We start from the raw sequence: 57,671 nt of genomic DNA, 5'->3' as shown, positions 1-57,671 counted from the left end.
CCATAAAGGCCCGGTCGTATTCCGTCACCGTGAACATATGCAGCGTCTGCGCGATTCCGCAAAAATTTACCGTATGCCTGTTTCCCAGAGCGTGGACGAGCTGATGGAAGCTTGCCGCGAAACCCTGCGCAAAAACAATCTGGTCAGCGCGTATATCCGTCCGCTGGTGTTTGTCGGCGATGTGGGTATGGGCGTTAATCCGCCGGACGGCTACAAAACTGATGTGATCATCGCCGCCTTCCCGTGGGGCGCGTATCTGGGTGAAGAAGCGCTGGAGCAGGGTATCGACGCGATGGTGTCTTCATGGAACCGCGTTGCTGCAAACACCATTCCAACCGCTGCGAAAGCCGGTGGTAACTACCTGTCCTCCCTGCTGGTCGGCAGCGAAGCACGTCGTCACGGTTATCAGGAAGGTATCGCGCTGGACATTCACGGCTATGTGTCTGAAGGCGCTGGCGAAAACCTGTTTGAAGTGAAAGAAGGCATTCTGTTCACACCGCCATTTACCTCTTCTGCCCTGCCAGGTATCACCCGTGACGCTATTATTAAACTGGCAAAAGACCTGGGTCTTGAAGTGCGTGAGCAAGTTCTGTCCCGTGAATCCCTGTATCTGGCAGACGAAGTCTTCATGTCCGGTACCGCTGCAGAAATCACCCCGGTGCGCAGCGTTGACGGCATTCAGGTCGGTATCGGTAAACGTGGTCCGGTGACCAAACAAATTCAGGATGCATTCTTCGGCCTGTTCACCGGCAAAACCGAAGATAAATGGGGTTGGCTGGATCCAATCAACCCACAATAATTTTACCCGTCATCCTTCAGGCCGCCTCCGCGTTCGCTGCCTGGTGCAACCCGAATGATTCAGGGTAAATAAGAAATTCAGCAGGTAGCGATTTCGCTGCCTGCTAAACAGAAATGATTTGGAGTGAACAGAGCATGCCTAAGTACCGTTCCCACACCACGACACACGGCCGCAACATGGCTGGCGCCCGCGCATTATGGCGCGCTACCGGCATGACGGATAACGATTTTGGTAAGCCCATTATTGCCGTCGTCAACTCATTCACCCAGTTCGTGCCGGGCCACGTGCATTTGCGCGATTTGGGTAAGCTGGTTGCCGAGCAAATCGAAGCGTCCGGCGGCGTGGCGAAAGAATTCAACACTATCGCTGTGGATGACGGGATTGCCATGGGGCATGGCGGCATGCTGTATTCATTGCCTTCACGCGAACTGATTGCTGACTCGGTGGAATACATGGTTAACGCGCACTGCGCTGATGCCATGGTGTGTATTTCCAACTGCGACAAAATCACCCCGGGAATGCTGATGGCGTCACTGCGCCTGAATATTCCGGTGATCTTCGTTTCCGGTGGTCCGATGGAAGCCGGTAAAACCAAACTGTCTGACAAAATCATCAAACTCGACCTGGTCGATGCGATGATTCAGGGCGCAAACCCGAACGTCAGTGATGCCGACAGCGAACAAATCGAACGTTCTGCCTGTCCGACCTGCGGCTCCTGTTCCGGTATGTTTACCGCCAACTCCATGAACTGTCTGACCGAAGCGCTGGGCCTTTCTCAGCCGGGTAACGGTTCATTGCTGGCTACTCACGCCGATCGCCGCGATTTGTTCCTTAACGCCGGTCGCCGCATCGTTGAGCTGACCAAACGTTATTACGAAAAAGACGATGAAAGCGCATTGCCGCGCAACATCGCCAGCAAAGCGGCATTCGAAAACGCCATGATCCTGGATATCGCGATGGGCGGCTCGACTAACACCGTTCTTCACCTGCTGGCTGCCGCGCAGGAAGGCGAAATCGACTTCGACATGACCGACATCGACCGTCTGTCACGCAAAGTCCCGCACCTGTGTAAAGTCGCGCCAAGCACTCAGAAATACCACATGGAAGACGTTCACCGTGCCGGTGGCGTGCTGGCGATTCTGGGTGAACTGGATCGCGCCAATCTTCTGAACCGCGACGTGAAAAACATTCTTGGCCTGACCCTGAACCAGACGCTGGATCAGTACGACATCATGCTGACCAAAGACGAAGCGGTGAAAAAAATGTTCCGCGCCGGTCCCGCAGGTATCCGTACTACCCAGGCGTTCTCACAGGATTGCCGCTGGGACACATTGGATGATGACCGTGCCGATGGCTGTATCCGTTCTCTGGAACATGCTTTCAGTAAAGACGGCGGTCTGGCCGTGCTTTACGGCAACATCGCCGAAGCGGGCAGTATCGTTAAAACGGCGGGCGTGGATAAATCCAACCTGACTTTCCGTGGTCCGGCAAAAGTGTACGAAAGCCAGGACAGCGCAGTTGAAGCGATTCTTGGCGGCAAAGTGGTTTCCGGYGACGTTGTTGTGATTCGTTACGAAGGGCCGAAAGGCGGGCCGGGCATGCAGGAAATGCTGTATCCGACCACTTACCTGAAATCCATGGGTCTCGGCAAAGAGTGCGCGCTGATTACCGATGGTCGTTTCTCCGGCGGCACATCCGGTCTGTCTATCGGCCACGTTTCTCCGGAAGCGGGCAGCGGCGGCCTGATTGCACTGGTGGAAGATGGCGACATCATCGATATCGACATTCCGAACCGTAGCATGGTGCTGGATGTGCCTGCGGCAGAACTGGCGGCGCGTCACGAAGCTGAACTGGCACGTGGCGACAAAGCCTGGACGCCGAAAAACCGCGAACGTGTGGTTTCACTTGCGCTGCGTGCTTACGCATTGCTGGCGACCAGTGCCGATAAAGGCGCAGTGCGCGACAAGTCTAAGCTGGGAGGCTGACAGTCATGGCGGTATCACAACCTCTACCCGACCAGCCGTGCGGCGCAGAATACCTGCGTGCCGTGCTGCGTGCGCCGGTTTATGAAGTCGCACAGGTTACGCCTTTGCAGGTCATGGAAAAGATCTCTTCCCGGTTGGGTAACACCATTCTGGTGAAGAGGGAGGATCGTCAGGCCGTCCACAGTTTTAAACTGCGCGGTGCCTATTCGATGATCGCCAGCCTGACGGAAGAACAGGCTGCGCGTGGCGTTATCACTGCGTCCGCGGGAAATCACGCGCAGGGTGTTGCATTGTCGGCGACCAAAAAAGGCATCAAATCTCTGATTGTGATGCCGGTTGCCACAGCGGATATCAAAGTGGATGCCGTGCGTAACTTTGGCGGTGAAGTGTTGCTGCATGGCGCGAATTTCGATGAGGCGAAAGCCAAAGCGATCACGCTGTCGCAGGAACAGGGCATGACTTTTGTGCCGCCATTTGATCATCCGGCGGTGATTGCCGGGCAGGGCACGCTGGCCATGGAGTTGCTGCAACAGGATGCGCATCTCGACCGCGTATTCGTGCCTGTCGGCGGTGGCGGTCTGGCCGCTGGTGTCGCCGTGCTGATCAAACAACTGATGCCGCAGATTCAGGTCATCGGTGTTGAAGCTGAAGATTCTGCCTGTCTGCGCGCGGCAATGGACGCCGGTGAACCGGTCGACCTGGCGCGTGTGGGTTTGTTCGCAGAAGGCGTGGCGGTGAAACGTATCGGCAACGAAACGTTCCGCTTGTGTCGCGAATATCTTGATGACGTCATCACCGTCGACAGCGATTCAATTTGTGCCGCGGTGAAAGACTTGTTCGAAGACGTGCGTGCGATTGCTGAACCTTCCGGTGCGCTGGCGCTGGCAGGACTGAAGAAATACGTGCAGCAGCACAATATTCAGGGCGAACGACTGGCGCATGTGCTTTCCGGCGCGAACGTGAATTTCCACGGTCTGCGTTATGTGTCGGAACGCTGTGAGCTGGGCGAGCAACGCGAAGCGCTGCTGGCGGTGACCATTCCTGAGCGCAAAGGCAGTTTCCTGAAGTTTTGCCAGTTGCTGGGTGGCCGTTCGGTGACAGAGTTCAACTACCGTTATGCCGATGCCGACAACGCCTGCATTTTTGTGGGCGTGCGTCTGACGCGCGGTCACGCTGAGCGTCAGGAAATTATCGACGAACTGAATCACGACGGTTATCAGGTTGTGGATCTGTCCGACGATGAAATGGCGAAACTTCATGTGCGTTACATGGTGGGCGGGCGTCCGACCAAACCTCTGCGCGAGCGGCTTTACAGCTTTGAATTCCCGGAATCTCCGGGGGCTTTGCTGAAATTCCTGCATACGCTGGGCACGCACTGGAATATTTCGCTGTTCCATTACCGCAGTCACGGTACCGATTTCGGTCGTGTGCTGGCCGCGTTTGAGCTGAACGAGGAAGAGCCGGAGTTCGAGCAGAACCTGTCGGCGCTGGGTTATGACTGTCACAACGAAAGTGATAATCCGGCGTTCCGCTTCTTCCTGGCGGGCTAAAACTAAACGGGGCATCTGAAAAGTGCCCCTTTTTTATTCTGTAAACGTTCAGAGCAACTGCCAGAACGCGTCGATCAGTGGCTCGCTAAGGCGTTTTCTTTGCACGCAGACGCCCAGTTCCAGCGGCGCGCCGAGCGTGATGTTATCCAGAATGGAAATACGGTTGCGCACCGGTTCCGGGCTGTTATCGACCACTACGGACGGGATCAGCGCGATGCCGCAGCCGAGCGCGACCATCGATACAATGGCTTCGTGGCCGGATACCGTGGCATAAATCAGCGGATTGCTCAGGCGGTTGCGTTTGAACCAGACGTCAATGCGTTTTCGCGCCGGGCCATGTTCCGGCAGGATGAAGGGAATTTGTGACCAGTCCGGATGCGGCTCACTGACCTGGGTGCGGACGGCGCAGGGCAGGGAAGGAGAAATCAGGATCATCGGGATTTCGCCGATCTGCGTGAAATCGACGCTGCCCGGCAAACTTTCCGGACGTCCGGCAATCGCCAGATCCGCTTCGGTGGACTGGACTTTTTCAACCGCATCCGCAGCGTCGCCGGTGGTGAGTTTGATTTCGACCAGCGGATGCTGCGCACGGAAGCGGTCAAGGATTGGCGGCAAATGGCTGTAGGCGGCCGTCACCGAGCAGAACAGGTGCAGTTCGCCGCTCAGCGTCGGGCCATGCTGATCCAGCCCGCTGCGCAGTTGCTGGTAATGCAGCAGTGTCTGCTGGGCAAAGTTTTTGAGTTGTTCACCGGCACTGGTCAGTTGCACGGTGCGGTTATCACGCTGAAATAACGGCTGGCCGAGTTCTTCTTCCAGCCGCTGGATCTGGCGTGACAACGTGGACGGGCTGACATGCATCGCCTTCGACGAACGGCCAAAATGGCGGCTTTCCGCCAGATGTAAAAACAGTTTCAGATCACGTAAGTCCATAAAGAATATCCGGCTCTTTGGTTTCACAGATGACAGGCTAAGTATATTGCATAATTTGCAACGTCATCTTCGTAATATATCAATTTAAGCAATGTGTCACATGACATATAGTGAATTCACGGCGTTCACCGGCTCACCGGTGAAACAAAAAATAACAGCACTTACCTCGATAGAACGGAGCAAGACATGGCTAACTATTTCAACACACTGAACCTGCGTCAGCAGCTGGCACAACTGGGCAAATGCCGCTTTATGGGTCGCGATGAATTCGCGGACGAAGCCAGCTACCTCAAAGGTAAAAAAGTGGTGATTGTAGGCTGTGGCGCACAGGGCCTGAACCAGGGGCTGAACATGCGTGATTCCGGTCTGGATGTGTCCTACACCCTGCGTGCAGAAGCGATTGCTGAGAAGCGTGCTTCATGGCGTAAAGCGACCGAAAACGGCTTTAAAGTCGGTACTTACGAAGAACTGATCCCGCAGGCAGATCTGGTTATTAACCTGACACCAGACAAACAGCACAGTGCGGTAGTGAAAGCGGTTCAGCCTCTGATGAAAGACGGTGCAACACTGGGCTATTCCCACGGCTTCAACATCGTTGAAGTGGGCGAGCAAATCCGTAAAGACATCACCGTGGTGATGGTTGCGCCGAAATGCCCGGGTACCGAAGTGCGTGAAGAATACAAACGTGGTTTCGGTGTACCAACACTGATCGCCGTTCACCCGGAAAACGACCCGAAAGGCGAAGGCATGGCGATCGCTAAAGCCTGGGCAGCAGCAACCGGCGGCCATCGTGCAGGTGTTCTGCAATCTTCCTTCGTTGCCGAAGTGAAATCTGACCTGATGGGCGAGCAGACTATCCTGTGCGGCATGTTGCAGGCGGGTTCTCTGCTGTGCTTCGACAAACTGGTTGCTGACGGGGTTGACGAAGCCTACGCAGAAAAACTGCTGCAGTTCGGCTGGGAAACCATCACCGAAGCGCTGAAACAAGGCGGCATCACGCTGATGATGGACCGTCTGTCTAACCCGGCGAAGCTGCGTGCTTATGCGCTGTCCGAACAACTGAAAGAGATCATGGCGCCGCTGTTCCAGAAACATATGGACGACATCATCTCTGGCGAATTCTCCAGCGGTATGATGGCTGACTGGGCGAACGACGATAAGAAACTGCTGACATGGCGTGAAGAGACGGGCGCAACTGCATTCGAAAACGCGCCACAGTTCGAAGGTAAAATCTCCGAGCAGGAATACTTCGACCACGGTGTTGTGATGATTGCGATGGTGAAAGCAGGTGTTGAGCTGGCTTTCGAAACCATGGTAGCTTCCGGCATCATCGAAGAATCTGCTTACTACGAATCACTGCACGAACTGCCGCTGATCGCCAACACCGTTGCACGTAAGCGTCTGTACGAAATGAACGTGGTAATCTCCGATACGGCTGAATACGGTAACTACCTGTTCGCTAACGCTGCCGTACCGTTGCTGAAAGAGTTCATGACCACTCTGCAGGCAGGCGATTTGGGCAAATCAGTTGCCGAAACTCAGGTTGATAACGCGCAGCTGCGCGATGTTAACGAAGCGATTCGCAATCACCCGATTGAGTCCATCGGCCGCACCCTGCGTGGCTATATGACCGACATGAAACGCATTGCTGTAGCGAGTTAATTCATTAACCCTCAGGTATGAAATAGAAATAAAAAGGGCACTGCATGAAAATGCGGTGCCCTTTCTTTTGGTTCTGTCTGAGGCAGAACTTAGTTGCGGTACAAAATCTTAATGATGTGGTAACCGAACTGAGTGTGCAGCGGGCCCTGTGGCTCGATCAGCGGCGCAGAGAAAACCACTTTATCGAAAGCTGGCACCATTGCGCCTTGCTTGAATTCACCTAAATGGCCGCCTTTCTTGCCTGACGGACAGGTGGAATGTTTTTTAGCCAGTTTCTCAAAATCGCCACCGTTCTTCAGTTGTTCCAGAAGATCAAGTGCCTGTGCTTCTTCCTTTACCAGGATATGCATTGCTGCGGCAGTTTTTGCCATGATAAGACCTTTTTGCGAGAGTGTTTCCAGAGGCGTAATGTAACATCTGAAACACTGCGGGGGGAATCCGGCCTGCATTCCATACATCACAAATTGCGCCTTAAAGCCTGTCAATCTCAGGCGATGTTTCTGCTACAATCGCCGTCCTTGTCTATCAGGTGAGCAAAAATACGCCATGCGATTAAACCCCAGCCAACAACACGCCGTCGAATTCGTCACCGGACCCTGCCTGGTTCTGGCGGGGGCTGGCTCCGGTAAAACCCGTGTAATTACCAATAAAATCGCACACCTGATCCGTGAATGTGGCTATCAGGCACGTCACATTGCGGCTGTCACCTTTACCAATAAAGCCGCGCGTGAAATGAAAGAGCGTGTTGCACAAACCCTCGGTCGCAAAGAAGCGCGGGGCTTGCTTATTGCAACGTTCCACACGCTCGGGCTGGAAATCATCAAACGCGAATTTGCTGCCCTGGGGATGAAATCTAACTTCTCTTTATTTGATGATCAGGACCAGCTGGCGCTGCTGAAAGAGCTGAGCGAAAAATGGCTGGAGAACGATAAAACATTATTGCAGCAGCTGGTTTCCACGATCTCCAACTGGAAAAACGATCTGGTTGATCCTTCGCATGCCGCCGGGCTGGCGCGATCTGAACGTGATCAAATCTTTGCGCACTGCTACAGCCTTTATCACGATCATATGCGCGCGTGTAATATTCTCGACTTCGATGACCTGATCCTGTTGCCTACGTTACTGCTGCAAAGTAATGAAGAAGTGCGTGAACGCTGGCAGAACAAGTTGCGTTATCTGCTGGTCGATGAATATCAGGACACTAACACCAGCCAGTACATGATGGTGAAATTGCTGGTTGGCAACCGCGCACGTTTCACCGTTGTTGGTGACGATGACCAGTCGATTTACTCCTGGCGCGGTGCTCGACCGCAAAACCTGGTGCTGCTGAAAGAAGACTTCCCGCAGTTACAGGTCATCAAACTTGAGCAAAATTACCGTTCCACCCAGCGCATTCTGAAAGCCGCCAACATTCTGATTGCCAATAATCCGCATGTGTTCGAGAAGCGCTTGTTCTCTGAACTGGCTTATGGCGAAACGCTGAAGGTCGTGACGGCGAATAATGAAGATCATGAATCCGAGCGGGTGGTCGGTGAGCTAATTGCTCATCATTTCATCAACAAAACCGCTTATGGCGATTACGCGATTTTGTACCGTGGTAACCACCAGTCGCGTTTGTTTGAAAAAATGCTGATGCAAAACCGCATCCCGTACCGGATTTCCGGCGGCACGTCCTTCTTCTCCCGACCGGAGATTAAAGACCTGCTGGCCTATTTGCGTGTGCTGACCAATCCGGACGACGACAGCGCATTCCTGCGCATCGTTAACACGCCACGTCGTGAAATCGGCGCGGCCACCCTGCAGAAACTGGGGGAGTGGGCCAATCAGCGCAACAAAGGGCTGTTCAAAGCCAGTTTTGATATGGGACTGAGCCAGTCTCTGACCGGACGCGGGCTGGAATCCCTGCAACGTTTCACGCACTGGATGGGCAATATCTCTGAGCTGGCCGAACGTGAGCCGGTTGCGGCTGTCCGGGATTTGATCCACGGCGTTGACTATGAAAGCTGGCTGTTTGAAACCTCACCAAGCCCGAAAGCGGCTGAAATGCGCATGAAAAACGTTAATCAGCTGTTCAGCTGGATGACGGAAATGCTTGAGGGTACCGATCTGGATGAGCCAATGACGCTCACGCAGGTGGTCACCCGCTTCACGCTGCGTGACATGATGGAACGCGGTGAGAACGACGAAGAGCTGGACCAGGTTCAGCTGATGACGCTGCATGCTTCGAAAGGGCTGGAGTTCCCGTATGTGTATCTGGTCGGTATGGAAGAAGGTTTGCTGCCGCATCAGAGCAGTATCGATGAAGACAACGTGGATGAAGAGCGGCGTCTGGCTTATGTGGGGATTACCCGGGCACAAAAAGAGCTGACGTTTACACTCTGTCGCGAACGCCGTCAGTACGGCGAGCTGATCCGTCCGGAACCGAGCCGCTTCCTGCTGGAGTTACCGCAGGATGACCTGGCCTGGGAAAGCGAACGTAAAGTGGTAAGTGCGCAGGAACGCATGGTGAAAGGGCAAAGCCATCTGGAGAAAATTCGCGAGCAACTGGCGAAAGCGAAAGGCGGCAATTAGGCATTAAACATGAGCCATTAAAAAAGCAGAGGCTGATGAATCAGGTCTCTGCTTTTCTAACGTTTTACAACTGCTCATCACTGTTCTTCGACAAACAGCGGCCAGTGGACATAACTTTGCCAGTGGCTTTCCTGCTCTAATTCTTCAGCGCGCAAAGGATGCTGTTCCAGCCAACCCTGCGGCACAATCACACTCAGTTCATCATCATTAGCACGTAAACGCACAGCCGGCAGTGTGTCGTCGCGACGACGGCTGGCAAATATAATCGCCAGGCGCAGAATACGACAAAGACGTTGTGCCTGACGCGGCGGCACGGCGTTTTGCTCATTGAGCAACGGTAAATCGAGCATGTTGTTCTGGTTTTGCAGTAACGTCGCCAGCAGTTTTTTCTGCGCCGGCGTGAAACCCGGTAAATCCAGATGACGGATCAGATAGGCTGCGTGATGCGGTGCTTTCTTGAAATCGACACTCAGACCAATTTCGTGGATCAGGCAGGCACTGTTGAGCAATTCACGGGCACGGGCATCCAGCTTCCATTCCTGAGCCACCTGCAGCGAAAAGTTCTCGGCCAGTTGCGCCACGCGCTCGGCCTGCTCGTTATCCAGCAGATAACGGCGTTGCAGATTACGTAGCGTACGCTGACGGATATCCTGCTCGATCGGCAAATGCAGCATGCCGTAAACCAGACCTTCACGCAGTGCACCACCCGCCAGTGTCATCATCTCGATGTTCAGCGTTTTGAAAATGGCGATCAGAATAGACAGTCCGCTCGGGAAAACCAGCGCACGTTCAAGGGTCAGACCTTCAATCTCCAGTTCTTCCAGCTTGCCGCACTGAATGGCGCGCTGTTTGAGCTGCTGAAGTTTAGGCAGAGTGATGCGTTCATCCATGCCCTGAGCGACCATGATTTCCTGCAAGGCTTGCACGGTACCTGAAGCGCCGACACAAATCTGCCAGCCATTGGCAATCAGCTCAGGTGCCACAGGAAGGATCATGTCGGTCGCAGCCTGTTCAGCCTGATCAAAGTTTTCTTTTGCCAGATTTCGATCTGCAAAATACTGCTCGAGCCAGGTGACGCAGCCCATCGAAAGGCTATAAAGCGTGGTGGCCTGAGCCCCAATGCCGGTCACCAGTTCGGTGCTGCCACCACCAATATCGACCACCAGACGTTTATCTGGCCCGCCCGTGGTGTGAGCAACGCCGTGATAAATCAGACGTGCTTCTTCTTCACCGGTAATGACCTGAATCGGGCAACCGAGAATTGCCTGAGCTTTACCCAGAAACTCATCGGCATTGCTGGCAAGACGCAGCGTTGCGGTGGCAACCACACGAATTTGGTCGCGCGGGATATCCTGCAATCTTTCAGAAAATAGTTTCAGACATTGCCAGCCACGCTGCATCGCTTCCTGAGAAAGCAGGTTTTGTTTATCCAGACCGGCTGCCAGACGCACTTTGCGCTTAATTCTGGCGAGGGTCTGGATACTGCCTGCCACCTCACGAACAACCAGCATGTGAAAGCTGTTAGAGCCCAGATCAATCGCTGCATACAGTGAGGTGGAACTTAACATAGGTTATCAGCCCGGACGTTTACGGTTGCTACGTGGTGCACTGCTGCGACGTGAAGACGAATTACTGTTGCGGCGCGGGCCGTTACCGGTGCGCGAGCGGGCAAGACGTTTTGCAGGAGGCAAATCAGTTAACAGCGCATCGCTGTTGTATTTACTCACCGGAATGCTGTGGCCGGTATAGGTTTCAATCGCTGGCAGATTCAGGGCATATTCTTCACACGCCAGGCTGATGGAATGACCACTCAGACCCGCACGGCCGGTACGACCAATGCGATGCACGTAGTCTTCACAGTCGTCAGGCAAGTCATAGTTAAAGACGTGTGTCACGGCAGGAATGTGCAAACCACGGGCAGCAACGTCGGTCGCAACCAGAATATCCAGCGTGCCTTTAGTGAAGTCTTCCAGAACGCGAAGGCGTTTTTTCTGCGGGACGTCACCGGTCAGCAAACCGACGCGGTGTCCGTCGGCAGCCAGATGGCCCCAGACATCTTCACAACGGTGTTTGGTGTTTGCAAAAATAATGCAACGATCCGGCCATTCTTCTTCAATCAGCGTCTGTAACAGGCGCATTTTTTCTTCATTTGAAGGATAGAACAGCTCTTCCTGAATACGGTGGCCCGTTTTTTGTTCCGGTTCGATCTCAATCGACTCGGCATTATTCATGTTTTCGAACGCCAGTTCTTTCACACGATAGGAAAGCGTTGCTGAGAACAGCATGTTCAGGCGTTGATTAGCAGGAGGCATCCGGCGGAACAACCAGCGGATATCTTTGATGAAGCCCAGATCGAACATACGGTCTGCTTCATCCAGTACCACCACCTGGATCGCGCCCAGGTCGATGTGGTTCTGTTTAGTGTAATCGATTAAACGGCCGGTGGTTCCGATCAGGATGTCCACGCCGCTTTCCAGCACTTTAAGCTGTTTGTCGTAACCGTCGCCGCCATACGCCAGACCTAATTTCAGCCCGGTAGATTCAGATAATGCTTCGGCGTCGGAGTGAATCTGCACCGCGAGTTCACGCGTAGGTGCCATGATCAAGGCACGCGGCTGGTTAGTCTGACGACCTTCCGCAGCAGGGTGAGAAAGCAGATAATGGAAAGTAGACGCTAAAAAAGCCAGCGTCTTGCCGGTACCGGTTTGCGCCTGACCTGCAACATCACGCCCAGCGAGCGTGATTGGCAATGCCAATGCCTGAATAGGAGTACAGTAATGGAAGCCTTTCTTTTCAAGGGCTTCTACTGCCAGCGGGTGCAGGGCGAAGTCGGAAAACTTCTGTTCGGTCAAGTGTGTTTTGCTCATAGTGTGGTAGAATATCAGCTAACTATTGCTTTACGAAAGCGTATCCGGTGAAATAAAGTCAACCTGATGTTGGTTAATGCTACATCAACAAGGTAAAGATAATCCTTTGGAGTAAACATGAGCGATAAAATTATTCACCTGACCGATGACAGTTTCGACAACGACGTATTGAAAGCCGAAGGGCTGGTGCTGGTCGATTTTTGGGCAGAGTGGTGCGGACCATGTAAGATGATCGCTCCAATTCTGGATGAAATTGCCACTGAGTTCGAAGGCAAGCTGACCATCGCGAAACTGAATATCGACGAAAACCCAGGTACTGCACCTAAATACGGCATCCGTGGTATTCCTACCCTGCTGTTATTTAAAGGCGGCGAAGTCGCAGCAACTAAAGTTGGCGCACTGTCGAAAGGTCAGCTGAAAGAGTTCTTAACAGCTAATCTGTAATCGGTCGGGATGACCCAAGCCAGGTGTTTAGCGGGCTGTCGTGTTTTTCACATTGTCCGCTAGACGCCTGTCAAGAAGCGTGCTAAGTTTACGCTTACTGCAAATAGAGCTTACCTGTAGTTTGATTCTTACGTTTTACTCTGTTGTGTCAAAAACATCTGCCTATAAAGTTTCTTTGAATAATAATTAAATTGAACTGGCACTGTGCTTGACCATCTAACGGTTTTGACAAAATCGGCTTTAAGACACCTTCAATATCAGCATTATCCCTCAAGAATCGCCCGCGAGCGACTACCTGCGGCTGGATTTCCGGGCTGTTATTTAAGTGTCATACAATAAACAGGCATGGATGACCCTGCCATACCCATTCACGACAGATGTTCGAGACATACCCCGAGTTTAAGAACCCACCATTATGAATCTTACCGAATTAAAGAATACGCCGGTCTCTGACCTGATTGCACTCGGCGAAAATATGGGACTGGAAAACCAGGCCCGCATGCGCAAGCAAGACATTATCTTTTCAATATTGAAGCAGCATGCGAAAAGCGGAGAAGACATCTTCGGTGATGGCGTACTGGAGATATTGCAGGATGGATTTGGTTTCCTCCGCTCCGGAGACAGTTCCTACCTCGCAGGCCCCGACGACATCTACGTATCTCCAAGCCAAATCCGCCGCTTCAACCTTCGTACTGGCGACACCATTTCCGGTAAAATCCGCCCACCTAAAGAAGGTGAACGTTATTTTGCCCTGTTGAAAGTTAACGAAGTTAACTACGACAAACCAGAAAACGCCCGCAGCAAAATCCTGTTTGAAAACTTAACCCCTCTGCACGCAAATTCACGTCTGCGTATGGAACGGGGTAACGGTTCAACAGAAGATTTGACCGCTCGCGTACTGGACTTAGCGTCTCCAATTGGCCGTGGCCAACGTGGTCTGATTGTTGCGCCGCCGAAAGCCGGTAAAACCATGCTGCTGCAAAACATCGCGACCAGCATTGCGTATAACCACCCTGATTGCGTACTGATGGTTCTGCTGATTGACGAACGTCCGGAAGAAGTGACCGAGATGCAGCGTCTGGTGAAAGGCGAAGTTATCGCTTCCACCTTTGACGAACCGGCATCCCGACACGTTCAGGTCGCCGAAATGGTGATCGAGAAGGCGAAGCGTCTGGTTGAGCATAAGAAAGATGTGATCATTCTGCTGGACTCCATTACCCGCCTGGCACGTGCTTACAATACCGTGGTACCGGCTTCAGGCAAGGTACTGACCGGTGGTGTGGACGCCAACGCCTTGCACCGTCCAAAACGTTTCTTCGGTGCTGCGCGTAACGTGGAAGAGGGCGGCAGCCTGACCATCATCGCTACTGCGCTGGTCGATACCGGTTCTAAAATGGATGAAGTTATCTATGAAGAATTTAAAGGTACCGGTAACATGGAATTACATCTGGCGCGTAAAATCGCTGAAAAACGTGTATTCCCTGCCATCGACTACAACCGCTCTGGTACCCGTAAAGAAGAGCTGTTGACCACTTCTGAAGAACTGCAAAAAATGTGGATCCTGCGTAAAATCATTCATCCGATGGGTGAGATTGATGCGATGGAATTCCTCATCAACAAGCTTGCAATGACTAAGACAAATGACGACTTCTTCGACATGATGAAACGTTCGTAATTTGGTGTAACGTCAGATCAACGCCACGCACAGTCGTGGCGTTTTTTGCTTTTGGTGGCTACCATAATGCTACTTTGGGAAGATTGTCAGACTATTCGGATAATAGCTGATGGTTTTCCACGTGCCCTTTCTTTACTTTGTCGGTTGATTGCCCAAGAAATGGCAGCAGATAAGGTCTTGCCCGAGACAAAACCATAACTGCCACCATAGGATATGATTTAAGGCTGTGAGGTTTATGATGCTTTCGACTCCACACACCTTATTTTTGCAGAAGAGAATTCTTAACTGTGAATTTACTCAATATGAGTACTGAGCTAGCTGTTGTTTTCGTATTTTCATTCCTCTTTTTATTCGTTGCCCGGAAGGTAGCGAATAAAATCGGACTTGTTGATAAGCCAAATTTTCGTAAGCGTCACCAGGGACTGATCCCACTGGTGGGTGGGATCTCTGTATTTGCTGGCGTTTGCTTTGCCTTTCTGATCACCAGTTATACCATCCCCCATGGCTATCTTTACCTTGCCTGCGCCGGACTACTGGTATTAGTCGGTGGTCTGGATGACCGTTTCGATATCAGTGTCAAAACCCGGGCGATGGTTCAGGCTGTGGTCGCTGTTGCGATGATGAGTTTTGCTAACCTCACCCTTCGCAGCCTCGGACATCTGATTGGTCCCTGGGAAATGGTATTAGGCCCGTTTGGCTATCTTGTCACCCTGTTTGCCGTTTGGGCTGCTATTAATGCCTTCAACATGGTCGACGGTATTGATGGCTTACTGGGTGGCTTGTCTTGTGTCAGCTTTGGTTCGTTAGGCATTATCATGTACGACAGCGGACACATGGAACTCGCGTTCTGGTGCTTCGCGATGATTGCCGCGATCATCCCCTATATTTTACTCAATCTGGGTGTTTTAGGGCCCCGTTACAAAGTCTTTATGGGTGACGCTGGCAGCACGCTGATAGGGTTTACTGTCATCTGGATCCTCCTGCAAAGTACGCAAGGTGAATCTCATCCGATGAATCCGGTGACGGCACTTTGGCTTATCGCTATTCCCCTGATGGACATGGTTGCCATCATGTACCGACGCCTTCGCAAAGGAATGAGCCCGTTCTCAGCGGATCGTCAGCACATTCATCATTTGATCATGCGTGCAGGTTTTACTTCTCGCCAGGCTTTCGTCTTAATTACCGTCGCTGCCGCCATTCTGGCGGGGATTGGCGTGGTGGGCGAACATCTGAGTTTTGTTCCCGAATGGATAATGCTGGCTTTATTCTTCGTTGCCTTCCTGGTGTACGGCATTTGCATCAAGCACGCCTGGCGCGTGGCGCGGTTTATTAAACGGGTTAAAAGACGTTTGCGCCGTTCCTCTAATCAATAATCACTCTTTTAAGCAAGGGCATACTGGCTGTGGATAAACCAGAAATGATGAGAAACCAGAACGAACACGCCATCGAGAACGAGCTTGATATCCGTGGGTTGTGCTGCACTTTATGGAACGGAAAATTCTGGATTGCAGGTCTGGCGGTACTCTTTGCCTTAATCGCCCTGGGTTCGTCTTACCTGATGAAACAGGAATGGAGTTCCACGGCGATCACGGATCGACCTACCGTAAATAATCTTTCGTCCTATTTCTCGCAGGCACAGTTTCTGCGCAATTTGGATGTGCATAACGCGCCGCAGTCAGACGCCAGCAGGCCACCCATTTCTGATGAAGCCTACAACGAGTTTGTCATGCAACTCGCGGCTTATGACACCCGCCGGGATTTCTGGCTGCATAGCCCTTATTACAAGCAACGTCAGGAAAATGATGCGCGTGCTGATGCCGTTGTGCTGGATGAAATGATCAATGACATTCAGTTTACTGCCCGTGATGTACCGAAAGTGCCGAACGATATTGTGAAACTCACTGCGGAAAACGCCGCTGATGCTAATAAGCTTTTACGCCAGTATGTCGATTTTGCCAGCCAGCGTGCTGCACAGCATCTGTATGATGAACTGGAAGGTGCGTGGGCGGCACGAACGCAGTCAATGAAAGCGCAGGTCAAACGTCAGGAAGAAGTTGCTCAGACTATTTTCAAGCGCACCACGCATAATACTGAGCAGGCACTGAAGATTGCTCAGCAGCAAAACATTCATAAAAGTGTGACTGACACCCCCGCTGAAGAATTACCGGATTCCGATATGTTCCTGCTGGGTGTGCCCATGCTCAAGGCCCGTCTTGAATTACTGCAAGCATCCGGTCCGGGGTATGATCTGGACTACGATCAGAACCGTGCGATGCTGTCGACCCTGAACGTCGGGCCAACGCTTACGGCAAAATTCCAGACTTATCGTTATTTGAGAACGCCTGAAGAACCTGTAAAACGTGACAGCCCGCGCCGGGCATTACTGATGATTATGTGGGGCATTGTCGGTGGTTTAATCGGGGCTGGTGTTGCCCTGACTCGCCGTAAAAATAAGAGAAACACATTGTGAAAGTGTTGACGATTTTCGGCACTCGTCCGGAGGCTATCAAAATGGCCCCGCTGGTGCTTGCTTTGTCGCAGGATGCGGCTTTTGAATCTAAAGTTTGTGTTACGGCTCAACACCGTGAAATGCTCGATCAAGTATTGCGCCTCTTTGAAATTACTCCGGATTATGATCTCAACATCATGAAACCAGGGCAGGGTCTGACAGAAATTACCAGCCGGATCCTGACCGGGCTTAAGCCTGTTCTGGATGAGTTCAGGCCTGACATTGTGCTGGTTCACGGTGATACCACCACGACGTTATCCGCCAGCCTTGCGGCGTTTTATCACCAGATCCCCGTCGGGCATGTTGAAGCAGGCCTGCGTACCGGAGATCTGTCTTCTCCGTGGCCGGAAGAAGGCAATCGCCTGTTAACAGGTCATCTGGCGAAATGGCACTTTGCGCCCACCGAGAATGCCAGTGCCAATTTGCAGCGGGAAAATATTGCCGGAGAGAATATTTTTGTCACTGGAAATACGGTGATTGATGCACTGCTCTGGGTTCGCGACCGCTTTAACAGCGATGCCTCGCTGGCCCAACAACTGGCTGATAACTATCCATTTCTTGATGTGAACAAAAAGCTGATTTTAGTGACGGGCCACCGCCGTGAAAGTTTTGGCGAAGGCTTTGAGCGGATTTGCTCGGCCCTGGCGGAAATTGCGTGCAAGCACCCTGATGTACAAATTGTTTATCCGGTGCATCTCAACCCCAATGTCAGCGAGCCGGTGAACCGCATTCTGCAAAGCATCGACAATATCGTGCTGATTGATCCTCAGGATTATCTGCCGTTCGTTTATCTGATGGATAAAGCCTATCTGATCCTGACCGACTCCGGCGGCGTGCAGGAAGAAGCGCCTTCACTGGGCAAGCCCGTGCTGGTGATGCGTGAAACCACAGAACGTCCGGAAGCGGTTGATGCCGGAACAGTCCGGCTGGTGGGTACAAATCCCGCTAAAATAGTCGAGGAAGTGAACCGTCTGCTGAACGATGAAAACGAATACAACAGCATGAGCCGGGCGCACAATCCTTACGGCGACGGGCATGCCTGCCGCCACATTCTTGACGCATTGAAAAATCATTGGGTATCACAATGAGTTTTAACACTATCTCTGTTATCGGACTGGGCTACATCGGTCTGCCAACCGCCGCCGCTTTTGCCTCACGCCAGAAAAAGGTGGTGGGTGTTGATATCAATCAGCATGCCGTGGAGACGATTAACCGCGGTGCGATCCACATTGTTGAACCCGATCTCGACCTTCTGGTCAGACAGGCGGTTGATGCGGGATTTTTGCGGGCAGTGACTCAGCCTGAACCTGCGGATGCTTTCCTGATCGCTGTCCCGACGCCATTTAAGGGCGATCATTTACCGGATATGAAATTCGTCGAATCTGCGGCACGTTCTCTGGCGCCGGTTCTGAAAAAAGGCGATCTGATCATTCTGGAATCCACGTCACCAGTGGGTGCGACAGAGCAAATGGCCGCCTGGCTGGCAGAAGTCCGCCCTGACCTGAGCTTCCCTCAGCAGGCCGGTGAGCAATCCGATATCAATATTGCCTATTGCCCGGAGCGCGTGTTGCCAGGGCAGGTGATGGTTGAACTGATTAAAAATGACCGCGTGATTGGTGGCATGACATCAGTTTGTTCACGGCGTGCCAGCGATTTGTATAACATTTTTCTCGAAGGCGAATGTGTTATTACCCACTCCCGCACTGCCGAAATGTGCAAGCTGACGGAAAACAGTTTCCGTGACGTAAACATTGCCTTTGCTAACGAATTGTCGCTGATTTGCGATGCGCAGGGCATTAACGTCTGGGAACTGATCAGCCTGGCGAACCGCCATCCGCGGGTAAATATTTTGCAGCCGGGGCCGGGTGTGGGCGGGCATTGTATTGCGGTTGATCCGTGGTTCATTGTTGCGCAAAACCCTGAGCTGGCAAGAATTATCCGCACGGCGCGTGAAGTGAACGACAGCAAACCGCACTGGGTGGTGGAGCGCGTGAAAGCGGCACTGGCAGATTGCCTGACTACCACGGGCAAACGTGCAGCCGACATCAAAATCGCCTGCTTTGGTCTGGCGTTTAAACCGAATATTGACGATCTCCGTGAAAGCCCGGCAGTGGAAGTGACGCACCTGATTGCCGACTGGCACGCCGGAGAAACCTGGGCGGTTGAGCCTAATGTGCATCAGCTTCCTGCTTCTCTGGCGGACAAAGTGACGTTACATCCCCTTGATCGCGCGCTGGAAGAAGCCGATCTGCTGGTGATGTTAGTCGATCACAAGCCGTTCAAAGCGATCCCTGCTGATCAGGTCCGGCAGTCATGGATTGTGGATACCAAAGGCGTATGGCGATAAACCTGCCTTTGCACGGCAATATCGCCCCGCTCGAATGGGAGAGTGATTTCTTCCAGCTCAACAGTGCGCGTCTGACGCCAGAGGCCTCTGCCGGTGAAATCACGCCGCAGAGGCTGGAACAATATGCGCTGGTGCAGTCGAAAGTGGATGCGTCACAAACGCACACGCTGGACGCACTTTCTGCGCTGGGTTTCCGGCTGGCAGAAGGTGAAACGGACATTTGTGTCGCGGTGACGACGCAAGATAATGCGCTGACGGCCGGGCGTCTGGCGGTACCGGACAATATTGCGGATGTGACCGCGATTGCCCGTCAGGCTTTTCATCTCAGCCGTTTTCGCGCGCCCTGGTATCAGCCTGATGACAGCGCCCGTTTCTATGCGATGTGGTCGGAAAAGGCGGTGCTGGGTACGTTCGACCATCTTTGTCTTTGGGCCGATGACGAGCAGGGCAATGCGCTGGGTTTTGTCACCTTGCGTCGTATTTCGCAAGACGAAGCAAGAATTGGCCTGCTGGCTGTCAGACCTGAATATCAGGGGCAGGGAGCGGGCAAAAAGTTAATGGCGGCTGCGAAAAAATGGTGTGCTGAACAGGGCGTGTCGCGAATGTATGTGGCCACGCAAACCGGCAATATCGCGGCCTTAAATCTTTATCTCGCCAGCGGTGGCAAAGTTATCCGCACGGCGTACTGGTTGTACAGGTGAAACGATGATCCCTTTTAATGCGCCACCGATTGCGGGTACTGAAATTGATTTCATGCGCGAGGCGATGAACAGCGGCAAACTGTGCGGTGACGGCGGGTTTACCCTGCGCTGCCAGAAATGGTTTGAACAGAGTTTCAACTGTCCGAAAGTTTTGCTCACGCCGTCCTGTACGGCCTCGCTGGAAATGGCCGCGTTGCTGCTGGATATTCAGCCCGGCGACGAAGTGATTATGCCGAGCTTCACGTTTGTTTCGACGGCCAATGCGTTCGTTTTGCGCGGTGCGAAGATTGTATTTGTGGATGTCCGCCCGGATACCATGAATATTAATGAAACCCTGATTGAAGCGGCTATCACGGAGAAAACGAAAGTGATTGTCCCGGTGCATTACGCGGGCGTGGCCTGTGAAATGGACACCATTATGGCGCTCGCCGAAAAACATCATCTGTTTGTGGTGGAAGATGCCGCGCAGGGCGTGATGTCGACCTACAAAGGCAAAGCGCTGGGCACTATCGGCCATATCGGTTGCTTCAGTTTCCATGAAACCAAGAATTACACGGCGGGCGGCGAAGGCGGTGCCACGCTGATTAATGATCCGGCCCTGATTGATCGTGCTGAAATCATTCGTGAAAAAGGCACCAACCGCAGCCAGTTCTTCCGCGGTCAGGTGGATAAATACACCTGGCGCGACATTGGTTCCAGCTATCTGATGTCCGATTTGCAGGCTGCGTATCTGTGGGGAAATCTGGATGCGGCTGAAAAGATTAATCAGCGCCGTCTGGCAATCTGGAATCAGTATTACGAAGCGTTGCAGGATCTGGCCGATGCAGGCCGCGTTCAGCTGCCTTCAGTTCCGCAGGATTGCGTGCAAAACGCCCACATGTTCTATGTCCGCCTGAATGATATCGAAGACCGTGATGCCTTTATTCGTCACATGAAAGCGGCGGATATCCTGACTGTATTCCATTACATCCCGCTGCATGCTTGTCCGGCGGGCGAAAATTTTGGTCGTTTCGCGGGTGTCGATCGTTTCACGACAAAAGAGAGTGAGCGGCTGGTGCGTTTACCGTTGTTTTACAACATGACCGATGACACGCAGCGCGTCGTGATTGCGGCCATGCTGCAATATTTCGCCTGATATGTCGCTGGCAAAAGCATCAGTCTGGACCGCCGGTTCTACGCTGATTAAAATTGGTGCCGGGTTGCTGGTGGTGAAATTGCTGGCCGTAACCTTCGGCCCTGAAGGCGTGGGGCAGGCAGGCAATTTCCGCCAGCTCGTAACCGTACTTGGCGTTCTGTCCGGTGCAGGTATTTTCAATGGTATAACCAAATACGTTGCCGAATATCATCAGGATCCTGAGCGGCTTAAAGCCGTACTCGGCACGTCGTCTTCGCTGATTTTGGGTTTCTCGACGCTGCTGGCCACCATCTTTTTGCTGGCCGCCGGGCCCATCAGTGTCGGGTTGTTCGGGCACGATCGCTATCAGGCCGTTGTCCGGGCCGTGGCCTTTATCCAGATGGGCATTGCTTACGCCAACTACTTTCAGGCCATCCTGAAAGGTTATCGTGATGCGATGGGTAATGCGCTGGCCGTGATTGGCGGCAGTCTGATTGGTTTACTGGCCTATCTGTTGTGTTTCAAACTGGGTGGCTATGAAGGCGCGCTGGCCGGGCTGGCGCTGGTGCCTGCACTGGTAATACTCCCTGCGGGTGGCATGGTGTGGCGACGAAAAACCTTTCCGCTGGCCTACTTAAAACCGGGTTGGGATCGCTTTATCGCCAGCCATTTGGGGAAATTTACCCTGATGGCGCTGATCACGTCTGTTACGTTGCCCGTGGCGTATGTGATGATGCGAAATCTGCTGGCGGAGCATTACAGCTGGAAGGATGTGGGGATCTGGCAGGGCGTCAGCAGTATTTCTGATGCCTATTTGCAGTTTATCACCGCTTCTTTCAGCGTGTATTTATTGCCGACGTTATCGCGCATGACTGACAAACGCGATGTCTCGCGTGAAATCGTTAAGTCGCTAAAATTTGTTCTGCCCGCCGTGGCGGCCGTCAGTTTTACTGTCTGGCTGCTGCGCGACTTCGCCATCTGGTTGCTGTTTTCAACACAATTTATCGCAATGCGCGATTTGTTTGCCTGGCAGTTAGTCGGTGACGTACTGAAAGTCGGCTCGTATGTTTTTGGCTATCTGGTGATTGCGAGAGCGTCTCTGCGCTTTTACGTGCTGACTGAAATCAGCCAGTTTGCGTTACTGACGGGTTTTTCACATTGGTTGATCCCGATACGGGGTTCTCTTGGCGCCGCGCAAGCGTATATGGCGACGTATGTCGTTTATTTCGCCCTGTGCTGTACCGTATTTGTTATTTATCGTAGACGAGCATGACAACGCTGATTCACGTTTTGGGATCTGACATTCCCCACCATAATGTCACCGTGCTGCGCTTTTTTAATGATGTTCTGGCCGAATGTGCGCCTGAAAAGCTGATTTATCATTTTATGGTGGCGGCAGCGGATGCATCAGCATTTGCTGAATTCACTCGTCTGGATATTCGTGTTTATCCGGACAAAAAATCGCTGGCCGATGCGGTTATTTCCCGCGCCCAGGATCGCACACATCACTTCTTCTTCCATGGTCAGTTCAACCCGACGCTCTGGCTGGCGCTGCTGACCGGCAAAATTAAGTCGCAACAGGCCAGCTGGCACATCTGGGGTGCCGATCTTTATGAATCGGCAGGTGGTCTGAAATTCCGTCTGTTCTATCTGATGCGTCGTCTGGCACAGGGACGTATCGGCCATGTTTTCGCTACCCGCGGCGATCTGATTTATTTCCATCCGCGACATCCGCGTGTACCGTCCTCATTACTGTATTTTCCGACGCGCATGGATCCGTCACTGACGCTTCCAGCCGGTCAGCCTGAACCGACAGGGCCGATGACGGTGCTGGTCGGCAATTCCGGTGACCGCACTAACCGACATATTGAAGCGCTGCGTTCGTTGCATCAGCAGTTTGGTGCGGATATCCGGGTGATTATCCCGATGGGGTATCCGGCCAATAATCATGCGTACATCGACCAGGTTCACAGTGAAGCGTTGAAACTGTTTGCGCCCGAAAACATTGAAGTGATGACTGGCTCGATGCCTTTTGCTGATTATCTTGATGTGCTGCGCCGTTGCTCGCTGGGGTATTTTATTTTCGACCGCCAGCAGGGTATCGGGACGCAGTGTTTGCTGATTCAGTTCGGCGTGCCGTTTGTGGTCAGCCGTCAGAACCCGTTCTGGCAGGATTTGGCGGAGCAAAATCTGCCGGTACTGTTTTATGGTGATGCGCTGGATGCCAGAACCGTGGCCGAAGCGCGCCGTCAGTTGCTGAACACGGATCGGGAGAATATCGCCTTCTTCAACCCGAATTACATCGCGGGCTGGCAACAGGCATTACTGCTGGCGGCAGGAGAAACATCATGACAATGGCACAGCTTGGCGGCCTGTCTGTCGTTTATGCGTTCTCGCTGTTGTTCATTCTGACGCTGACTTATAAAGAATTCCGCCGCGTACGTTTTAACTTCAACGTCCTGTTTTCGCTGTTGTATCTGCTGACATTTTATTTTGGTTTTCCGCTGACCTGTCTGCTGGTTTTCCAGTTCGATGTCAACGTCGTACCGGTTGAAAACCTGTTACAGGCGATGCTGGCCGCAACCTGTTTTTACGGTATTTATTATGTCAGCTATAAAACGCGGCTCAGGGCGAAACATGAAGGCCCGTCCCGCCCGCTGTTTACGATGAACCGTGTCGAAACCCATCTCACCTGGATGTTGCTGGCGCTGATTGCGGTGGTGACGGTTTCTATTTTCTTTGCGCATAACGGCTTTTTGCTGTTTAAGCTCAAGTCGTACAGCCAGATTTTTTCCAGTGATGTGTCCGGAGTTGCGCTTAAACGCTTCTTCTATTTCTTCCTGCCGGCGATGCTGGTGGTGTTCTTCCTCAAACCCAATCCGCAGCGCTGGCTGTTTTTCCTGGTGAGTACCGTCGCATTTGGCCTGCTGACGTACATCATCGTCGGCGGGACGCGCGCGAATATTATCATCGCGTTCGCACTGTTTTTGTTTATCGGCATTGTACGCGGCTGGATTAGTTTGTGGATGCTGGCGGCGGCAGGCGTACTGGGTATCGTTGGTATGTTCTGGCTGGCACTTAAACGCTACGGATTGAATGTCAGCGGCCCTGAGGCGATTTACACGTTCCTTTATCTGACGCGTGATACGTTCTCGCCATGGGAAAATCTGGGGCTGTTGCTGCAAAATTACGACAAAATCAGTTTTCAGGGGCTGGCGCCTATTGTCCGTGATTTCTACGTCTTTATCCCCGGCTGGCTGTGGCATGACCGTCCGGGCGTAGTGCTCAACACGGCCAACTATTTCACCTGGGATGTGCTCGACAACCATTCCGGTCTGGCCATTTCGCCGACGCTAATTGGCTCACTGGTTGTGATGGGCGGAGTTTGGTTTATCCCGCTTGGCGCAGTGGCTGTGGGCATGATCATTAAATGGTTCGACTGGCTTTATGAAAAAGGCAAAGCCGACACCAACATTTATAAGGCCGCCATTTTGCAAAGTTTTTGCTTTGGTGCTGTGTTCAATATGATCGTACTTGCCCGCGAAGGCGTGGATTCCTTTTTCTCGCGGGTGGTGTTTTTCTGTGTCGTATTCGGCGCCTGCCTGATTGTCGCAAAACTGTTGTACTGGATGTTTGACGCTGCCGGGCTGATACGTGCCAAAATGCCGGTCAGGAAAAACCTCATGGAGCCTTTGGCAGTAAGGAAGATGGATGAATTTGGAGAATAAAATCCCGCAATACGACATCCGTGGGATCCGCCTTTGGGGCTTTCGCAATATGGCGCATTTTCTCGATTATCTTTTTGCCGGTCATCAGGTGAAAAACGGTTCGCTGGTGGCGATAAATGCAGAGAAAGTGCTGACGGTCGAAAGCAATCCTGAAATGCGTACGCTGATCGAGCACGCGGAATTTAAGTACCCTGACGGGATCAGCATTGTGCGGGCTATACGGCGTAAATACCCGCAGTCACACGTCTCGCGTATCGCGGGTGCTGACCTTTGGGAAGGGCTGATGGAGCGAGCAGGCCGTGAAGGAACACCGGTCTTTCTGATAGGCGGTAAGCCGGAAGTACTGGCGCAGACAGAAGAAAAGCTGCGCGCCAAGTGGAACGTCAATATTGTCGGTAGCCAGAATGGTTATTTTGTGCCGGAACAGCGCGAGGCATTGTTCGAAAGGGTGAAAAGCAGCGGCGCGGCTATCGTGACCGTGGCAATGGGTTCACCAAAACAGGAAATCCTGATGCGCGATTGCCGCCTTGTGCATCCTGATGCGCTTTATATGGGCATCGGCGGAACCTATGACGTCTTTACCGGACATGTTAAACGTGCGCCTAAAATCTGGCAAAATCTGGGGCTGGAATGGCTCTACCGGTTGATTTTACAGCCGAGCCGTTTACGTCGTCAGCTCAAACTGCTTAAATTTATCCGTTATTACTACACCGGTCGTCTGTAATACTTGCGCCGTGGCTGATCTTCAGCGCGGCGTTTTACCTCTCATTTCACTCCATCGTTTACTGTCGTTTTCACCCTGACATGTCTACCCGTGCGGATCTTTCTCAATTGTGATTTGCAACTCATGCTGAAATGCGGAACCATAGCGCCGTTTTTCCGCCCTATATGGGCATCATCACAAATAAAAATAACATTTCGGTCATTCCGGAAGGCAAACACAATTAAAGAGAAACTGAGGAACTATGGCGAATCAAGAGGAAAAGGGTGGGCTACACCGGGGGCTTGAAGCGAGACATATTGAGCTGATAGCGCTCGGCGGCACCATCGGGGTTGGATTATTTATGGGCGCGGCCAGTACCCTGAAATGGGCCGGGCCGTCAGTATTGCTGGCCTATATTCTGGCGGGCGTGTTCGTCTTCTTTATCATGCGCTCGATGGGCGAGATGCTGCACCTGGAGCCCGTTGCCGGTTCGTTCGCCGTCTACGCCCATAAATATCTTGGGCCATATTACGGCTACCTGACCGCATGGAGTTACTGGTTTATGTGGATAGCAGTGGGGATTTCTGAAATCACCGCTATCGGAGTATACGCCCAATACTGGTTCCCGGATTTACCACAGTGGATCCCCGCGCTGATGGCTGTGGCGATTGTAGCCGCCGCGAACCTTGCCGCCGTTAAACTGTATGGCGAAATGGAGTTCTGGTTTGCGCTGATCAAAATCACTACCATCATTGTGATGATCGTGGTGGGGCTGGCGGTAATCTTCTTCGGCTTTGGCAATCACGGCGAAGCTGTCGGTTTTGCCAATCTGACCGCGCACGGTGGTTTCTTCGCAGGCGGCTGGAAAGGTTTCCTGTTTGCGCTGTGTATCGTTGTGGCGTCCTATCAGGGCGTGGAACTGGTGGGGATTACCGCCGGTGAAGCGAAGAATCCGCAGGTTACGCTCAAACGCGCTATCAACAATATCCTGTGGCGTATCCTGATTTTCTACGTCGGTGCGATTTTCGTCATCATCACCATTTTCCCATGGAACGAAATGGGCACACACGGCAGCCCGTTTGTCCTGACATTCGCGAAGATTGGCATTGCTTCGGCGGCTGGCATTATCAACTTTGTGGTGCTGACGGCGGCGTTGTCCGGCTGTAACAGCGGTATGTACAGCTGCGGACGTATGCTTTATGCACTGTCGAAGAATCGGCAGTTGCCTGCGTTTCTGAGCAATGTCTCGAAAAGTGGTGTGCCGGTTTACGGTATTGCCATCACCATTTTGTGTCTGCTGGTCGGTTCGTGCCTGAACTACATCATCCCGAATCCTGAGAAAGTGTTCGTGTATGTCTACAGTGCCAGCGTACTGCCGGGCATGGTGCCGTGGTTTGTGGTGCTGATCAGCCAGTTACGTTTCCGTGATGCACATAAAGAGAAACTGAAAAACCATCCGTTTAAATCGGTTCTCTTCCCTTATACCAACTACCTGACGCTGATTTTCCTGGCATGTGTGCTGGTCGGTATGGCGATTAATCCGGATACGCGGGTTTCTTTACTGGTCGGCGGTATTTTTATCGCGGCAGTCTCGCTGATATACTTCGGTCTCGGCATGCATAAGCGCGCTGCGCTGACGGCAGAAAAAGCAAAATAACGTCGTAAGTCACGGGTGGGGAAGGCAAGATGCTTACTTTTACTGCGTATTGGATAAAGCGTAATCAAACGCAATATTTCTGATAAAAAGCACTAGACAGCCAAGCGTTAAAACCGTAGTATCCCCACCCGCAACGGCGCTAAGCGCCCGTAGCTCAGCTGGATAGAGCGCTGCCCTCCGGAGGCAGAGGTCTCAGGTTCGAATCCTGTCGGGCGCACCATTTAGTATGCGCTAGAGTTGCGGTGGAATGTTGAAGTCAGACAATTCACGTTAGTTAGAGATATGGTGGCTATAGCTCAGTTGGTAGAGCCCTGGATTGTGATTCCAGTTGTCGTGGGTTCGAGTCCCATTAGCCACCCCACTCTAAAAATGATTTTGTGATTGTGACATGCGATGGTGGCGGAATTGGTAGACGCGCTAGCTTCAGGTGTTAGTGTCCTTCGGATGTGAGGGTTCGAGTCCCTCCCTTCGCACCACACACAAAATACATTTAAATGATGCAGTTAGCGTCAGAAAGTAGTAAGATGCACGACATCGGCGAGTAGCGCAGCTTGGTAGCGCAACTGGTTTGGGACCAGTGGGTCGGAGGTTCGAATCCTCTCTCGCCGACCACATTCGAAGAAACCTGCTTTTTTAAAGCAGGTTTTTTTTCGTCTGGAGTTTCTCAACTCACCCTGTTGTTTATCTGCGACATTCCGCTGTATGCCTGTCTCTTGCAGGAGACACTTATCTTATTGATAAATAAAGCTTCACATAAGCTGACATTCACACGTCGCTCACTGGCGACAGAATGGCGGTTTAACGGGAAGTCTCTGGCTTTCCAAAAATTGACTGCTGAGGGTTAGTGAAAATAAAGCTGTTAATTATCAGTTAAATAAAAAATTTTAAACGGACTCTTGCCATATTGGCACGCGTCCTGCAATATTCCCGCCGTAGATGCTCATTCCACCTATTATGTTTGCTCCGGCTTCATAAACCTGGGAATGATGCAGAGCCAATTTACAGTGCCTATTGTCACCCTGACCGATAACGCGCAAGCGCTATCATCCAGAAGGCAAAACGTTGAGTGAGGCACTAAATCTGTTGTCCTAGACCTGATTGTTTTTAGACACTTGTCTTCCAGACAAGTGTTTTTTTTGTCTGAAATTTACGACCGACATAAAAAAGGCTCCCGAAGGAGCCTTTTACAGACAGCAAGGTTATTACTGTTGCTGCGAATTATTCAGGGTTAGCATCAGCCCTTCACGGCGCATCTCCGCTGCTTCTGCCGGTTTATGCAGCTTGTCCAGCGCATCAGCCAGCCAGGCGTAATCATACGCGTCAGGACGCTGTTTCAGCGCCTCACGGAAGGCTTCGCTCGCCTGTTGCCATTCACCGTGTTTCATCAGCAACTGACCTAGCGTGCTGCTCAGCAGCGGCGTTGTGCCATTCTGTTTGATCAACTGACGCAGTGTTTTTTCCAGTTGCTCAGGATTACCCGAACGCAGCTTCGGCATCAGCGCGACCAGCCGATCGTCGTACTGGCGTTTCAGCCCGTCGAGGATCACTTCCTGTGCCAGATCCTGATCGTTGCATTCAATCAGATGCGTTGCCATTGCGACCTGCAGGGCCACTTCATGACGGGTTTTACGGCTCTGATCTTTCCACCAGCGCTTCAGGCCTTCGCTGCCTTCTTCAGCCATCAGCTGATTCATCATGCCGATATAAGCCTGCTCCTGAAGCACACGGATTTCATCGTCGGTATGAATATCGGCTTTCGCCATCGACGGTAAAATCTCCAGCAGTGAACCGTAAGCGCCGGTCAGAAGATAAGCCTGCTCTGCCAGACGTAAAACTTCCGGATGACGTGGCGACTGACCCAGCAAACGGTCAACGCCATGGCGTGCTGCGTGAACTTCACCTCTGGCCAGCTGGATACGTACGCGGGTGATATCGACCGGCATCTGGTCGATATCCGCGATTTCTGCCGCCCGCTCCAGATACTGATTGGTGCGGATATCGTCGCCGCGCTGCTGCGCCGCTTCCGCTGCCAGTAAATAGTTCACCACCGGCTGTTCGGCGTGATCAGCATTGCGCGCCAGCAATTTCTCCATCTGACGATGATCGCCTTCCGCCAGCTTGAGCATAGCTGCGTGAGTTTGCTTACGCGCTTTAGAGCTTTTGCGTCCGGCAAACCAGCCGCGGGTGCGGGCACCGGTACGCAGAACGCGGCGCAGGATCCATTCAATCAAGAACAGCACCACAATCAGCACGATCAGCATGATGACTAAACCGGTGACGCTGGTTTCAATATTGTAATTGTCGGTTTGGATCAGGACATAGCCCTGATGGCCGGCCAGAATCGGGCCGACAATAATCCCGGCAAACACAATCAGGAACAACACGAAAACTCGTAACATGTGTTATTCCCCCTGCGTGGCGGCGGCGGGCTGCTGAAGCAGGTTACGCACGCGGGTCTGCATCAGTTTTTCCAGCATCGGCTGGCTTTTCAGCTCCTCCGGCACGTCCATCGAAACAGATTGCTGGCTGAGATTGTCCAGTTCTTCAAGAAACGCTTTGGTCGAAGGATCGGACGTATCAAAGTAGGCGCGAACCCAGGTTGAGACGCTTTCCAGCGACTGTTTGTAGACTTCATCCTGATGACGCGGAACGGCTTGTGCGGCAATCAGCAGACGCGAGCGAATATTCTCGCGCAGGTACACATCCTGATTCGGTGCCAGGAGCGGTTCTGCGCTGCTATCACGGCGGCGAATGGTGATGAAGTCATCCATAAAGTTGTGCCAGCTTTTGGTCAGGTTCTGACGCCATTCGGTCAGAGAGCTGGACAAGCTGGAAATGTCATTGTCCATCGGGGAATCGTCAGTATCATTGTCGGCCAGACGCAGGTTATCCACCTGATTCGATAGCTGATTCAGCTTGAGAATGATGCCGTCGAAATCGACCTGCGCAACGGCAGAAAGGCTGCCCACGTCTTCGTTCAGCGCACGGCGCACGTCAATCAGGCTCGGATCGTTCATGTCGGCCAGGCTGGCATCTGCGCTTTTCAGCAGTGCGGCAGCGGTGGTGACATCCTGATCGCTCCACAATTTGCGGCCAGCGAGTTTCACCAGATAATCGGCCTGCGCCAGTAACCAGGTTTTGGCATCGCTGCCGGAAATGCTGGCGACTTTGTCTTGTAGCTCATTTAGCTGACGACCAAACGAAGCCTGCTGACGATCGGCCTCTTGCCGGGTTTTTTGCTGCTGAGCGAGCAGATCAGCGATTTGTTGTTTGTCCTGCTGCTGGGTTTTTTGCAGCGCATCGAGTTGTTCAGAAAGCGCTTCATCTGAGGCAACCTGCGCCAGCGACTGCTGGTGGCCGTGATAATAGAGACCGGCGCCAAGCGCGATCACCAATACAATTGCGATAGCACCCAGTACCGGCGCGGTGCGTTGCTTTTTCTGCAACGTTTTCAGCGTCTTGTCCAGGTCGGAAGCGTCTGGCTGGGGGCTCTCAACCGCTGGGGAGACAACAACATTCTCATCCGGCGCGGAAGGGTTTTTTTGTTCCGTCATTTTGGCACATCCCTTAGTCAGGTAGTTGTAATGCGCGGATCAGCGCATCATTGTCTGCATTCTCAGCAACCCGAATTGCGCTCCAGCCAAGCTGGCGTGCAAGGGCTGCCAAACGTTCACTGACCACCACCAGATTACAGCGCAGTAACCATGAATTTCGGTAGTAATCAGGAACTAACTGGTACAACTGTTGCAGCATTTCTCCGCTGGTCACGACCAGCGTATCAACTCCGGCCCGTTGCCAGAGTGCACTCTGTTCACTGGCATCGTAGTAAACCGGGCTGCGCTGATAACATTCGCAGTAAGTGACATCGACACCGCGTTCTGTCAGCGTTTCGGCTAACAGCTCCCGTCCGCCATTACCGCGCAATATCAGCGCTTTTTTACCCTGTATGCGTTGCAATGCCGGAAGATTCAATAGTGTCTCGCTGGTTTCGCCATCCTGAGGATAGAGAACCGGCAGGCTGCTGACCCGGTGGAAAATCAGGCCAGTGGTGCGACCAATGGCAAAATAATTCACGGTGTCCGGCCAGTTTGTGGCGGACTGGCGCAAAGCCCGGTCAGCGTAACTGACGGCATGTTGCGAGAGCACGAACACCAGATCTTGCTGATTTAATGAGGATAGCAGGTTCGGAAGCGATGCGAGCTGGTTCCCCGGTGCAAAATCAATCAGCGGGGAATGGAAGGCAACCCGCCCCAGAGCGCGCAGCCGGCTAACCAGTGCTTCTCCTGCCGGAGAGGGGCGGGTGACCAGAATGGTCATTTAGGCACGTTCCCCTGATAGACCTCATGCAGGATTTCGCGCGCGCCGTTGGCGAGCAGCTCTTCTGCCAGGTCGACACCCATGCGGTGCGCGTTAGCGGCCGGACCGCGACGTTCTCCACACACCATCTGGCTGCCATCCGGTGCGCCGACCAACGCACGAAGCCAGAGCTCGTCACCTTCCAGCTCGGCATAGCTGCCGATTGGCACCTGACATCCCCCTTCAAGACGCATATTCATTGCCCGTTCAGCTTGCACACGTAACGTGGTTTCACGGTGCGCCAGTGGTGCCAGCAAGTCGCGGGTAGTTTGATCGTCAAGGCGGCATTCGATACCGACGGCACCTTGTCCTACAGCGGGCAGACACTCTTCCGGTGTCAGTGCGTAAGTGATGCGGTTTTCCAGACCCAGACGTTTCAGGCCAGCGACAGCCAGAATAATGGCATCGTATTCACCGTTATCGAGTTTGGATAAGCGGGTGCCCACATTGCCGCGCAGATCACGGATCACCAGATCAGGACGTTTCTGACGCAACTGACACTGACGGCGCAGGCTCGATGTTCCGACAATACTGCCTTGTGGCAAATCCGCCAGACTGGCGTACTGATTGGAGACGAAAGCATCGCGCGGGTCTTCGCGTTCACAAATAGTGACCAGTCCCAGGCCTTCCGGAAACTCTACCGGCACGTCTTTCATGGAATGCACGGCGATATCCGCACGGCCATCGAGCATCGCCAGTTCAAGCTCTTTGACGAACAAACCTTTGCCACCCACTTTGGCCAGCGGGGTATCTAAAATGATATCGCCTTTGGTCACCATTGGAACCAGTTCCACCTGCAAACCGGGATGACAGGCCATCAGCCGGCTTTGAACATATTGTGCCTGCCACAAAGCCAGCGGGCTCTGGCGGGTGGCAATTCGAATGATTTTGTCTAACATGTTTGATACCGTTTAACTGTCTCTGTGCCCATCCTACCACTGACAATAGAAAGCTGTCAGCGTAAGAAGCCATTCGTAAAAGAAGGTTAACGGGTGTTGAAGAGATTTGTTCCGTTTCGGAACAGACGGTAAAATCCAGAGAAGCGGAAGAGTAATTGTGGTGCGTTACTTTCTTTACGGTCAAACAGCAAGGTGTTAAATTGATCACGTTTCCAGCAATTATTCGTCAACTATTTGCACAATCGCGGTTGTTCAAAGCATAAGCATCACGATAAATGACGGATTTGGAACGGGGTTCTTTCCAGACACATAATCAGGCGAAACGTCTTGTACCTCTACATCGAGACATTGAAGCAAAGATTGGATGCGATCAATCAGTTACGAGTAGATCGCGCACTGGCAGCAATGGGTCCTGCGTTTCAACAGGTCTACCAGCTGCTTCCTGTCTTTTTACATCAACATCACCCTCTGATGCCGGGATACCTTGAAGGTAAGGTTCCGCATGGTATCTGTGTTTTCACGCCTGATGAATCCCAGCAAACCTACCTGACTGACCTTGAAGATAAATGGGGCAGCGCGCTCGAACCTCTTGTGAAAGGTGAATTGCCTATCACTGGCGTGTATTCCATGGGCAGCACCTCTTCCATTGGCCAGAGTCAAAGCTCTGATCTGGATATCTGGGTCTGCCATCAGTCCTGGCTCGATAACGAAGAGCGTAACCGCTTACAGCAAAAATGCAGCCTGTTAGAAAAATGGGCGGCCTCGCTGGGCGTAGAAGTCAGCTTCTTCCTGATCGACGAAAACCGCTTCCGCCACAATGAAAGTGGCAGCCTGGGTGGTGAAGACTGTGGTTCAACACAGCACATCTTATTGCTCGACGAGTTCTACCGTACCGCCGTCCGTCTGGCCGGTAAGCGTATTCTATGGAATATGGTGCCGGGTGAAGAAGAAGCGCATTACGACGAATATGTGCTTTCGCTGTATGCGCAGGGCGCACTGACGCCAAACGAATGGCTCGATCTCGGTGGCCTCAGTACGCTGTCAGCGGAGGAGTATTTCGGCGCGAGTTTGTGGCAGTTGTATAAAAGTATCGATTCTCCTTATAAAGCGGTGCTCAAAACGTTGCTGCTGGAAACATACTCCTGGGAATACCCTAAAACGCAATTGCTGGCGATGGATATTAAACAACGCCTGCATCAGGGTGAGATCGTCTGCTTCGGGCTTGATTCCTATTGTATGATGCTCGACCGCGTGACCCGTTATCTCACCCAGATTGAAGATTTCACCCGCCTTGATTTAGTCCGCCGTTGTTTCTATTTAAAAGTCTGCGAAAAACTCTCCCGTGCACGGGCATCGGTTGGCTGGCGTCGTGAAATTCTCAGTCAACTGGTGGCTGAATGGGGATGGGATGAAGAACGTCTGGCTATGCTGGATAACCGGGCGAACTGGAAAATCGAGCGTGTGCGCGAAGCGCATAACGAACTGCTCGATGCCATGATGCAAAGCTATCGCAACCTGATCCGCTTTGCCCGTCGCAACAATTTAAGCGTCAGTGCCAGCCCGCAGGATATCGGCGTGCTGACCCGTAAGTTGTACGCCGCGTTTGAAGCGCTGCCGGGTAAAGTCACGCTGGTGAATCCGCAGATTTCACCTGATCTGTCAGAAAGCGATTTAACCTTTATTCATGTGCCGATTGGCCGTGCGAACCGCACCGGCTGGTATCTGTATAATCAGTCGCCGTCGATGGAATCTATCGTCAGCCACCAGCCGCTGGAATATAACCGCTATCTGAATAAACTGGTGGCGTGGGCCTATTTCAACGGACTACTGACGTCCACGACACGCCTGCATATTAAAAGCGGCAGCTTGTGTGATATCGCCAAACTGCGCGAACTGGTGGCGGATGTTTCGCACAACTTCCCGCTGCGCCTGGCGGCACCGACGCCAAAAGCGTTGTACAGCCCGTGCGAAATTCGTCACTTAGCGATTATCGTTAATCTGGAACACGATCCGACCGCAGCTTTCCGCAATCAGGTGGTGCATTTTGATTTCCGTAAGCTGGATGTTTTCAGTTTCGGGCAGAATCAGCAATGCATGGTCGGCAGTATTGACCTGCTCTATCGCAACTCATGGAATGAAGTGCGTACGCTGCATTTCAGCGGTGAACAGGCGGTGCTTGAAGCGCTGAAAACTATCCTGGGCAAAATGCATCAGGATGCTGCACCGCCGGAATCGGTAGAAGTGTTCTGCTACAGTCAGCATTTACGTGGCCTTATCCGTACGCGGATTCAGCAACTGGTGTCGGAATGTATTGAGCTTCGCCTGTCGAGCAAACGACTCGAACCCGGGCGCTTCAAAGCCGTGCGTGTTGCCGGGCAAACCTGGGGACTGTTCTTTGAACGTCTCAGCGTTTCTGTGCAAAAGCTGGAGAATGCGATCGAATTCTATGGCGCGATTTCCAACAACAAACTGCACGGTTTGTCGGTGAAATTGCAGACCGATCAGGCGCATCTCCCCGCTGTGATTGACGGCTACGCCAGCGAAGGGATCATTCAGTTCTTCTTCGAAGACAGTTCGGATGACATCGGCTTTAATATCTACATTCTTGATGAATCCAACCGTGTTGAGGTCTATCACCACTGCGAAGGCAGCAAAGAGGATCTGGTGCGCGATGTCAGCCGGTTCTACTCATCTTCCCATGACCGGTTTACCTACGGCTCAAGCTTTATTAACTTCAACCTGCCGCAGTTCTATCAAATTGTGTCGCTCGATGACCGGATTCAGGTGATCCCTTTTCGCAGCAATGCCCTCTCTGCCGCCTGCGCCACCTTGCCTGAAAGCGACGTCGAACCTTCGCGGCTGAAGCAGCAATTCCAGTTGCATTAGAAAAGGTGTCCGTATCACGGACATGTGGCAGATTATCCGGCTTTCCTGCGCTTTAAACCCTGAAAATGTGCCCGGGGGTTTTGTCGATTCCTGTTGCTTTTCATGATCCACCTGCGATTATAGAGAGCTTGGTCGCATGAATTACGGGCATTCATAAAATGAAAAACGCTTTACGCTGGTCTCTGGCCGCGACAATACTCTTTTCTCTCTCCGGTTGCGGACTTAAAGGGCCGTTGTATTTCCCACCGCCGGAAAAATCAGCCACGCAAAAAACCAGCAATGTTCCGGGTACGGCGAACGATGGTTCGTCGCAGGAAAAAGGGGTATCACCAGAAAGCCTCACGACGAACTCCAGAGATTGACCAGCAAATTGTCGGGGGTTTCGTGCCATGCTGGCAGAACCCTCTTCTTAAAGGATCATCGCGACTGGATTTGACCAGCGGTAAACGGAGTCAGTTATGCAGTTCTCCAAAATGCACGGCCTGGGTAACGATTTTATGGTCGTTGATGCCGTCACTCAAAATGTCTATTTTTCTCCCGAGTTGATCCGTCGTTTGTCTGACCGTCACCGTGGCGTAGGTTTTGACCAGTTACTGGTGGTGGAACCTCCTTACGATCCCGAATTAGACTTTCATTACCGTATTTTTAACGCGGACGGCAGTGAAGTCGCGCAGTGTGGTAATGGTGCGCGCTGTTTTGCCCGCTTTGTCCGCATTAAAGGTCTGACAAACAAACGTGATATCCGCGTCAGCACGCAGACCGGCCGCATGGTGCTGACTGTCACCGAAGATGAAGAAGTGCAGGTCAACATGGGCGAGCCGGTTTTCGAGCCGCAACAGGTGCCTTTCCGTGCAGCGAAACCGGAAAAGACCTATATTCTGCGTGCAGAAGAGCGCACAGTATTTTGCGGTGTGGTGTCGATGGGAAACCCGCATTGCGTATTACAGGTGGATGATGTGCTGACAGCAGAAGTCGAGGTTCTCGGACCGATGCTGGAAAGTCATGACCGTTTTCCTGAGCGTGTGAACGTCGGTTTCATGCAGATCCTCAGCCCGGAAAGCGTAAAATTGCGCGTGTACGAGCGCGGTGCCGGTGAAACACAGGCATGCGGAAGTGGTGCCTGCGCGGCTGTGGCGGTTGGCATTCAGCAAGGTTTACTCGCAGAAGAAGTTCAGGTGGAACTGCCGGGAGGCAGCCTCGACATTCGCTGGAAAGGGCCGGGTCATCCGCTTTATATGACCGGACCTGCCACTCATGTTTACGACGGATTTATTCATCTATGAACAATCTTGATGACCAGATTGAACCGGTAATAGCTCTCGACGATGACAGCGTGATGCAATATCTGCTGCAAAACCCGGATTTCTTTATTCGCAATGCGCGCAGCGTCGAGCAGATGCACGTACCGCATCCGGTGAAAGGCAGTATTTCGCTGGTTGAATGGCAACTCGGACGTCAGCGTCATCAGATTGCCCAGCTTGAAGAAGAAATTACCTTGCTGATGGAGCAGGCTTCGGTCAACGAAGCGTTGTTCGGGCGGATGATCGAGCTTCAGGCCACGCTTGCGGCGGCCAGCAGTTTGCAGGATATGCTTAACCGCCTGCAACGCTGGGCACGCAGTCTGGGGCTGGCGGGCGCCAATGTGCGCTTGTTCAGTGAAGGCTGGCGCATCGGCGCGCCATCAGATTTCACTCATCTTGCGGTGAGCCGCAGCGCGTTTGAATCCATGCGCATCCAGCGTCTGGGTGAAACGCCGCATTATCTCGGCGGCCTGAACGGTCCGGAATTACTGCTGTTATTGCCGCAGGCGAAAGCCGTGGGTTCCGTCGCACTGTCGCTGATGGGCGAACAGGGTGAGCTGGGCGTGCTGATTTTCAGCAGCCGTGATCCCCAGCATTATCAGCCAGGAATGGGCACGGTGCTACTCAACCAACTGGCAAAAATGTTACCTGGCCTGCTGGAACGCTGGATCGAACGCGTATGAATCACACCGAATCGCCTCTCTATCCCGCAGTCGAGGCGTTTCTGCGTTACCTGCATGTTGAACGCCAGCTCAGCCCGCTTACCACCACCAATTACAGCCGCCAGTTAGAAGCCCTGATCGCCATCTCCGGCGAGATCGGTATTTCCAACTGGCAGCAACTCGATGCGCCAAAAGTCCGCATGTTACTGGCGCGCAGTAAACGCGCCGGTTTGGGGCCATCCAGTCTGGCGCTGCGCATGTCTTCGCTGCGCAGCTTTCTTGACTGGCTGGTGCGTCAGGGCGTATTAAGCGCCAATCCTGCCAAAGGCATTTCCACGCCGCGTTCACCCAAGCATTTGCCAAAAAATCTTGATGTCGATGAAGTGAATAAACTGCTGGACATCGATCTCAATGATCCGCTTTCCGTGCGTGACCGCGCGATGCTGGAAGTGATGTATGGCGGCGGGCTGCGTCTTTCGGAACTGGTGGGTATCGACTGCAAACATATCGATATGGCCTCCGGCGAAGTGCGCGTGTTGGGTAAAGGCAGCAAAGAGCGCAAAGTGCCGATCGGGCGAACGGCTGTCACCTGGCTCGAACACTGGCTGGAACGCCGCGCTGATTTTAATCCGCAGGATGACGCGATGTTTTTGTCGAGCAAAGGCAGCCGTATTTCTGCGCGTAACGTGCAAAAGCGGTTTGCTGAATGGGGCGTGAAACAGGGCGTTAACAGCCATATTCATCCGCATAAACTACGACATTCTTTTGCCACGCACGTGCTGGAATCCAGCGGGGATCTACGCGCGGTACAGGAACTGCTGGGGCACGCGAATCTGTCCACCACCCAAATCTATACCCACCTCGACTTTCAACATTTGGCGACGGTTTACGACGCCGCGCATCCCCGCGCAAAACGAGGAAAATCCTGATGAAGTTCTATCGTCCGCTGAAACGCATTGAAGCGATCACCTTCGATTTAGACGACACGCTGTATGACAATTACGACGTTATCCGCCGTACCGATACCGAAACGCTGAAATTCATGCAGGGTTTCCATCCGGCGCTGACGGATATGGCACCGGATACTGTCCGCCTGATGCGTGCAGAATTACTGGCGCAGGACGCGGAGATTTATCACGACGTCACCGAATGGCGCCGTCAGGCGGTTTTGCTGGCGATGACCCGCGCGGGTCTGAGTCGCAGTGAGGCTGAACAGGGCACCAAAGCCACAATGGAAACCTTCGCGAAGTGGCGCAGCAGGATTTATGTTCCGCAGGAAAATCACGACGCGCTGGCGGCGCTGGCCGAACGCTGGCCGCTGGTTGCTATCACTAACGGCAATGCCGATCCGCACGCCTGTGGTCTGGCGCAATATTTCCAGTTTACGTTGCGGGCGGGCGATCATGGCCGTGCCAAACCTTACGCCGACATGTATAAAAAAACGTCGATGAAGCTGGATATCCCGCTGGAAAACATTCTGCATGTGGGCGATGACCTGACGACAGACGTCGCGGGCGCGGTGCGTTGCGGGATGCAATCATGCTGGATTAATTTGCGCGAAGGCGACCTGATGCACATTAACGATGCCCGTCTGTTACCGCATATTGAGATTTCGCAGTTGGCATCGCTGACAGCATTGCTATAATCCCTTCTTAAATTACTCTGTATAAATTCACAGTGGAAATGCATTCGCGGCGATAATTTTCGCGTGAGTGCTTTTCTCATCTGACAAACRGTGCCTATGGACGTTTCTGACCTGCTCGACAGCCTGAATGAAAAACAACGTGAAGCCGTGGCCGCGCCGCGCAGCAATCTGTTGGTGCTGGCCGGAGCAGGCAGTGGCAAAACCCGCGTGCTGGTTCACCGCATAGCGTGGTTGCTGGCGGTAGAAAAGTGCTCGCCGTATTCTATTATGGCCGTCACATTTACCAATAAAGCGGCGGCAGAAATGCGCCACCGTATCGACCAGCTGATCGGCACCAGTCAGGGCGGCATGTGGATTGGTACCTTCCACGGCCTCGCGCACCGTTTGCTGCGTGCACACCATTTAGACGCCAATTTGCCACAGGATTTCCAGATCCTCGACAGTGATGACCAGATACGTCTGATCAAACGCCTGATCAAAGCCCTGAACATCGACGATAAACAATGGCCCCCGCGTCAGGCGATGTGGTACATCAACGGCAAAAAAGACGAAGGTCTGCGCCCGCAGCATGTCGAAACCTACAACAATCCCGTTGAAGCGACCTGGTTACGCATTTATCAGGCCTATCAGGAAGCTTGTGACCGTGCCGGGCTGGTGGATTTTGCCGAGCTGTTGCTGCGCGCCCACGAACTCTGGCTGAACAAGCCGCATATTTTGCAGCATTACCGCGAACGTTTTACCAACCTGATGGTGGACGAATTCCAGGACACCAACAGCATTCAGTACGCGTGGATCCGCCTGCTGGCAGGTGACAACAATAATGTGATGATCGTGGGTGATGATGACCAGTCGATTTACGGCTGGCGCGGTGCGCAGGTTGAAAACATCCAGCGCTTCCTGAAAGATTTCCCGAATGCACAAACCATCCGTCTGGAGCAGAACTACCGTTCAACCAGCACCATCCTGAAAGCTGCCAACTCACTGATTGAAAACAACAATGGCCGTATGGGTAAAAACCTGTGGACCGAGGACGGCGAAGGCGAACCGATTTCACTCTATTGCGCGTTCAACGAACTGGATGAATCGCGCTTTGTGGTTAACCGCATCAAAACCTGGCAGGACAACGGCGGTGCGCTGAAAGATTGCGCCATTCTTTACCGCAGCAACGCCCAGTCGCGTGTGCTGGAAGAAGCCTTATTGCAGATGGCGATGCCATACCGTATTTATGGCGGTCAGCGGTTCTTCGACCGTCAGGAAATCAAAGATGCGCTGGCGTATCTGCGATTGATGTCGAACCGCAATGACGATGCCGCTTTTGAGCGCGTGGTGAACACACCGACGCGCGGCATCGGCGACCGCACGCTGGATGTGGTGCGCCAGACAGCACGTGATCGTCAGATGACCATGTGGCAGGCCACCCGTGCGCTGTTGCAGGAAAAAGTGCTGGCAGGTCGTGCGGCATCTTCACTGCAACGCTTCACCGAACTGGTTGACGCACTGGCGCATGAAACCTCAGATATGCCGCTGCACGTGCAGACTGACCGGGTGATTAAAGATTCCGGCCTGTTCATCATGTATGAGCAGGAAAAAGGCGAAAAAGGGCAGGCGCGAATCGAAAACTTAGAGGAACTGGTGACAGCAACACGCCAGTTCAGCTATCAGGATGAAGACGAAGATCTGATGCCGCTGCAGGCGTTTCTGTCCCATGCCGCGCTGGAAGCGGGCGAAGGGCAGGCGGATGCCAATCAGGATGCGACGCAGTTAATGACACTACACTCGGCGAAAGGGCTGGAGTTCCCGCAGGTGTTTATCGTCGGCATGGAAGAGGGCATGTTCCCGAGCCAGATGTCGCTGGAAGAAGGCGGACGTCTGGAAGAAGAACGCCGTCTGGCGTATGTCGGCGTCACCCGCGCTATGCAAAAATTGACCCTGACCTACGCGGAAACCCGCCGTTTATACGGCAAAGAAGTGTCTCATCGCCCGTCACGTTTTGTCGGCGAACTGCCGGAAGATTGTGTCGAAGAAGTCAGGATGCGCGCCAGTGTGTCACGCCCGATGAGCAACCGCAGCGTCGGCACGCCAACCAGCGTCAGCGACACCGGCTTCAAACTCGGCCAGCGCGTTGTGCATCCTAAATTCGGCGAAGGTACTATCGTCAATATGGAAGGCAGCGGCGAACACAGCCGTCTGCAGGTGGCGTTCCCGGGGGAAGGGATCAAGTGGCTGGTCGCCGCCTACGCCCGCCTCGAAGCCGTCTGATTTTTAACTCCCTCCCCTGCGAAGGGGAGGGTTGGGGTGGGGTATTAAGGTCAAAAACCAACGTTTAAGCGCGCTTAATCTCCTGTTTTGTCTGTAAAACCCCCTCCCATCCTCCCCCTTCGCAGGGGGAGGAGCCGAAAGGTCAGAGGCTAAATGTTTCACCCACTTCGGCTTTCGCATACCATTCCAGCATTTCTTTGACCCCTTCTTCGCCTTCCGGCGCGGTGCCTGGCAGATAATCCTGTTCCTGAACTGGCTGATACGCACCGTGTTTCACTTCAAAAATCACGCCGCCTTCGTCGAGAGATAGCACGCTGTGCCAGGTATTGGCCGGGATTTCCAGCAGACGGGTTTCTGCGCCGAGCCACAGGCGGTCGGTGACTTCGCCGCTGTTATCGTAAATCAGTACCAGAAAGCGACCACGCAGGGCGGTCAGCATTTCCCAGGTGTGTGGATGGCGGTGAATGCGCACATAAGTGCCGGGTTCCATGGCGATGGCCAGACGCTGAACGTCATCTTCAGGCGCCGGATGCATATTCAGATTTTGACGCAGTCGCGGTGAATGCGCCGCCTTGGTGATCAGGTCGCATAACGTATCTTGGTTTATCTGCTTAATCATTTTGGGTATCTGAAAAGTGAGGGGAGATCAGGGCATTGAGTGTAGCCAAAAAAGCACCATCCGATAAGCCGGTAAGGTTATCAGGCCAGCCTGAAATTTATGCATAAATGTTGCCAGAATAGATTTGTTCGCGGTTGACAGTCTTTTTATTCCCGGCGTAACATGCGCGCACTATTATCAATGAGGAACTTCGCCTTGGACACACCCAGTAGATACTGGCTCAATAACCTGTTCATTAGGTACCACTTCTAAGGCCCTCCTCTTTGCTGATGGCCTTAGTGGTTGTCAGCGACCCCCGTTCTGTCGCTGTGAGTCAGATCTGAATTTGGTCTGAATTACGCCGGTGACAATTCTCACCCCGTGATTTTCTGTGCTTCAACGCGTTGTCCACTTTCTGTCATTTTTGGGAGAACGGGCACATGCTGAGTGCTTTTAAATTAGAAAACAGCCGCTTATCCCGTTTAGAGCTGGACGAGTCAGACGATCTCAAAACCTCATTGTGGGTGGATTTGGTCGAACCTGACGAGCTGGAGCGTGAGCGCGTTCAAAGTGAATTAGGGCAAAGCCTGGCGACACGTCCTGAACTGGACGACATCGAAGCTTCTGCACGTTTCTTTGAAGATGAAGACGGCCTGCACATTCACTCCTTCTTTTACTATGAAGATGCCGAAGATCATGCCGGCAACAGCACCGTGGCATTTACCGTGCGCGAAGGTCGTCTGTATACCCTGCGTGAGCGCGAATTACCGGCATTTCGTCTCTACCGTATGCGTGCCCGCAACCAGACGCTGGTTGACGGCAACGCCTATGAACTGCTGCTGGATTTGTTCGAAACTAAAATAGAGCAACTGGCGGATGAAATTGAAAATATCTACAGTGATCTGGAAAAACTCAGCCGCGTGATCATGGAAGGGCATCAGGGCGACGAATACGATGCTGCACTTTCCACGCTGGCAGAACTGGAAGATATCGGCTGGAAAGTGCGTTTATGTCTGATGGATACCCAGCGCGCGCTGAATTTCCTGGTGCGTAAGGCTCGTTTACCCGCAGGTCAGCTTGAGCAGGCACGTGAAGTATTACGCGATATCGAATCCCTGTTGCCGCACAACGAATCCCTGTTCCAGAAAGTTAACTTCCTGATGCAGGCGGCGATGGGTTTTATCAACATCGAACAGAACCGCATTATTAAGATTTTCTCGGTGGTTTCGGTGGTGTTCCTGCCGCCAACGCTGGTGGCTTCCAGTTACGGGATGAACTTTGAATTCATGCCGGAACTGAAATGGTCATTCGGTTATCCGGGCGCGATTGCGCTGATGATCCTCGCCGGGCTGGCGCCTTACCTGTACTTCAAACGTAAAAACTGGTTATAACCGACCATGCTGATGGAAAGGATGGTTCCGGCGGGGCAGTGGTTTATCCTCGTCGTTTCCTCACTGATTCTGGGCATTATTTTTCAGACCTTCCACGTTCCCGCTGCGCTCCTGCTCGGGCCGATGATTGTCGGCGTCGTCATGGGTTTATTGGGTGCCAGCGTGCGTATTCATCCGCTGTTCTTCAAAATATCGCAGGGCATTTTGGGCTGTATGATCGCGCAAAGTCTGTCGCCCTCGATTCTGCCACCGTTACTCAATGACTGGCCGCTGGTGCTGATGGTGCTGGTGGCGACGCTGCTTGCCAGCGGACTTTCCGGCTGGTTGCTGGTACGTTTTAGCCAGTTACCCGGCCCGACCGGCGCGTGGGGTTCATCACCCGGCGGTGCCAGCGCCATGGTCGCGATGGCCGGTGATTTCGGTGCGGATGTCCGTCTGGTGGCGTTTATGCAGTATCTGCGCGTGTTGTTTGTTGCCACGGCTGCCGCATTTGTTGCGCGTATGGCTATGGGCGACAGCGCATCGCTGGCGGCGGCAGTGGTCTGGTTCCCGCCGCTCACCTGGCGTTTCTTTGCCACGCTATTTCTGGCAGTAGCCGGTGTCTGGCTGGGGCCGCGCCTGCGTATCCCTTCCGGCGCGCTGCTGCTTCCGGCCATTGTCGGCGCGGTTTTGCATTCCACCGGAACGGTGACCTTAGAAGTGCCGGAATGGCTGCTGGCGATGGCGTACACGCTGATTGGCTGGAGTGTCGGGCTGCGCTTTACGCGTCCGATTTTCAAACTGGCCTTACGCACGCTGCCTCAGATGATTGCCTCGATTATCGGACTGATGCTGATTTGCGGGGGCATGGCATGGGTGCTGACCAAACTTTTGCACGTCGATATGCTGACGGCTTATCTGGCGACCAGCCCGGGCGGGCTGGACACCGTGGCGATTATTGCGGCGGGCAGCCACGCCGATTTAGGTTTTGTGATGGCGATGCAGACGCTGCGTCTGATCACCATCCTGGCAACCGGCCCCGCGATGGCGCGCTTTATCTCACGCAGTGCTGTGTCCGCTTCTTCCTCGTCGTAAACGCCCCTGCGTGTAGAGCGCATCGCCGATAAAGCACAGCAGTCCCACCCAGATAAAGCCGAAGGTGATAAGTTGTGAGGTGTTGACGGTTTCACCGTAAAACACCACGGCCAGCAGGAACATCAGCGTTGGCCCGAGATACTGGAAAAAGCCCAGCGTGGAGAGCTTCAGCCGGGCAGCGGCGGCGGTAAAGAACAGTAGCGGAATGGTGGTGATAATCCCGGCCGCCATCAGCAATAAATCCAGAGACCACGGATTCGCTGCCAGATTGCTGGTCTGGCTGTGGGCAATAAAGAACAGATAAATCCCGGCCACCGGCAGCAACCAGAGGGTTTCAATCAGCATCCCGGTTTGCGAATCTACGCCTATTTTTTTACGCAGCAGGCCATAGAAGGCGAATGTCAGGGACAGCCCGATGGCGATGACCGGCACGGAACCAAATACCCACACCTGCACCAGCACCCCGGCGAAAGCCAGCGCCACGGCGAACCATTGCAAACTTCGGAATCGTTCACGCAAAAACAGCATGCCAAGCACCACATTCACCAGCGGATTGATAAAGTAGCCGAGGCTGGCTTCCAGAATGTGATTATGATTAATTGCCCAAATAAAAATCAGCCAGTTCCCACCGACAAGCAGGGCGGTAATCAGTAACATGCCGATTTTCTTCGGTTGTGCCAATACCCGGCGGACATCGCCCCAGCTGCGGCTGACGGAGAGCAGCACTAACATAAAGAAGAAAGACCAGATCACCCGGTGAGTCAGAATTTCATCCGCCGGAACCTGTTTGATGAGCTTGAAATACGCCGGCGCGATCCCCCAGATCAGATAGGCGATAAAGGCAAAAATAACACCTTGCCGGGTACGGTGTGCGTCCATGTGGGTACCTGAAAAAAGAGTAAGGAAAGAAGCGAGTTTACCTGATCTCAGCCCACCATATAGGTCGCCGTAGTGGTCGCGATGTGAATGCCCGTGTCGCTGTGTAAATCCACGCGCGCCACGGAGACTTTGTTCCCGGCACGGATCAGGCTGGCGGAGGCAATAAAATACTCGCCACGGCCCGGACGCAGGTAATCAACGCGTAAATCGATGGTGCCCATCTTGGATAAACGCTGACGCATTTCGGCTTCCAGTAACGGGTGATCAGGTTTGTCGCGGCGGATCAGTGAACTGGTCACACAGACCAGACCGGCGGCGACATCCAGCACCGCAGCAATTACGCCGCCGTGCAGGATTTTTTGTGCGGCATTGCCCACCAGTTTTGTCTGGTTGGTAAATTTTAACTCTGCGTAGTCGCAGTCGAGACGTTTCAGCTCGAGGCCCAGTTCGCGGTTAAACGGCATATCGTAAACGAAAATATTGCCGATCAGTTGCAGGGCAGCCTCGTGGCTGAGAGATGAAGCAGACATGAATAAATTCCTGACGAAAACGGGTGGACAGTATGTTCGCCGAAAAAGTTAACGAAGTGTTGATTTTAGGTGCGGGCAGGAAGGATTTCTACACAGCGAAGGATAAATGTATTCAGTACTCATCTAGAAATGTATTTGTGTGTAAAATGCCCTGCTTTGAGATTTCCGGATTTTAGTCAGCGCGTGGTTGGCCGGGCAGACGGCATATTTTCAAAAATAATCAGTCGATAACTTTAGGGTGAGGGTAAGGAATAATGCGTAAAAATTGGGCTGTCGGAGCCGCCATGCTGGCGATGCCAATGCTGGGACACGCCGCAGAGGCCACTGTGCAGGAAGTGCATGATAAACCTGCGGTACGCGGAAGTATTATTGCGAATATGTTGCAGGAGCACGACAACCCGTTCACATTATATCCTTACGAACAAAACTACCTGATTTACACTGATACCAGCAATATCAACAAGAAAGCCATTCAGTCTTACGACTGGGCAGATAAAGCACGTCATGATGAAGTCGAGTTCCAGCTCAGCCTGGCGTTCCCGTTGTGGCGTGGAATTGCGGGTGATAATTCGGTGCTCGGCGCGTCTTACACGCAAAAATCATTCTGGCAGCTTTCCAACAGCGGCGAGTCTTCACCTTTTCGTGAGACCAACTACGAGCCACAGCTTTTCCTCGCCTGGGCAACGGATTACGATTTCCTCGGCTGGACATTGCGCGAAGCAGAATATGGTGTCAGCCATCAGTCTAACGGCCGCTCAGATCCGACGTCCCGCAGCTGGAACCGCGTGTATGCCCGTTTCATGGCGCAAAACGGTAACTGGCAGGTGGATTTAAAACCGTGGTACCGCATCCCTGAAAGCGATGAAAACGACGATAACCCGGACATCAACAAATACATGGGTTATTACCGCCTGAAAGTCGGTTATGCGTGGGGTGACAGCGTGTTCAGCGTGGAAAGCCGTTACAACTGGAATACCGGTTACGGCGGTGCGACGACTGGCTGGAGCTACCCGATTTCCAAACAGGTTCGCTTCTATACTCAGGTATTTAGCGGCTACGGCGAGTCATTGATCGACTACAACCATAAGCAGACCCGTATCGGTGTGGGTATTATGCTTAACGACATCATGTAATTGCGCCATACTTCTGGTTGCAGTTGCGTTGGCCGCACCCGGAATTATTTAGGTTATATTATGTCGGTGCAGTACAGCCCCGGCGGCTTTAGGGCTTAGCCGGGTGGTTTGAACAGTTGGGGAATTGAGTGTCTACGGCGGCAGTGATAAACAAAGAAGAGCTGGCTCATCAGGTATTACGCGATACCTTCGGCTATCAGCAATTCAGACCAGGCCAGCAAACTATCATCAATACCGCCCTTTCTGGCCGGGATTGTCTGGTAGTGATGCCAACAGGCGGCGGTAAATCGCTGTGCTATCAAATTCCCGCTCTGGTGATGGACGGCCTGACGCTGGTTGTTTCGCCGCTCATCTCGCTGATGAAAGATCAGGTCGACCAGCTGATGGCCGCAGGCGTTGAAGCCGGCTGCCTGAACTCAACGCAAACCCGTGAGCAACAGCTGGAAGTGATGGCCGGTTGCCGTGCGGGACGTATCAAAATGCTGTATATCGCGCCGGAACGCCTGATGATGGGCGATTTCCTCGAGCAGCTGCAACAGTGGAATCCGGCGATGCTTGCCGTCGATGAAGCTCACTGTATTTCCCAATGGGGCCACGATTTCCGCCCGGAATATCGCGCGCTCGGCCAGCTGAAACTGCGTTATCCGCAACTGCCGGTGATTGCCCTGACCGCAACCGCCGATGAGGCCACACGTAACGATATCGTCCGTCTGCTGGAGCTGAACGATCCGCTGATTCAGGTCAGCAGTTTCGATCGCCCGAATATCCGTTACACGCTGGTGGAAAAATTTAAGCCGCTCGATCAGCTGATTCGTTTTGTGCAGGATCAGCGCGGTAAAAGCGGCATTATTTACTGTAACAGCCGTGCCAAAGTGGAAGACACAGCCGCCCGTCTGCAAAGCCGCGGGCTGAGCGTCGGCGCGTATCACGCCGGGCTGGATAACGACACCCGCGCCCGCGTGCAGGAAGGTTTCCAGCGCGACGACCTGCAAATTGTGGTCGCCACCGTCGCCTTCGGGATGGGCATCAACAAACCTAACGTGCGTTTTGTGGTGCACTTTGATATTCCACGCACCATCGAGTCTTATTATCAGGAAACGGGCCGGGCAGGGCGTGACGGCCTGCCTGCCGAAGCGGTGCTGCTTTACGATCCGGCTGATATGGCCTGGCTGCGCCGCTGTCTGGAAGAGAAACCGGCGGGCGCTCAGCAGGATGTTGAACGCCATAAGCTGAATGCCATGAATGCGTTTGCGGAAGCGCAAACCTGCCGCCGTCTGGTGCTGCTCAATTACTTCGGTGAAGGCAAACAGAACGCCTGCGGTAACTGCGATGTGTGTCTTGACCCGCCAAAACGCTATGACGGTTTGCTGGATGCGCAGAAAGCGCTGTCGGTCGTTGCGCGCGTCGGACAACGTTTTGGCTTAGGGTACGTGGTCGAAGTGCTGCGTGGTTCGAACAACCAGCGTATCCGCGAATACGGCCACGACAAGCTGACTGTGTATGGCATCGGCAAAGAACACAGCAACGAACACTGGACCAGCGTGGTTCGCCAACTGATCCATCTCGGGCTGATTACGCAAAATATTGCCATGCACTCGGCGTTACAACTGACGGAATCGGCGCGTCCGGTTTTACGGGGCGAAATCCCGTTGCAGTTGGCCGTGCCGCGGATTCAGACGCTGAAAATTAAAAGCAGTGCCAGCCAGAAAACTTACGGCGGGAATTACGATCGTAAGTTGTTTGCTAAATTGCGTAAACTGCGTAAGTCACTGGCGGATGACAATAATGTGCCGCCGTACGTGGTATTTAACGACACGACGCTGCTGGAAATGGCTGAACATCTGCCCGTCAGCGCGAGCGATTTGCTGGACATCACGGGTGTTGGTCAGCGTAAGCTGGAGAAATTCGGCAGGCCATTTATGGCGATGATCCGCGATCACATCGATAACGGCGACGAATAAGAATTCTGTTTCCTACACATAACACAGAGAGTTAATCATGCTGATGCTATTCCTGACGGTTGCGATGGTTCATCTGATCGCGCTGATGAGTCCGGGGCCGGACTTTTTCTTTGTTTCACAAACCGCCGCCAGCCGGTCGCGTAAAGAAGCCATGATGGGTGTGATTGGTATTACGCTCGGCGTGCTGGTGTGGGCAGCGGTTGCGCTGATGGGATTACATTTAATTCTGCAAAAAATGGCCTGGCTGCATCAGATCATCACCGTCGGCGGCGGCCTGTATCTGTGCTGGATGGGCTGGCAGTTGATGAAATCAGCACGTGCTAAAAAACAAAACGGCGACGACACTCCGGTAACGCTGCCTGCCCGTGGCCGCACGTTTATGCGCGGGCTGCTGACCAATCTTTCGAATCCTAAAGCTGTCATTTACTTCGGCAGCGTGTTCTCTATGTTCGTTGGCGACAGTGTCAGTGGTGGCGAGCGTCTGGGTATATTTCTGCTGATTGTGGTGGAAACCCTGGCCTGGTTCTCGCTAGTGGCGTTGGTTTTTGCCCTGCCGAAAATGCGTCGCGGATATCAGCGTTTAGCAAAATGGATTGATGGCGTGGCAGGCGTGGTGTTTGCAGGCTTTGGTGTTGCGCTTATCGTGAATCGTTAATCAACGCATTTTGCGCATAAAAAAGGGTTCGGTTGATGCCGAACCCTTTTTGCATTTTGCGGCGTTAAACCTTTCTGGCACTTGCCAGCAACACACCCACCAGCATAAACAGTGAGCCGAAAATGCGGTTCAGCAACTGCATTTGTTTCGGGGCTTTCACCCAGCCGGCGATGCGCGTGGCCAGCGTGGCGTAACCGATCATCACAATAATATCGACAACGACGGTGGTCACGCCGAGTACCATGTATTGTGCAGCCTGAGGCTGGTGCGCAATGATAAACTGCGGGAATAACGCGGCCAGAAACACAATGCTTTTTGGATTGGTCAGGTTCACCAGGATGGCGCGTTTGAATAAACGGCGACGCGGCATACTGCTGGCGAGCGCGCTCAGATCAATCGCACCGGCAGAACGCCACTGGCAAATACCCAGCCAGATTAAGTACGCCGCACCCAGCCATTTGAGAATTTCAAAGGCCATCAGCGATGATGAGATCAGTGCGCCCAGCCCGATACCGACCAGTACGATGTGGATGGATAACCCGAGTTGTAACCCGGCGATTGACGCCACCGCCCCGCGATAGCCGTGGCTGATGCCCGTACTCATCGTGTTAATGGCACCGGAGCCGGGGGATAAACTTAAAATAGAAGTGGTGAGCAGGTAGGTTAACCACCAGTCAAGTGTCATTGCGAGACTCCCTGAATACGTTTTATGTTGTTTTATGGCACAATACGCCATTGTTTATAATTGCGCTATAACTCACAAATAACACTTTTCCTCCTCCCTGCCTGACGACTTTGGATCATTGAATGCCTGTGAATTTTGGGAAGTGGTTAACACGAGAGAAGGAGTTTTCCGCCTTCGCGACCGGACCTTTGCTGGATTTCTGGCGTACGCGCGAAGAAGGCGAGTTTAGCGGCGTTGACGATGTCCAGATCCGCTATGTCCGGTTCTGTTCCCCCGCGCATGATAAAGTCATCGTGGTGTCACCGGGTCGTATAGAAAGCTACGTAAAATATCCTGAAGTAGCCTACGATTTATTCCATTGCGGCTACGATGTCATGATTGTCGATCACCGTGGTCAGGGGCGTTCCGGGCGTATGCTCGACGATCCGCATTGTGGCCACGTTAAGCATTTTGACGATTATGTTGAGGATGTCGAAAGCTTTTATCAGCTGGAGATTGCCCCACGTCAGTACGCGAAAAAGTTCGCGCTGGCACACTCCATGGGCGGTGCGATCCTGGCGCTGTTTCTGGCGAAAAATCCGGACAAGTTTGATGCAGCGGCGTTACTCGCGCCGATGACCGGCATTTATTTGCCGATGCCGGGCTGGATTTCCCGCCGGATCCTCAACTGGGCGGAGAATCGTCCGCTACGCCGTGACGGCTATGCGCTGGGCACCGGTCACTGGCGGCCATTACCGTTTGTGGTCAACCGCCTGACACACAGCCGTGAGCGTTATCGCCGTAACCTGCGTTTTTATGCCGATTACCCTGAGCTGCAGGTCGGTGGGCCAACCTATCATTGGGTACGTGAAGGGATTGAGGCGGGGATGCATATCCTGAAAGAAGCCGAAAAAATCACCACCCCTGTTCTGTTATTGCAGGCGAGCGAAGACCGTGTGGTGGATAACCGGTCCCATCTTGCTTTTTGTCAGGCCATGGCCGTTGCGGGACACCCTTGTGAAGGGGAAAAACCGCTGGTCATTGAAGGCGCGCGCCATGAGATCCTGTTTGAACGGGACGACCTGAGGGCACAGGCGCTGGACGCTATCATGCGCTTTTTTGCGCGACAGCATTAATCCGCGGTTCGCCGCGCACAACTCCATCAGAGGTTAGAACCTAACGCTATGTACCATGTTGTTGCTTCCGATTTAGATGGCACGCTGCTATCACCTGATCATACCCTGAGCCCGTTCGCCAAAGAGACGCTGAAATTGCTGACCCAGCGCGACGTGCATTTCGTGTTCGCCACCGGGCGTCACCATATCGATGTAGCGCAGATGCGCGACAATCTGGAAATCAGTGCGTACATGATCACCTCCAACGGTGCGCGCGTGCATAACACCGACGGTGACCTGATTTTCTCGCACAATCTGGATGAAGACATCGCCAGAGACCTGTTCGGCATCATGCATAACAATCCGGATATTCTGACCAACGTTTATCGCAACGATGACTGGTACATGAACCGTGACCGCGCCGATCAGGATGATTTTTTCCGCGAATCCGTTTTCAAATACAAACTGTATGAACCGGGTCTGCTGGAAACTGACGGTATCTGCAAAGTGTATTTCACCTGTGAAGATCATGAAAAACTGTTGCCACTGGAAGAAGCGATCAATGCGCGCTGGGGCGACCGTGTGAATGTCAGCTTCTCACTGCCGGTATGTCTGGAAGTGATGGCAGGCGGCGTATCGAAAGGGCATGCGCTGGAATATGTCTCCAAGCTGATGGGCTATTCCCTGAAGGATTGCATCGCCTTTGGTGATGGTCTCAATGACCTGGAAATGCTGAGCATGGCCGGTAAAGGTTGTCTGATGAGCGGTTCGTTGCCACGTCTGAAAGCCGCCATGCCGGATGCAGAAATCATCGGATCCAACGCCGACGACGCGGTACCGCATTACCTGCGTAAGATGTATTTGTCTGAAGAAAGCTAATCGGTTTTGAAGCAAAGTCGTAGAACCAAAGCAGGGCGGTTGTCCTGCTTTGGGATCTGTATCTGCCGCTTTATTGCCGATGTCGCTGAAGCCTAACGTGCCGGTGTTGAGGCTGTTTTTATCCGCCGAACTTGTGCTGGCAAGCACCGCGCCATCGAGCTGCGTATGCCCGCCGACCGTGATATCAAAGCCGCCGTCACCGGCATAAATACCGGACTGCTCAACCACCGGGTTGTAGTCGCTGTTCATTTTGTCATTAGCGGCACTGATGCCGCCCGAACCGGTCATGGTGCCGAATGAGAAGCTGGCACCGCCGCTGATGCTCTTCTGGCTGCTGTCGTAATAGTCGCTGTCCTGCAGGCTGCTGATGGTCAGGTCGCCGCCGATATCCGCCACCACGCTGTTGCCGCTCACCTGCGCACCGGCAATCGTTGTGTCGTCGCCGCTGTTAATGCTGATGCGGTTGCCCGCGTCGATGGTGGTTTCGTTATGCTGCGTGCCGTTGCCCGACTCGCTGCCCCTGGAGGCGTTGCCGCTGGCGGAGATGTTGATACCGGCACCGCTCTCGCCCATGCCGATGCCAATCCCTATGGCGCCGCCGCTGCTGCTGTTTTCTCCTTCCAGCCACTGGGTGTTCTGCGAGGAAATCAGGGTGATGTCGTCTGCCGCGTTCAGCGCCACGTCCAGCCCGGCTTTAATCTGGCTGCCGATGGCCGTGATATCGCCGCCCGTCGCGGTTATTGACAGGTTATCACCCGCCGTCAGCGTGCTGCCCGTGGCGGTGTTCTGTCCGCTGTGGCTCTCGGATTTGGACGACTGCGTGCCAACCGAGGCGCTGATACCAAAGGCGGTGGAAGCATCGCCGGTGGTGGCCTGCGCCAGCGCCGTTCCCCCCGTCGAACCGACGGTGCTGAAACTCTGGCTTTTGAGTTGCAACGGCTGCCAGCAAATTGTGCGGTTCTCCACGAAAATAAAGATGGGTCATTATTACTTCATAGATATTCTTTCTTCCCCAACATTGTTTTTTTATATTGGCACTCTTTAACGCTTACATAATCTGCTTCTTTCCTTTCAGAAATATCATAGATAACAACATCATTACCTTTTGTTTGGATTTCATAACTATGACCATCTTCTGCCGTAAATGATCTTTCAAAAGTTCTACCAAGATCTATGCCATACATACTTTTTTCATCAAAGTGCCACCATATTTTATATACTTTCCCACTTTGAATGGTATATTCCAAATATCCCCGATTTGAGAATTGCGTTGACGGAGATGCGATCCCAGTTACTCTTTTTGAATAGCTGGTTTTTATTCCCATCACGGCTACTTTTGATGTAAGTCCATACACACCTTCTGATTTCATACATTCCGCAGCAGGTAACATTTTTTCCAGCCTGAAAAGTGTTGGTTGAAAACTATTGTCGACACGAATAAAAGAAGTATCGTTGCCCTGATAATCAGGCATAGAACTGCTCATATCCACAGTACATCCAGAAAGAAAAATCACGATCATCAAAAAAAACGAATTACTTTTCATATAAATATCCATGTTAAAAATTAATACCCTGTTTTTCATAAACATTTCTGTCTAATCCGATCCCAGCGTTGTTGGTCAGGATTTACTTACTTGTAATGTCTGTAATGTCTGTAATGTCTGTAATGACGATAGTAGATAAACCAGCTACCCGACCCACAAATAGGCCCAGCAAATAGACTAATACGATAAGCTCTTCGGATATCTTCCAGTGAAAAAAGAAAATCCCCACCAAAAGATAACCATACAAATGTTCTAAGCATTAAAAAAATAATCACAGTCATAGAAAGAAGAATTAATATCCATATTATATTGAAAATAAATAAAGAAAATACAGTCTTCGCATTCATTACTTTTTCTCCTTAAGACTATTTATTTGCTCGTTAATAATGGCACCAGTTCCTTCTGTTGCAATTGCTGCTCCTGTATTACCCGCTATGCCAGGAATAGCACTTGGTGGTAATGGTTTTGATATGCCCATTCCCATATCAACCCATTCATAGTTTTTCCAAGTTGGATTAAATATTTTGTTCAGAGGTCCCTGCGCAAACTTACCGATCCCATAACCTAGGCCTGAAGCACCGCCGCTTATAGCCCCTCCAGCCCACGGATCATCTCCCTTCAGATAACTTGATGTCGCACCACCTGCTGCATTCCAACCCACAGTTCCCCACAGTCCCGTATTCGCCGTAAATGCTCCCACATAAGTAGCTATCAACACATCTGTAGGATTGATTTCACCATTCACGCCATACTGGATCGCTGCATTAGCACTGCCGCCAATAGCACCTGTCATCTGCATTCCTCCAGGCAGATAAATCAGCCCTGCGGTCGCCATTGCGCCTGCCACTGCATTTGCCTCATTCTGCGCCTTCTGGCAACTTGCCGAACCCGGTGCATCAGCACAACTTGCCATATCAATACCGTGCTGACGGATAAATGCTTCCTGGCCTGCCTCCGTACCACCGCCTAACAGGTTGTTGTTCACTGTGGTGTTCCCCGCTATCGCGCCTGTCATACCGTCTGCCGTGCTGTCTCCGGTTAAACCACCCGCCAGACCCGCTGCCAGCGTCGATAAGGCCAGCACTTTTTGTTTTTCCTGCTCCGTCAGTTCGCTGATGGGTTTGCCGTAAGTGTCCAGCGCTATCATACCCGCCAGTTCACCTGCGGCGGCTCCCGCCGCTCCTGCCGCTGCATCTCTGCCCTGCGCCGCTGCAATGGCGGCATTCACCGCGCCATCGAGCTGGGTATGCCCGCCGACCGTGATATCAAAGCCGCCGTCACCGGCAAAAATACCGGACTGTTCAGTGACCGAGTTGTAGTCGCTGTTCATGGCGGTGATCCGGCTTGCTGAGTGAGCGGGAAAATATCCCGGCGCAGGCAACCGGGATATGTGTTTGTGAAAGTCATTCATTAGGATCGGTTGGGGGTTTTTTATGGGTGTTGTATTCTTCGATTTTATTGAATATGAATGCAGCTAAAGTGACTGCAAAACCAGCTACAACAGCCATCTTCAATCCAATAATGACTTGATGCCAATCATAAGAAAATTCACCAATAACCCATAAAGATATAAGAGCAATGATAGTTCTATATCCAATGCCAAGTACCGAAAAAAACACCATGGAATATATAAACAACATTAAATAATTAACTTTATTTATTAAGGACATTATTTACCCTCAATCTTTTTTATTAACGTTTTAGTAGCATCATTCCCATACTCAAAAATATATGAACCACTAATATCATAAGCAAAACCAGGTAACTCATTTCCAAATTTACCGACTAAAACTGGCGCATACTTCCCAAATCCCCCACCGAACACAGAGCCTGCAATGGCTCCGCCCTGACCAGACAAACTCGGTCCATCCGTCATAAATGCGCCGCCCATATTAATCAGCGTATTTCCGCCGATTTTATAACCCGGAGCCAGATAACCTGCTCCTGCCGCAACCGCTGCACTGTAATAACTGAACTCACCATCAGGTGCCATATTTATATACTGGAATGCAGAATTAGCCCCTCCGCCAATCACCGCACCGGCAATGCCTTTTCCTATGGCTATTGTCGGACCAAGATAAAACGCACCGGCCATAAATACGCCATCCTGATAACCTTCGACTATCGCTTTGGTGATATTCGCCCCTTCCGGCAAATCCCCTTTCGCTATTTTATCCAGCCCGGCCTGTGTCTGCTCGGGCGAGAGATTATTATCTACCGCAAACTGATTCCATGAGCCTGCTGTATCAATATAATCCATCATCCCTGAGGGAAGATTAAAGTGATTGTATTCCGTTGCATTCTTCCCACCCTGCGCCCCAGCAATAATACCCGCCGTATCATCACCTGCAAGTCCGCCCGCCAGCCCCGCGGCCAGCGTACTCAGCGCCACGATTTTCTGCTTTTCGTTCTCCGTCAGATCTTCGCGTTTCACGCCCGGATAAAGCACCTGGGCGATTAGCTCACCGGTAGCGGCACCTGCCGCACCCGCAGCGGCATCACGTCCCTGTAGCTCTGCGATGACACCGCCGACAATCGCATGGGCGATGGCATTAGCGGCAACGTTATCTTCGCCGACCTGTTTCTTGATTTGCTCCGCCAGATACGGAGCCGCGCCGCCTGCCAGTGCCGCAGTCATATCACCACCCGCCAGCCCCTGAAGCGCCATCGTCGCTGCGCTGATACCTTGCTGGATATCACTTCCGGTACCGTACTGTTTCTGGGTATCTTTGTACTCTTTTGTCTCCAGCAGGTCTTTGCCACTCAGTTCCGGATGCGCGGCTTTCGCTTTTTCCAGCCCTTTAATCTCACCCGCCGTCCGTGCAATATCCATTGCCTGGCTGCCTGCGTCGCCCAGCGCCTGCGCAATCTCCAGCCGCTTCTGCTCTTTCTCCTTGTCGAATATCGGGCTGATGCTGCCGTTGGCATGTTCCGCATCACGGCTTAAATCCGCCACGTCCTGCTGCTGGTTTTCCTTGTCGCGGATGGTGATATCACCCGCAGAAATCGCTGCTTTCGTGGTGCCGGATGCCTCACCTTCACCGCCTGCACCCACCAGTACGCCGTTCGCCATATTGCCGATAAAGTTCTCTGCAACAGTCCCGCCGGTGCTGATGCCTGCGCCCTGATGTTCGGTGCTGTATTCCGCTTTATTACCGATGTCGCTGAAGCCTAACGTGCCGGTGTCGAGGCTGTTTTTATCCGCCGAACCTGTGCTGGCAATCACCGCGCCATCGAGCTGGGTATGCCCGCCGACCGTGATATCAAAGCCGCCGTCACCGGCAAAAATACCGGACTGTTCAGTGACCGAGTTGTAGTCGCTGTCCATAGCGGTGATCCGGTTTGCTGAGTGAGCGGGAAAATATCCCGGCGCAGGCAACCGGGATATGCGTTTGTGAAAGTCATTTATCAGGCTCGGTTGGGAGCTTTTTACTGGCGTTGTAGATATCTATTCGATTAAAGACGAAAGCTCCAACAGACAGAATGATGCCAGCGACTGCACTCATTTTTAAAGTTTTTAAAACATCTTCTATCGATATATTTAATGAAGCTGTATATATCAATCCAATGACACCTCGAGCCAGTAATCCTAGTAGAAAAAATGATCCTGTAATGTATAAAAATATCAATATAAAAATATAAGGAGTCATTTTCTTCAACATCACTTATCTCCTTTTTGAGTTGCTTTCTTAAATGCATCATTTACCGTTTCAAAGGTAAATGCCCCGCCAGCGTCACCAATTAAACCTGAATAAGACAGCCCTATGTATGGTGCCAGCAAATCAGGCGCATATTTCCCAAATCCCCCGCCGAACACAGAACCTGCAATGGCTCCGCCCTGACCAGACAAACTCGGTCCATCCGTCATAAATGCGCCGCCCATATTAATCAGCGTATTTCCGCCGATTTTATAACCCGGAGCCAGATAACCTGCTCCTGCCGCAACCGCTGCACTGTAATAACTGAACTCACCATCAGGTGCCATATTTATATACTGG

At 52.7% G+C, this 57,671-nt stretch carries 48 protein-coding genes, 4 tRNA genes and 3 pseudogenes (1 of these 55 running past the window's edge); 36 read left to right on the top strand and 19 right to left on the bottom strand.

Annotated features, from left to right (window positions below):
* The 3 genes from AC1DUO_RS12665 to ilvA form a co-directional block, all read left to right on the top strand.
* A protein-coding gene (locus AC1DUO_RS12665; protein ID WP_013577546.1) for a branched-chain amino acid transaminase crosses the window boundary here: on the top strand, positions 1 to 799 show its 3' portion. The gene continues 131 nt to the left of window position 1, outside the view; only the last 799 of its 930 coding nucleotides appear in the window; the start codon falls outside the window, past its left edge; the stop codon is at positions 797 to 799.
* 134 nt (positions 800 to 933) lie between these two features.
* On the top strand, positions 934 to 2,784 hold the full coding sequence (gene ilvD / locus AC1DUO_RS12660) for a dihydroxy-acid dehydratase (protein WP_013577545.1): 1,851 nt from the start codon (positions 934 to 936) through the stop codon (positions 2,782 to 2,784).
* Between the two features lie 5 nt (positions 2,785 to 2,789).
* On the top strand, positions 2,790 to 4,334 hold the full coding sequence (gene ilvA, locus AC1DUO_RS12655) for a threonine ammonia-lyase, biosynthetic (RefSeq protein WP_013577544.1): 1,545 nt from the start codon (positions 2,790 to 2,792) through the stop codon (positions 4,332 to 4,334).
* 48 nt (positions 4,335 to 4,382) lie between these two features.
* On the opposite strand, the gene ilvY is transcribed toward ilvA, so the two are convergent.
* Positions 4,383 to 5,264, bottom strand: a complete 882-nt coding sequence (ilvY, locus tag AC1DUO_RS12650; RefSeq protein ID WP_013577543.1) for an HTH-type transcriptional activator IlvY — start codon at positions 5,262 to 5,264, stop codon at positions 4,383 to 4,385.
* A gap of 186 nt (positions 5,265 to 5,450) precedes the next feature.
* Here ilvY and ilvC point away from each other — a divergent pair, with 186 nt between their 5' ends.
* Positions 5,451 to 6,926: a ketol-acid reductoisomerase gene (gene ilvC, locus AC1DUO_RS12645; RefSeq protein ID WP_013577542.1), complete on the top strand. Its 1,476-nt coding sequence runs from the start codon at positions 5,451 to 5,453 to the stop codon at positions 6,924 to 6,926.
* Between the two features lie 89 nt (positions 6,927 to 7,015).
* Here ilvC and ppiC read toward each other — a convergent pair whose 3' ends face one another.
* Positions 7,016 to 7,297 carry a peptidylprolyl isomerase PpiC gene (gene ppiC, locus AC1DUO_RS12640; protein ID WP_015690589.1) on the bottom strand — a complete coding sequence of 94 codons (282 nt, stop codon included), beginning with the start codon at positions 7,295 to 7,297 and terminating at the stop codon, positions 7,016 to 7,018.
* A 175-nt stretch (positions 7,298 to 7,472) separates the two neighbouring features.
* Between ppiC and rep the strand changes: the two genes are divergently transcribed.
* On the top strand, positions 7,473 to 9,497 hold the full coding sequence (gene rep / locus AC1DUO_RS12635; protein ID WP_013577540.1) for a DNA helicase Rep: 2,025 nt from the start codon (positions 7,473 to 7,475) through the stop codon (positions 9,495 to 9,497).
* 77 nt (positions 9,498 to 9,574) lie between these two features.
* Here rep and gppA read toward each other — a convergent pair whose 3' ends face one another.
* On the bottom strand, positions 9,575 to 11,065 hold the full coding sequence (gppA, locus tag AC1DUO_RS12630) for a guanosine-5'-triphosphate,3'-diphosphate diphosphatase (RefSeq protein ID WP_013577539.1): 1,491 nt from the start codon (positions 11,063 to 11,065) through the stop codon (positions 9,575 to 9,577).
* A 6-nt stretch (positions 11,066 to 11,071) separates the two neighbouring features.
* On the bottom strand, positions 11,072 to 12,364 hold the full coding sequence (gene rhlB, locus AC1DUO_RS12625) for an ATP-dependent RNA helicase RhlB (protein WP_013577538.1): 1,293 nt from the start codon (positions 12,362 to 12,364) through the stop codon (positions 11,072 to 11,074).
* A 117-nt stretch (positions 12,365 to 12,481) separates the two neighbouring features.
* Here rhlB and trxA point away from each other — a divergent pair, with 117 nt between their 5' ends.
* From trxA to AC1DUO_RS12540, 17 genes are all read left to right on the top strand, one after another.
* A complete protein-coding gene (trxA, locus tag AC1DUO_RS12620; RefSeq protein ID WP_013577537.1) occupies positions 12,482 to 12,808 on the top strand; it encodes a thioredoxin TrxA in 327 nt (108 codons plus the stop codon).
* 415 nt (positions 12,809 to 13,223) lie between these two features.
* Positions 13,224 to 14,483, top strand: coding sequence for a transcription termination factor Rho (rho, locus tag AC1DUO_RS12615; protein ID WP_013577536.1), 1,260 nt, complete (start codon positions 13,224 to 13,226; stop codon positions 14,481 to 14,483).
* Positions 14,484 to 14,770: 287 nt separating this feature from the next.
* Complete coding sequence (gene wecA / locus AC1DUO_RS12610; RefSeq protein ID WP_015690588.1) at positions 14,771 to 15,856, top strand: UDP-N-acetylglucosamine--undecaprenyl-phosphate N-acetylglucosaminephosphotransferase; 1,086 nt, start codon at positions 14,771 to 14,773, stop codon at positions 15,854 to 15,856.
* 44 nt (positions 15,857 to 15,900) lie between these two features.
* On the top strand, positions 15,901 to 16,953 hold the full coding sequence (gene wzzE / locus AC1DUO_RS12605) for an ECA polysaccharide chain length modulation protein (RefSeq protein ID WP_477987519.1): 1,053 nt from the start codon (positions 15,901 to 15,903) through the stop codon (positions 16,951 to 16,953).
* Positions 16,950 to 18,080 (top strand): non-hydrolyzing UDP-N-acetylglucosamine 2-epimerase, encoded by a 1,131-nt coding sequence (gene wecB / locus AC1DUO_RS12600; RefSeq protein ID WP_037035449.1) that lies wholly within the window; start codon positions 16,950 to 16,952, stop codon positions 18,078 to 18,080. Before wzzE ends, wecB begins: the two co-directional genes overlap by 4 nt.
* A complete protein-coding gene (gene wecC / locus AC1DUO_RS12595) occupies positions 18,077 to 19,339 on the top strand; it encodes a UDP-N-acetyl-D-mannosamine dehydrogenase (RefSeq protein WP_112152381.1) in 1,263 nt (420 codons plus the stop codon). Before wecB ends, wecC begins: the two co-directional genes overlap by 4 nt.
* Positions 19,306 to 20,040 (top strand): dTDP-4-amino-4,6-dideoxy-D-galactose acyltransferase, encoded by a 735-nt coding sequence (gene rffC / locus AC1DUO_RS12590; protein WP_112198180.1) that lies wholly within the window; start codon positions 19,306 to 19,308, stop codon positions 20,038 to 20,040. Before wecC ends, rffC begins: the two co-directional genes overlap by 34 nt.
* 4 nt (positions 20,041 to 20,044) lie before the next feature.
* Complete coding sequence (gene rffA / locus AC1DUO_RS12585; RefSeq protein ID WP_119262187.1) at positions 20,045 to 21,175, top strand: dTDP-4-amino-4,6-dideoxygalactose transaminase; 1,131 nt, start codon at positions 20,045 to 20,047, stop codon at positions 21,173 to 21,175.
* Position 21,176: 1 nt separating this feature from the next.
* Positions 21,177 to 22,427: a lipid III flippase WzxE gene (wzxE, locus tag AC1DUO_RS12580; RefSeq protein ID WP_119262186.1), complete on the top strand. Its 1,251-nt coding sequence runs from the start codon at positions 21,177 to 21,179 to the stop codon at positions 22,425 to 22,427.
* On the top strand, positions 22,424 to 23,506 hold the full coding sequence (locus tag AC1DUO_RS12575) for a TDP-N-acetylfucosamine:lipid II N-acetylfucosaminyltransferase (RefSeq protein ID WP_119262185.1): 1,083 nt from the start codon (positions 22,424 to 22,426) through the stop codon (positions 23,504 to 23,506). The genes wzxE and AC1DUO_RS12575 overlap by 4 nt, the downstream gene beginning before the upstream one ends.
* Positions 23,503 to 24,882 (top strand): ECA oligosaccharide polymerase, encoded by a 1,380-nt coding sequence (gene wzyE, locus AC1DUO_RS12570; protein WP_112198178.1) that lies wholly within the window; start codon positions 23,503 to 23,505, stop codon positions 24,880 to 24,882. Before AC1DUO_RS12575 ends, wzyE begins: the two co-directional genes overlap by 4 nt.
* Positions 24,866 to 25,606 carry a lipopolysaccharide N-acetylmannosaminouronosyltransferase gene (wecG, locus tag AC1DUO_RS12565; protein ID WP_013577526.1) on the top strand — a complete coding sequence of 247 codons (741 nt, stop codon included), beginning with the start codon at positions 24,866 to 24,868 and terminating at the stop codon, positions 25,604 to 25,606. Before wzyE ends, wecG begins: the two co-directional genes overlap by 17 nt.
* Before the next feature lie 241 nt (positions 25,607 to 25,847).
* The gene (gene thrP / locus AC1DUO_RS12560; protein WP_013577525.1) at positions 25,848 to 27,242 is read left to right on the top strand and encodes a bifunctional threonine/serine APC transporter ThrP; all 1,395 of its coding nucleotides are present in this window, start codon (positions 25,848 to 25,850) and stop codon (positions 27,240 to 27,242) included.
* Between the two features lie 143 nt (positions 27,243 to 27,385).
* Positions 27,386 to 27,462, top strand: a tRNA-Arg gene (locus AC1DUO_RS12555).
* Between the two features lie 65 nt (positions 27,463 to 27,527).
* Positions 27,528 to 27,603 (top strand) — tRNA-His (locus tag AC1DUO_RS12550).
* A 29-nt stretch (positions 27,604 to 27,632) separates the two neighbouring features.
* Positions 27,633 to 27,718, top strand: a tRNA-Leu gene (locus AC1DUO_RS12545).
* A 59-nt stretch (positions 27,719 to 27,777) separates the two neighbouring features.
* Positions 27,778 to 27,854 (top strand) — tRNA-Pro (locus tag AC1DUO_RS12540).
* A 590-nt stretch (positions 27,855 to 28,444) separates the two neighbouring features.
* Here the strand turns inward: AC1DUO_RS12540 and hemY are convergent.
* The 4 genes from hemY to hemC are packed head-to-tail and all read right to left on the bottom strand — an operon-like array spanning position 28,445 to position 32,497.
* Complete coding sequence (gene hemY / locus AC1DUO_RS12535) at positions 28,445 to 29,641, bottom strand: protoheme IX biogenesis protein HemY (RefSeq protein ID WP_013577524.1); 1,197 nt, start codon at positions 29,639 to 29,641, stop codon at positions 28,445 to 28,447.
* A gap of 3 nt (positions 29,642 to 29,644) precedes the next feature.
* Complete coding sequence (gene hemX / locus AC1DUO_RS12530; protein ID WP_119262184.1) at positions 29,645 to 30,796, bottom strand: uroporphyrinogen-III C-methyltransferase; 1,152 nt, start codon at positions 30,794 to 30,796, stop codon at positions 29,645 to 29,647.
* A 13-nt stretch (positions 30,797 to 30,809) separates the two neighbouring features.
* Positions 30,810 to 31,559, bottom strand: coding sequence for a uroporphyrinogen-III synthase (hemD, locus tag AC1DUO_RS12525; RefSeq protein ID WP_037035461.1), 750 nt, complete (start codon positions 31,557 to 31,559; stop codon positions 30,810 to 30,812).
* Positions 31,556 to 32,497, bottom strand: coding sequence for a hydroxymethylbilane synthase (gene hemC / locus AC1DUO_RS12520; protein ID WP_119262183.1), 942 nt, complete (start codon positions 32,495 to 32,497; stop codon positions 31,556 to 31,558). The genes hemD and hemC overlap by 4 nt, the downstream gene beginning before the upstream one ends.
* A 327-nt stretch (positions 32,498 to 32,824) precedes the next feature.
* Between hemC and AC1DUO_RS12515 the strand changes: the two genes are divergently transcribed.
* From AC1DUO_RS12515 to uvrD, 7 genes are all read left to right on the top strand, one after another.
* Positions 32,825 to 35,383: a class I adenylate cyclase gene (locus tag AC1DUO_RS12515; protein WP_013577520.1), complete on the top strand. Its 2,559-nt coding sequence runs from the start codon at positions 32,825 to 32,827 to the stop codon at positions 35,381 to 35,383.
* Positions 35,384 to 35,541: 158 nt separating this feature from the next.
* The gene (gene lptM / locus AC1DUO_RS12510) at positions 35,542 to 35,745 is read left to right on the top strand and encodes an LPS translocon maturation chaperone LptM (RefSeq protein WP_013577519.1); all 204 of its coding nucleotides are present in this window, start codon (positions 35,542 to 35,544) and stop codon (positions 35,743 to 35,745) included.
* 96 nt (positions 35,746 to 35,841) lie between these two features.
* The gene (gene dapF, locus AC1DUO_RS12505) at positions 35,842 to 36,666 is read left to right on the top strand and encodes a diaminopimelate epimerase (protein WP_013577518.1); all 825 of its coding nucleotides are present in this window, start codon (positions 35,842 to 35,844) and stop codon (positions 36,664 to 36,666) included.
* On the top strand, positions 36,663 to 37,367 hold the full coding sequence (locus AC1DUO_RS12500) for a DUF484 domain-containing protein (protein ID WP_013577517.1): 705 nt from the start codon (positions 36,663 to 36,665) through the stop codon (positions 37,365 to 37,367). The genes dapF and AC1DUO_RS12500 overlap by 4 nt, the downstream gene beginning before the upstream one ends.
* Positions 37,364 to 38,275, top strand: a complete 912-nt coding sequence (gene xerC / locus AC1DUO_RS12495; RefSeq protein WP_119262182.1) for a tyrosine recombinase XerC — start codon at positions 37,364 to 37,366, stop codon at positions 38,273 to 38,275. The genes AC1DUO_RS12500 and xerC overlap by 4 nt, the downstream gene beginning before the upstream one ends.
* The gene (gene yigB / locus AC1DUO_RS12490) at positions 38,275 to 38,991 is read left to right on the top strand and encodes a 5-amino-6-(5-phospho-D-ribitylamino)uracil phosphatase YigB (RefSeq protein ID WP_037035464.1); all 717 of its coding nucleotides are present in this window, start codon (positions 38,275 to 38,277) and stop codon (positions 38,989 to 38,991) included. Before xerC ends, yigB begins: the two co-directional genes overlap by 1 nt.
* A 96-nt stretch (positions 38,992 to 39,087) precedes the next feature.
* Positions 39,088 to 41,250, top strand: coding sequence for a DNA helicase II (gene uvrD, locus AC1DUO_RS12485; RefSeq protein WP_013577514.1), 2,163 nt, complete (start codon positions 39,088 to 39,090; stop codon positions 41,248 to 41,250).
* A gap of 142 nt (positions 41,251 to 41,392) precedes the next feature.
* Here uvrD and AC1DUO_RS12480 read toward each other — a convergent pair whose 3' ends face one another.
* Positions 41,393 to 41,869 carry a WbuC family cupin fold metalloprotein gene (locus AC1DUO_RS12480; RefSeq protein WP_112197603.1) on the bottom strand — a complete coding sequence of 159 codons (477 nt, stop codon included), beginning with the start codon at positions 41,867 to 41,869 and terminating at the stop codon, positions 41,393 to 41,395.
* Positions 41,870 to 42,288: 419 nt separating this feature from the next.
* On the opposite strand from AC1DUO_RS12480, the gene corA reads away from it, so the two are divergent.
* Together corA and AC1DUO_RS12470 are read left to right on the top strand one after the other, a co-directional pair.
* The gene (corA, locus tag AC1DUO_RS12475; protein WP_013577512.1) at positions 42,289 to 43,239 is read left to right on the top strand and encodes a magnesium/cobalt transporter CorA; all 951 of its coding nucleotides are present in this window, start codon (positions 42,289 to 42,291) and stop codon (positions 43,237 to 43,239) included.
* Between the two features lie 21 nt (positions 43,240 to 43,260).
* Positions 43,261 to 44,313 carry an AbrB family transcriptional regulator gene (locus tag AC1DUO_RS12470; protein WP_015690586.1) on the top strand — a complete coding sequence of 351 codons (1,053 nt, stop codon included), beginning with the start codon at positions 43,261 to 43,263 and terminating at the stop codon, positions 44,311 to 44,313.
* Here the strand turns inward: AC1DUO_RS12470 and rarD are convergent.
* Together rarD and AC1DUO_RS12460 are read right to left on the bottom strand one after the other, a co-directional pair.
* Positions 44,278 to 45,192: an EamA family transporter RarD gene (gene rarD, locus AC1DUO_RS12465; protein WP_112152371.1), complete on the bottom strand. Its 915-nt coding sequence runs from the start codon at positions 45,190 to 45,192 to the stop codon at positions 44,278 to 44,280. The genes AC1DUO_RS12470 and rarD overlap by 36 nt on opposite strands.
* A 47-nt stretch (positions 45,193 to 45,239) precedes the next feature.
* The gene (locus AC1DUO_RS12460; protein WP_013577509.1) at positions 45,240 to 45,722 is read right to left on the bottom strand and encodes a thioesterase family protein; all 483 of its coding nucleotides are present in this window, start codon (positions 45,720 to 45,722) and stop codon (positions 45,240 to 45,242) included.
* Between the two features lie 254 nt (positions 45,723 to 45,976).
* On the opposite strand from AC1DUO_RS12460, the gene pldA reads away from it, so the two are divergent.
* The 3 genes from pldA to rhtC all read left to right on the top strand — a co-directional run bounded on the left by pldA (position 45,977) and on the right by rhtC (position 49,471).
* Positions 45,977 to 46,855, top strand: a complete 879-nt coding sequence (gene pldA / locus AC1DUO_RS12455) for a phospholipase A (RefSeq protein WP_013577507.1) — start codon at positions 45,977 to 45,979, stop codon at positions 46,853 to 46,855.
* 128 nt (positions 46,856 to 46,983) lie between these two features.
* Entirely contained in the window at positions 46,984 to 48,816 is a 1,833-nt protein-coding gene (recQ, locus tag AC1DUO_RS12450) for an ATP-dependent DNA helicase RecQ (protein ID WP_013577506.1), read from the top strand.
* Between the two features lie 37 nt (positions 48,817 to 48,853).
* Positions 48,854 to 49,471 (top strand): threonine export protein RhtC, encoded by a 618-nt coding sequence (gene rhtC, locus AC1DUO_RS12445; RefSeq protein WP_013577505.1) that lies wholly within the window; start codon positions 48,854 to 48,856, stop codon positions 49,469 to 49,471.
* Positions 49,472 to 49,535: 64 nt separating this feature from the next.
* Here rhtC and rhtB read toward each other — a convergent pair whose 3' ends face one another.
* Complete coding sequence (rhtB, locus tag AC1DUO_RS12440; protein ID WP_112152369.1) at positions 49,536 to 50,156, bottom strand: homoserine/homoserine lactone efflux protein; 621 nt, start codon at positions 50,154 to 50,156, stop codon at positions 49,536 to 49,538.
* A gap of 122 nt (positions 50,157 to 50,278) precedes the next feature.
* Here rhtB and pldB point away from each other — a divergent pair, with 122 nt between their 5' ends.
* Together pldB and yigL are read left to right on the top strand one after the other, a co-directional pair.
* Entirely contained in the window at positions 50,279 to 51,271 is a 993-nt protein-coding gene (gene pldB / locus AC1DUO_RS12435; RefSeq protein ID WP_477987505.1) for a lysophospholipase L2, read from the top strand.
* Positions 51,272 to 51,319: 48 nt separating this feature from the next.
* A complete protein-coding gene (yigL, locus tag AC1DUO_RS12430; RefSeq protein WP_013577502.1) occupies positions 51,320 to 52,129 on the top strand; it encodes a sugar/pyridoxal phosphate phosphatase YigL in 810 nt (269 codons plus the stop codon).
* Positions 52,130 to 52,195: 66 nt separating this feature from the next.
* Here the strand turns inward: yigL and AC1DUO_RS12425 are convergent.
* The 7 genes and pseudogenes from AC1DUO_RS12425 to AC1DUO_RS12395 all read right to left on the bottom strand — a co-directional run.
* Positions 52,196 to 53,014, bottom strand: a pseudogene (locus AC1DUO_RS12425) (hemagglutinin repeat-containing protein); the annotation flags it as partial.
* A 107-nt stretch (positions 53,015 to 53,121) separates the two neighbouring features.
* A complete protein-coding gene (locus tag AC1DUO_RS12420) occupies positions 53,122 to 53,712 on the bottom strand; it encodes a hypothetical protein (protein WP_112152634.1) in 591 nt (196 codons plus the stop codon).
* 307 nt (positions 53,713 to 54,019) lie between these two features.
* Complete coding sequence (locus tag AC1DUO_RS12415; protein WP_240433016.1) at positions 54,020 to 55,003, bottom strand: VENN motif pre-toxin domain-containing protein; 984 nt, start codon at positions 55,001 to 55,003, stop codon at positions 54,020 to 54,022.
* Positions 55,004 to 55,076: 73 nt separating this feature from the next.
* The gene (locus tag AC1DUO_RS12410) at positions 55,077 to 55,343 is read right to left on the bottom strand and encodes a hypothetical protein (protein WP_112152633.1); all 267 of its coding nucleotides are present in this window, start codon (positions 55,341 to 55,343) and stop codon (positions 55,077 to 55,079) included.
* A pseudogene (locus AC1DUO_RS12405) lies at positions 55,343 to 57,001 on the bottom strand (VENN motif pre-toxin domain-containing protein); the annotation flags it as partial. The pseudogene AC1DUO_RS12405 and the gene AC1DUO_RS12410, both read right to left, overlap by 1 nt.
* 73 nt (positions 57,002 to 57,074) lie before the next feature.
* Positions 57,075 to 57,335 carry a hypothetical protein gene (locus AC1DUO_RS12400; protein ID WP_121020197.1) on the bottom strand — a complete coding sequence of 87 codons (261 nt, stop codon included), beginning with the start codon at positions 57,333 to 57,335 and terminating at the stop codon, positions 57,075 to 57,077.
* A pseudogene (locus tag AC1DUO_RS12395) lies at positions 57,335 to 57,671 on the bottom strand (VENN motif pre-toxin domain-containing protein); the annotation flags it as partial. The gene AC1DUO_RS12400 and the pseudogene AC1DUO_RS12395, both read right to left, overlap by 1 nt.

This window comes from Rahnella sp. P4_A8, from assembly GCF_056402435.1.
This window is presented reverse-complemented; position numbering and strand designations above follow the sequence as displayed.

Bases quoted from the DNA above. Each gene is read 5' to 3' on its own strand.
- ppiC (WP_015690589.1), bottom strand. From the start codon at position 7,297: ATGGCAAAAACTGCCGCAGCAATGCATATCCTGGTAAAGGAAGAAGCA.
- rffA (WP_119262187.1), top strand. From the start codon at position 20,045: ATGATCCCTTTTAATGCGCCACCGATTGCGGGTACTGAAATTGATTTC.
- ilvA (WP_013577544.1), top strand. From the start codon at position 2,790: ATGGCGGTATCACAACCTCTACCCGACCAGCCGTGCGGCGCAGAATAC.
- rep (WP_013577540.1), top strand. From the start codon at position 7,473: ATGCGATTAAACCCCAGCCAACAACACGCCGTCGAATTCGTCACCGGA.
- AC1DUO_RS12415 (WP_240433016.1), bottom strand. From the start codon at position 55,003: ATGAACAGCGACTACAACTCGGTCACTGAACAGTCCGGTATTTTTGCC.
- AC1DUO_RS12460 (WP_013577509.1), bottom strand. From the start codon at position 45,722: ATGTCTGCTTCATCTCTCAGCCACGAGGCTGCCCTGCAACTGATCGGC.
- yigL (WP_013577502.1), top strand. From the start codon at position 51,320: ATGTACCATGTTGTTGCTTCCGATTTAGATGGCACGCTGCTATCACCT.
- hemC (WP_119262183.1), bottom strand. From the start codon at position 32,497: ATGTTAGACAAAATCATTCGAATTGCCACCCGCCAGAGCCCGCTGGCT.
- yigB (WP_037035464.1), top strand. From the start codon at position 38,275: ATGAAGTTCTATCGTCCGCTGAAACGCATTGAAGCGATCACCTTCGAT.
- corA (WP_013577512.1), top strand. From the start codon at position 42,289: ATGCTGAGTGCTTTTAAATTAGAAAACAGCCGCTTATCCCGTTTAGAG.
- AC1DUO_RS12500 (WP_013577517.1), top strand. From the start codon at position 36,663: ATGAACAATCTTGATGACCAGATTGAACCGGTAATAGCTCTCGACGAT.
- wecG (WP_013577526.1), top strand. From the start codon at position 24,866: ATGAATTTGGAGAATAAAATCCCGCAATACGACATCCGTGGGATCCGC.
- xerC (WP_119262182.1), top strand. From the start codon at position 37,364: ATGAATCACACCGAATCGCCTCTCTATCCCGCAGTCGAGGCGTTTCTG.
- ilvC (WP_013577542.1), top strand. From the start codon at position 5,451: ATGGCTAACTATTTCAACACACTGAACCTGCGTCAGCAGCTGGCACAA.
- lptM (WP_013577519.1), top strand. From the start codon at position 35,542: ATGAAAAACGCTTTACGCTGGTCTCTGGCCGCGACAATACTCTTTTCT.
- rhtC (WP_013577505.1), top strand. From the start codon at position 48,854: ATGCTGATGCTATTCCTGACGGTTGCGATGGTTCATCTGATCGCGCTG.
- ilvY (WP_013577543.1), bottom strand. From the start codon at position 5,264: ATGGACTTACGTGATCTGAAACTGTTTTTACATCTGGCGGAAAGCCGC.
- AC1DUO_RS12400 (WP_121020197.1), bottom strand. From the start codon at position 57,335: ATGTTGAAGAAAATGACTCCTTATATTTTTATATTGATATTTTTATAC.
- wzyE (WP_112198178.1), top strand. From the start codon at position 23,503: ATGACAATGGCACAGCTTGGCGGCCTGTCTGTCGTTTATGCGTTCTCG.
- gppA (WP_013577539.1), bottom strand. From the start codon at position 11,065: ATGTTAAGTTCCACCTCACTGTATGCAGCGATTGATCTGGGCTCTAAC.
- rffC (WP_112198180.1), top strand. From the start codon at position 19,306: ATGGATTGTGGATACCAAAGGCGTATGGCGATAAACCTGCCTTTGCAC.
- rho (WP_013577536.1), top strand. From the start codon at position 13,224: ATGAATCTTACCGAATTAAAGAATACGCCGGTCTCTGACCTGATTGCA.
- dapF (WP_013577518.1), top strand. From the start codon at position 35,842: ATGCAGTTCTCCAAAATGCACGGCCTGGGTAACGATTTTATGGTCGTT.
- hemY (WP_013577524.1), bottom strand. From the start codon at position 29,641: ATGTTACGAGTTTTCGTGTTGTTCCTGATTGTGTTTGCCGGGATTATT.
- rarD (WP_112152371.1), bottom strand. From the start codon at position 45,192: ATGGACGCACACCGTACCCGGCAAGGTGTTATTTTTGCCTTTATCGCC.
- wzxE (WP_119262186.1), top strand. From the start codon at position 21,177: ATGTCGCTGGCAAAAGCATCAGTCTGGACCGCCGGTTCTACGCTGATT.
- AC1DUO_RS12480 (WP_112197603.1), bottom strand. From the start codon at position 41,869: ATGATTAAGCAGATAAACCAAGATACGTTATGCGACCTGATCACCAAG.
- AC1DUO_RS12470 (WP_015690586.1), top strand. From the start codon at position 43,261: ATGGTTCCGGCGGGGCAGTGGTTTATCCTCGTCGTTTCCTCACTGATT.
- wecC (WP_112152381.1), top strand. From the start codon at position 18,077: ATGAGTTTTAACACTATCTCTGTTATCGGACTGGGCTACATCGGTCTG.
- pldB (WP_477987505.1), top strand. From the start codon at position 50,279: ATGCCTGTGAATTTTGGGAAGTGGTTAACACGAGAGAAGGAGTTTTCC.
- trxA (WP_013577537.1), top strand. From the start codon at position 12,482: ATGAGCGATAAAATTATTCACCTGACCGATGACAGTTTCGACAACGAC.
- rhtB (WP_112152369.1), bottom strand. From the start codon at position 50,156: ATGACACTTGACTGGTGGTTAACCTACCTGCTCACCACTTCTATTTTA.
- thrP (WP_013577525.1), top strand. From the start codon at position 25,848: ATGGCGAATCAAGAGGAAAAGGGTGGGCTACACCGGGGGCTTGAAGCG.
- AC1DUO_RS12420 (WP_112152634.1), bottom strand. From the start codon at position 53,712: ATGAAAAACAGGGTATTAATTTTTAACATGGATATTTATATGAAAAGT.
- hemD (WP_037035461.1), bottom strand. From the start codon at position 31,559: ATGACCATTCTGGTCACCCGCCCCTCTCCGGCAGGAGAAGCACTGGTT.
- pldA (WP_013577507.1), top strand. From the start codon at position 45,977: ATGCGTAAAAATTGGGCTGTCGGAGCCGCCATGCTGGCGATGCCAATG.
- AC1DUO_RS12575 (WP_119262185.1), top strand. From the start codon at position 22,424: ATGACAACGCTGATTCACGTTTTGGGATCTGACATTCCCCACCATAAT.
- uvrD (WP_013577514.1), top strand. From the start codon at position 39,088: ATGGACGTTTCTGACCTGCTCGACAGCCTGAATGAAAAACAACGTGAA.
- hemX (WP_119262184.1), bottom strand. From the start codon at position 30,796: ATGACGGAACAAAAAAACCCTTCCGCGCCGGATGAGAATGTTGTTGTC.
- wzzE (WP_477987519.1), top strand. From the start codon at position 15,901: ATGATGAGAAACCAGAACGAACACGCCATCGAGAACGAGCTTGATATC.
- AC1DUO_RS12410 (WP_112152633.1), bottom strand. From the start codon at position 55,343: ATGTCCTTAATAAATAAAGTTAATTATTTAATGTTGTTTATATATTCC.
- rhlB (WP_013577538.1), bottom strand. From the start codon at position 12,364: ATGAGCAAAACACACTTGACCGAACAGAAGTTTTCCGACTTCGCCCTG.